The sequence below is a fragment of the Bacteroides sp. NGMCC 1.200775 genome (assembly GCF_040798045.1).
GTDB classification, from domain to species: Bacteria; Bacteroidota; Bacteroidia; order Bacteroidales; family Bacteroidaceae; genus Bacteroides; species Bacteroides hominis.
In genome coordinates this window covers 1-57,671 of sequence record NZ_JASCQK010000011.1, presented here as the reverse complement: position 1 = coordinate 57,671, position 57,671 = coordinate 1, and the positions used below count along the sequence as shown (strand labels likewise).

42 protein-coding genes and 1 pseudogene (1 of these 43 running past the window's edge) are annotated in these 57,671 nt (G+C 44.2%); 22 read left to right on the top strand and 21 right to left on the bottom strand.

The features are described 5' to 3' along the window. Together QK890_RS19650 and QK890_RS19645 are read right to left on the bottom strand one after the other, a co-directional pair. Positions 1-1,286, bottom strand: partial view of a S9 family peptidase gene (locus tag QK890_RS19650; protein ID WP_005807836.1) — the 5' portion only. 1,252 nt of this gene lie to the left of the window's left edge; 1,286 of the gene's 2,538 nt are visible here — the first part of the coding sequence; its start codon is at positions 1,284-1,286; its stop codon lies off the left edge, out of view. Between the two features lie 23 nt (positions 1,287-1,309). Further along, positions 1,310-3,493 (bottom strand): GH92 family glycosyl hydrolase, encoded by a 2,184-nt coding sequence (locus QK890_RS19645; protein WP_032535612.1) that lies wholly within the window; start codon positions 3,491-3,493, stop codon positions 1,310-1,312. A 403-nt stretch (positions 3,494-3,896) separates the two neighbouring features. On the opposite strand from QK890_RS19645, the gene QK890_RS19640 reads away from it, so the two are divergent. The 9 genes from QK890_RS19640 (at position 3,897) to QK890_RS19600 (ending at position 11,277) form a co-directional block, all read left to right on the top strand. Further along, the gene (locus QK890_RS19640; RefSeq protein ID WP_032530711.1) at positions 3,897-5,483 is read left to right on the top strand and encodes a hypothetical protein; all 1,587 of its coding nucleotides are present in this window, start codon (positions 3,897-3,899) and stop codon (positions 5,481-5,483) included. Between the two features lie 85 nt (positions 5,484-5,568). After that, the gene (locus tag QK890_RS19635; RefSeq protein WP_005807832.1) at positions 5,569-6,720 is read left to right on the top strand and encodes a glycosyltransferase; all 1,152 of its coding nucleotides are present in this window, start codon (positions 5,569-5,571) and stop codon (positions 6,718-6,720) included. 26 nt (positions 6,721-6,746) lie between these two features. Then, positions 6,747-7,766: a lysylphosphatidylglycerol synthase transmembrane domain-containing protein gene (locus tag QK890_RS19630; protein WP_032535613.1), complete on the top strand. Its 1,020-nt coding sequence runs from the start codon at positions 6,747-6,749 to the stop codon at positions 7,764-7,766. A gap of 82 nt (positions 7,767-7,848) precedes the next feature. After that, entirely contained in the window at positions 7,849-8,010 is a 162-nt protein-coding gene (locus QK890_RS19625; protein WP_005780825.1) for a hypothetical protein, read from the top strand. Between the two features lie 626 nt (positions 8,011-8,636). Further along, complete coding sequence (locus QK890_RS19620) at positions 8,637-8,867, top strand: hypothetical protein (protein ID WP_032542965.1); 231 nt, start codon at positions 8,637-8,639, stop codon at positions 8,865-8,867. 135 nt (positions 8,868-9,002) lie between these two features. Beyond that, positions 9,003-9,476, top strand: a complete 474-nt coding sequence (locus tag QK890_RS19615) for a sigma-70 family RNA polymerase sigma factor (protein ID WP_005780820.1) — start codon at positions 9,003-9,005, stop codon at positions 9,474-9,476. A gap of 9 nt (positions 9,477-9,485) precedes the next feature. Then, complete coding sequence (locus tag QK890_RS19610; protein WP_005780818.1) at positions 9,486-10,064, top strand: hypothetical protein; 579 nt, start codon at positions 9,486-9,488, stop codon at positions 10,062-10,064. Between the two features lie 129 nt (positions 10,065-10,193). Continuing rightward, positions 10,194-10,355 (top strand): hypothetical protein, encoded by a 162-nt coding sequence (locus QK890_RS19605; protein WP_005780817.1) that lies wholly within the window; start codon positions 10,194-10,196, stop codon positions 10,353-10,355. A 40-nt stretch (positions 10,356-10,395) separates the two neighbouring features. Then, positions 10,396-11,277, top strand: a complete 882-nt coding sequence (locus tag QK890_RS19600; RefSeq protein ID WP_367627514.1) for a polyphosphate kinase 2 family protein — start codon at positions 10,396-10,398, stop codon at positions 11,275-11,277. Between the two features lie 91 nt (positions 11,278-11,368). Here the strand turns inward: QK890_RS19600 and QK890_RS19595 are convergent, their stop codons facing one another. The 7 genes and pseudogenes from QK890_RS19595 to QK890_RS19565 all read right to left on the bottom strand — a co-directional run bounded on the left by QK890_RS19595 (position 11,369) and on the right by QK890_RS19565 (position 19,486). Then, on the bottom strand, positions 11,369-11,911 hold the full coding sequence (locus QK890_RS19595) for a DUF3575 domain-containing protein (RefSeq protein ID WP_005807828.1): 543 nt from the start codon (positions 11,909-11,911) through the stop codon (positions 11,369-11,371). A gap of 3 nt (positions 11,912-11,914) precedes the next feature. Beyond that, positions 11,915-13,952 (bottom strand): annotated as a pseudogene (locus QK890_RS19590) (carboxypeptidase-like regulatory domain-containing protein). A gap of 24 nt (positions 13,953-13,976) precedes the next feature. After that, complete coding sequence (locus tag QK890_RS19585) at positions 13,977-14,909, bottom strand: hypothetical protein (protein ID WP_032535617.1); 933 nt, start codon at positions 14,907-14,909, stop codon at positions 13,977-13,979. Continuing rightward, positions 14,876-15,958 carry a hypothetical protein gene (locus tag QK890_RS19580; protein WP_005821335.1) on the bottom strand — a complete coding sequence of 361 codons (1,083 nt, stop codon included), beginning with the start codon at positions 15,956-15,958 and terminating at the stop codon, positions 14,876-14,878. Before QK890_RS19580 ends, QK890_RS19585 begins: the two co-directional genes overlap by 34 nt. A gap of 14 nt (positions 15,959-15,972) precedes the next feature. Next, positions 15,973-17,106, bottom strand: a complete 1,134-nt coding sequence (locus QK890_RS19575) for a DUF5031 domain-containing protein (RefSeq protein WP_367627513.1) — start codon at positions 17,104-17,106, stop codon at positions 15,973-15,975. Between the two features lie 13 nt (positions 17,107-17,119). Beyond that, entirely contained in the window at positions 17,120-18,253 is a 1,134-nt protein-coding gene (locus QK890_RS19570; RefSeq protein WP_032529992.1) for a hypothetical protein, read from the bottom strand. Between the two features lie 33 nt (positions 18,254-18,286). Next, complete coding sequence (locus QK890_RS19565; RefSeq protein ID WP_234212319.1) at positions 18,287-19,486, bottom strand: FimB/Mfa2 family fimbrial subunit; 1,200 nt, start codon at positions 19,484-19,486, stop codon at positions 18,287-18,289. A gap of 679 nt (positions 19,487-20,165) precedes the next feature. On the opposite strand from QK890_RS19565, the gene QK890_RS19560 reads away from it, so the two are divergent. The 4 genes from QK890_RS19560 to QK890_RS19545 all read left to right on the top strand — a co-directional run bounded on the left by QK890_RS19560 (position 20,166) and on the right by QK890_RS19545 (position 24,407). Continuing rightward, complete coding sequence (locus QK890_RS19560) at positions 20,166-20,438, top strand: co-chaperone GroES (RefSeq protein WP_005780804.1); 273 nt, start codon at positions 20,166-20,168, stop codon at positions 20,436-20,438. A 42-nt stretch (positions 20,439-20,480) separates the two neighbouring features. Beyond that, on the top strand, positions 20,481-22,118 hold the full coding sequence (gene groL, locus QK890_RS19555) for a chaperonin GroEL (protein ID WP_005780800.1): 1,638 nt from the start codon (positions 20,481-20,483) through the stop codon (positions 22,116-22,118). A 243-nt stretch (positions 22,119-22,361) separates the two neighbouring features. After that, positions 22,362-23,633: a carboxypeptidase-like regulatory domain-containing protein gene (locus QK890_RS19550; RefSeq protein WP_234165089.1), complete on the top strand. Its 1,272-nt coding sequence runs from the start codon at positions 22,362-22,364 to the stop codon at positions 23,631-23,633. A gap of 195 nt (positions 23,634-23,828) precedes the next feature. Next, complete coding sequence (locus QK890_RS19545) at positions 23,829-24,407, top strand: flavodoxin family protein (RefSeq protein ID WP_005807817.1); 579 nt, start codon at positions 23,829-23,831, stop codon at positions 24,405-24,407. A 103-nt stretch (positions 24,408-24,510) separates the two neighbouring features. Here the strand turns inward: QK890_RS19545 and QK890_RS19540 are convergent, their stop codons facing one another. Next, positions 24,511-26,250, bottom strand: coding sequence for a thiamine pyrophosphate-dependent enzyme (locus QK890_RS19540; protein WP_032529991.1), 1,740 nt, complete (start codon positions 26,248-26,250; stop codon positions 24,511-24,513). 240 nt (positions 26,251-26,490) lie between these two features. Here QK890_RS19540 and QK890_RS19535 point away from each other — a divergent pair, with 240 nt between their 5' ends. After that, entirely contained in the window at positions 26,491-26,709 is a 219-nt protein-coding gene (locus tag QK890_RS19535) for a winged helix-turn-helix domain-containing protein (RefSeq protein WP_005780792.1), read from the top strand. 68 nt (positions 26,710-26,777) lie between these two features. On the opposite strand, the gene QK890_RS19530 is transcribed toward QK890_RS19535, so the two are convergent. Continuing rightward, positions 26,778-27,203, bottom strand: a complete 426-nt coding sequence (locus QK890_RS19530; protein ID WP_005807813.1) for a DUF6249 domain-containing protein — start codon at positions 27,201-27,203, stop codon at positions 26,778-26,780. 134 nt (positions 27,204-27,337) lie between these two features. On the opposite strand from QK890_RS19530, the gene QK890_RS19525 reads away from it, so the two are divergent. The 3 genes from QK890_RS19525 to QK890_RS19515 all read left to right on the top strand — a co-directional run bounded on the left by QK890_RS19525 (position 27,338) and on the right by QK890_RS19515 (position 29,552). Next, the gene (locus QK890_RS19525; RefSeq protein ID WP_005807811.1) at positions 27,338-27,889 is read left to right on the top strand and encodes an RNA polymerase sigma factor; all 552 of its coding nucleotides are present in this window, start codon (positions 27,338-27,340) and stop codon (positions 27,887-27,889) included. Beyond that, positions 27,889-28,260 (top strand): hypothetical protein, encoded by a 372-nt coding sequence (locus QK890_RS19520; protein ID WP_050496807.1) that lies wholly within the window; start codon positions 27,889-27,891, stop codon positions 28,258-28,260. Before QK890_RS19525 ends, QK890_RS19520 begins: the two co-directional genes overlap by 1 nt. A 278-nt stretch (positions 28,261-28,538) precedes the next feature. After that, the gene (locus QK890_RS19515; protein WP_005807807.1) at positions 28,539-29,552 is read left to right on the top strand and encodes a low specificity L-threonine aldolase; all 1,014 of its coding nucleotides are present in this window, start codon (positions 28,539-28,541) and stop codon (positions 29,550-29,552) included. A 114-nt stretch (positions 29,553-29,666) separates the two neighbouring features. Here QK890_RS19515 and QK890_RS19510 read toward each other — a convergent pair whose 3' ends face one another. Together QK890_RS19510 and QK890_RS19505 are read right to left on the bottom strand one after the other, a co-directional pair. After that, the gene (locus QK890_RS19510; protein WP_250712255.1) at positions 29,667-31,883 is read right to left on the bottom strand and encodes a TlpA disulfide reductase family protein; all 2,217 of its coding nucleotides are present in this window, start codon (positions 31,881-31,883) and stop codon (positions 29,667-29,669) included. Between the two features lie 340 nt (positions 31,884-32,223). Beyond that, entirely contained in the window at positions 32,224-34,734 is a 2,511-nt protein-coding gene (locus QK890_RS19505) for a glycoside hydrolase family 9 protein (protein WP_005780780.1), read from the bottom strand. A gap of 284 nt (positions 34,735-35,018) precedes the next feature. On the opposite strand from QK890_RS19505, the gene QK890_RS19500 reads away from it, so the two are divergent. From QK890_RS19500 to QK890_RS19480, 5 genes are all read left to right on the top strand, one after another. Further along, a complete protein-coding gene (locus QK890_RS19500) occupies positions 35,019-36,239 on the top strand; it encodes a BamA/TamA family outer membrane protein (RefSeq protein WP_217737784.1) in 1,221 nt (406 codons plus the stop codon). Continuing rightward, positions 36,226-37,926 (top strand): phosphoethanolamine transferase, encoded by a 1,701-nt coding sequence (locus QK890_RS19495; protein WP_032529982.1) that lies wholly within the window; start codon positions 36,226-36,228, stop codon positions 37,924-37,926. The genes QK890_RS19500 and QK890_RS19495 overlap by 14 nt, the downstream gene beginning before the upstream one ends. A gap of 141 nt (positions 37,927-38,067) precedes the next feature. Next, positions 38,068-39,705, top strand: a complete 1,638-nt coding sequence (locus tag QK890_RS19490) for an ATP-binding protein (RefSeq protein WP_032529981.1) — start codon at positions 38,068-38,070, stop codon at positions 39,703-39,705. 73 nt (positions 39,706-39,778) lie between these two features. Continuing rightward, positions 39,779-40,720, top strand: a complete 942-nt coding sequence (locus QK890_RS19485) for a DnaJ C-terminal domain-containing protein (protein WP_005807793.1) — start codon at positions 39,779-39,781, stop codon at positions 40,718-40,720. 15 nt (positions 40,721-40,735) lie between these two features. After that, positions 40,736-41,047, top strand: coding sequence for a chaperone modulator CbpM (locus tag QK890_RS19480; protein WP_005780772.1), 312 nt, complete (start codon positions 40,736-40,738; stop codon positions 41,045-41,047). 146 nt (positions 41,048-41,193) lie between these two features. On the opposite strand, the gene QK890_RS19475 is transcribed toward QK890_RS19480, so the two are convergent. From QK890_RS19475 to QK890_RS19440, 8 genes are all read right to left on the bottom strand, one after another. Further along, positions 41,194-45,219 carry a glycoside hydrolase family 2 TIM barrel-domain containing protein gene (locus tag QK890_RS19475; RefSeq protein WP_220575800.1) on the bottom strand — a complete coding sequence of 1,342 codons (4,026 nt, stop codon included), beginning with the start codon at positions 45,217-45,219 and terminating at the stop codon, positions 41,194-41,196. Positions 45,220-45,454: 235 nt separating this feature from the next. Next, positions 45,455-47,158: an acyl-CoA dehydrogenase family protein gene (locus QK890_RS19470; RefSeq protein ID WP_005780768.1), complete on the bottom strand. Its 1,704-nt coding sequence runs from the start codon at positions 47,156-47,158 to the stop codon at positions 45,455-45,457. Between the two features lie 3 nt (positions 47,159-47,161). Next, positions 47,162-48,181 carry an electron transfer flavoprotein subunit alpha/FixB family protein gene (locus tag QK890_RS19465; protein WP_005780766.1) on the bottom strand — a complete coding sequence of 340 codons (1,020 nt, stop codon included), beginning with the start codon at positions 48,179-48,181 and terminating at the stop codon, positions 47,162-47,164. A gap of 15 nt (positions 48,182-48,196) precedes the next feature. Next, a complete protein-coding gene (locus QK890_RS19460; RefSeq protein ID WP_005807781.1) occupies positions 48,197-49,069 on the bottom strand; it encodes an electron transfer flavoprotein subunit beta/FixA family protein in 873 nt (290 codons plus the stop codon). A gap of 150 nt (positions 49,070-49,219) precedes the next feature. Then, entirely contained in the window at positions 49,220-50,431 is a 1,212-nt protein-coding gene (locus tag QK890_RS19455; RefSeq protein WP_032540213.1) for a 6-bladed beta-propeller, read from the bottom strand. 192 nt (positions 50,432-50,623) lie between these two features. Beyond that, a complete protein-coding gene (locus QK890_RS19450) occupies positions 50,624-52,504 on the bottom strand; it encodes an alpha-L-fucosidase (protein WP_032540212.1) in 1,881 nt (626 codons plus the stop codon). Between the two features lie 79 nt (positions 52,505-52,583). Continuing rightward, on the bottom strand, positions 52,584-54,272 hold the full coding sequence (locus QK890_RS19445) for a RagB/SusD family nutrient uptake outer membrane protein (RefSeq protein WP_250712256.1): 1,689 nt from the start codon (positions 54,270-54,272) through the stop codon (positions 52,584-52,586). Between the two features lie 13 nt (positions 54,273-54,285). Continuing rightward, positions 54,286-57,441, bottom strand: a complete 3,156-nt coding sequence (locus QK890_RS19440; protein ID WP_032540211.1) for a TonB-dependent receptor — start codon at positions 57,439-57,441, stop codon at positions 54,286-54,288. Positions 57,442-57,671: the final 230 nt, after the last annotated feature.

The following is a 57,671-nucleotide window of genomic DNA, read 5'->3' as shown; positions in this document are numbered from 1 at the left end:
GCGGTGAGCAGTAATTGTCTGCCGTCCGGTGAGTAGCTGGCTCCTCCGAGGAAACGGTCTTCAAAGAACAGAGTATCGACAGCCAATGTTTCAAGGTTCACTTGGAACAGTGAACTCAGAGAGAAAGGACGTTGCGTGATATTTTCCTTCGAACTGCTGTAAAGTAAATATTTGCCGTCCGGTGAGATATCCTGCATATACGTACTGTGATTGCCGTAGGTTAGTCGTTCGGAAGTTCCGTTGGCAATGTCATATCTGGCCAGGAAACTACGTCCGCGTGTATTCGGAATACGGTCGGCGGGGCTGACAATGCGTTTCAACGGCCCATCATCTTTCACGCCTTCTTCACGAGGATAGTATATCAGGAAGTCTTCGTTGGGCGACCAGCTGAAACCTTGCTCGGGAATGCCCTGCAGGAGAACTTCTTCCTTCAGCGTGATGGGATCGAGAGTGATGACGTCATTTCCTTCGGATGCCACTGCCGTATAATAAAGTTTATTACTTTTCGGCATCCATCTCATGCCGTCCCTCAGATTGGTGAGGAGTACTTTTCCTGTTTTCAGTTCAGTCAGTTCACAGTAGGTGCGTGAACGTTTCAACGAATGATTGTCCCAATAGCGGGTCAACAGATATTTCCCGTCCGGTGATACGGAAACAGCAATGGCGCGGTTGCCGTATACGGTATTGTCGAGTGCGAAACGGTGTTTCTGATCGGGATCGGTGCTACATGCCACTTCTTTGAATTTATCATCTTTCACCAGTTCGCACTTCAGTGAAGGCGCAGTCTTATCGTCCGGGGTTGAAAGTAGTTTAATGGCAATTTCATAATCCATTTCCGGTTCCAGGCGTAGGGCAATTTCTTTGGTTGCTGCTTTGGAGATACTGTCTTCCGCAGCATCTTTCACCATTTTCGATTCGCCGTTGATGAAAAGCTCCCACCGGACCGGAGAGGTCACTTTCAGTTTGCCTTTCATGAAGCGTTCGGCCCGTAGCTGAGTCTTCAGCAGATAAAGCAGATTGTCTTTATCGGCTTTCGCAAAAGTGACCAAGCCTGCTGTATCGGCAGACAGCATTTGTGTCGGTGCATTGGCAAGGTCAAGCATTACCGGCGTTTGCAGCAGTGCTTTGGCGGTGTGTTTTTCTCCTTTGGGGTTGATACTGTCGTTCATGATCGGAGTGCGTACAGTAATGGCATTTCTTACCTGATACTGCGTCAGCCTCTCTTGTGCTTGTGTGGCAAGTCCTGTTGTCATCAACAGCGCCATCATCAGTAACTTTTTGTCCATTGTTTCTTTGAGTTTATAATTGGTTATTTCATTTTATATACCAGCGTACCACCCTTCACGATGTCTTCGTGGGAGATATAGTTTTTGGTATAAAGTTCACCATTCAGTGTGATGCTGTCGATGTACTTATGTTCTTTCGACAAATTTTCGGCAATGACTGTGAACGTTTTTCCATCCGGCAGGTGAAGTACTATTTTCGGCATCTGCGGAGCACCGAATATATAATGCCCGCTCACCGGATCGACCGGATAGAATCCCATAGCATTGAACATATACCAGGCTGACATCTGTCCGCAGTCGTCGTTTCCACAGAGACCATCGGGCTTGTTTTTGTATTGGGTATCAAAGATTTCACGTATCAACTCCTGAGTGCGTTCCGGCTTGCCGGCCAAAGCATACAGGAAGGTGACATGGTGGCTTGGTTCGTTGCCGTGGGCATATTGTCCGATCAGTCCGGTAACGTCTGCCAGTCCGCTTCCTTCCAGTTTGATAGTGAACAATGAATCCAGTTTGTTGAGGAAAGGCCCTTTACCACCGAATAATTCGATCAATCCCGGTACATCGTGCTGAACATGCCAGGTGTATTGCCAGGCATTTCCTTCAGTATAATCGCCTCCGCGGCTTTCGGCATGTGCCAGATCGCTGGGATTGAAAGGAGTTTTCCAGCGTCCGTCGGCATAGCGCGGGCGCATAAACTGTGTTTCCTTGTCGAACAGGTTCTTATAGAATTGTGAACGTTTACTGAAGTATTCCGCATCTTCCTTTTTACCCATTAACTCTGCCATTGTAGCTGCGGCGTAGTCATCGTAAACCGATTCAAGTGTACGTGAAACCGATTCGGCATCTACCTTGTCTGTCGGATAATAACCATATTTCATATAAGTTTCCCAGTCCGATTTCGGATGCGAAACAGTCAGTGTCTGTTTGATGGCATCGAATGCTTTCTCGGCATCAAAGCCACGGAAGCCCTTCTTATAAGCTTCGGCAATAACCGAAACAGAGTGGTTGCCGATCATAGTATTCGTTTCTTTGCCCCACAAGGTCCAGATAGGTAAGTAGCCTTGTGCCTGATTTTGTTCGATCATCGAATTGATGAAACCGTCTACTCGTTCGGGTACGGCCAATGTATAGAAGGGGTGGGCAGCGCGGTAGGTATCCCAGATCGAGAAGGTAGAGTAATAGACTCCCGATGCTGATTTTACTACCGAGTCTTTGGCGTTACGGTATCTTCCGTCTACATCGGCAATATTATTAGGCTGTATCAGTGCATGATAGAAGCTGGTATAAAAATTCTCCAATTCGTCCGGAGTACCTGTCACTTCGATACGGCTCAGGTAACTGTTCCAGATGTCCTTGGCTTTCTGTCTTGTACCGTCGAAATCCCAGTCTGCCAACTCTTGATCCATATTCTTACGGGCACCGTCTACACCGACTGTAGAAATGGCTACTTTCATCAGCAGTTGTTCGTCCGGCTTCATGTCGAAACTCATTAACAGACGTTTTCCTTTTTCAGTTTCTTCCATTGGCAGGGAGATGGAATCGGTCACCGGCTTGCTGAACTTCATTACAAAGTATAAATCCTGATTCACCCATACGCTGCTGCGCACGTGTCCTGTCAGTGTTTGAGCATCTTCCCAATTGATTTCGCAAGCTTTTACGTGCGATTTATATTGTTGGGGATTCCATACCAATCCGTGTTGAAGGTCGAGTAACAGTGAGGCTGAATCGGCATTCTGATAAGTGTAACGATGCAGTGCTACATGATCTGTTGCGGTCAGTTCTGCTTTTACTTTATATTTATCGAGTTCTACAGTGTAGTATCCCGGTGTTGCGCTTTCTGTCTTTTTAGAGAAACCGCTTTTGTAGTCATCCCGTACTCTTTGTCCGGTGACAGGCATTACAAGGAGGTCGCCCAGATCCATACATCCTGTGCCATTGAGGTGAGTTTGAGAGAAGCCCCAGATCAGTGAATCCTGATAATTGTATCCTGAGCAATACTGCCATCCGATGGCATTGGTTTCCGGGCTTGCCTGTATCAGTCCGAAGGGCAGGCAGGCACCCGGGAAGGTGTGACCGTTGTCGGCTGCTCCGATAAAGGTATTTACGTACTGAGTGTAGTCTTGGGGTGCTGTCGGAGTTTCGGGAGTGCAGGATGTGCAAAGACCGAGTCCTAACCATGCAAGCATAAAGGTTGATTTGAACTTCATAGAATGACCTTGATTAATTGTTTTGGTGACAAAGATAAGGAATAAAACCGAAAGATAGTAAAGAATAGAGAAAGAAGGCTGTAAACAAGAGGCTTAGATTTAATTTATTCGTTTCAAGAAGCTACCTGTCGTTATCCTAAATAAGTGAGATGCCGATGGATCGGAAATTAAGTTCTGAATAATGAAAGAGTATCTGTGAGGTATTCAAAAGAGAGCCTGTGAATGAAGTTACTGATATATTCGGGTGAATGATTGTCTATTAATCTATATATTTGTGGAACCGTATGTCGTGATAGTATTGAATACGGTCCGACGATTATGGCGAACTTGGGAATAAGGGAATAGGTATTCTCTATGTCATGGGCTATGATTGAGTAGAATACATTCAAAGAAAAAGAAGAAAATGAAGAGAATGAATGCGTATCTGTTGACAATGATTTGGATTTTGGGAGCGGTATTGGTTCTGATGCTCTTATGTTATGTGATTTCCGGTTTTGATTTAGGGGCACTTGTCCTGGTATCAATATTATGGTGCATTCCGACGTTGCCGTTTCTCCTGTTTATAGCCTGTAGTTTTATATTTGGACTGAAAGGTTTGGACCATTTATATTGGGCGATAGGGTCGTTGTGTGTGTATGGGCTGTTGACCTATATGTTGCTGACTTCGTGCCAGATGGCTGCAGATCCTAAAATTGTTCACGGAACTTTGAAAGTAGTTCTATTTTTTGCCATTGCTTTCGGGTGTGGCTGTTTGTGGCGCCCGACTGTATGCAATTTCTCTGTTGTACTGGGCATTGCAAAGATTCCTGCAACTTTGTGTGCTGTGTTGCTATTGGGTTATGTTATGCTTGCAAATATGCGAGAAATGGGTGGAGTCAATGATTTATACTGGGCAGGACCCCAATATAATGCGGATAAAACACTGTTTTATGATTATAAGATGCGCCTTTCTCCTTTCCCTGCCCGGGTTGTCGGTGTGCGCTATTTCAACAAATATGGGCATTACGTTGGAGGAAGTGCCGAGCAACCGTGCAATAATGTCCTTATGGATATGCGATTGGGGGACATCCCTGACGGGAGTGCCGATATTCTGCTTCACAAACGGTATAAACCCACTGTGGTAGGTTTACTGGCTGACTGCAAAAATGCCTTTTGTTACGATCGGGATCATACCACCATTTATTTATTTTACAAGAGTGATTCTTTGCGTCGTGTGGAAGTAGACCATCACGAAAACGGTATTATTTCGAAGATTCGCAAGTATCAAGCAGGAACTGTCGATGAATATGATACGGTAGAAATGTTCGACGAACTGGGTGTGCCACAAAAGATGTTTTATAATAACAATTCGTGGTTTCGTCTCTGGCGTATAAACGATTTTCAGGTAGAGCCCGAGGTTCCTTGTTTCAAGTATGGATATGCCAGTCCGGATCATCCGGCAATAGATGAACGGCTTCGTAAAGTATTGGACTTCAGTAGACAAAAGGAGCAAACACGCGATTCACTTCGGATGCTGGGAGAGTCCGGGGATAATCTAAACATCGCTCTTCTGTTAGAAGGATTTATAATTGACAACCATACTACGATCTCGGTTGCGGTTGATGCTGATTCATATTACGGGGAGAACCATAATAGTGATTTTGAGAATTTGAAAACCGTTCGGCAGATGGAGACCATCTGTGATGCATTGTCTTTATGCCGTCTGGAATCGGGAATAACCGAACGCATTGTGCACTATTACGATGAATCTATTAAGTGTCCCCGAATCAGGATCAAAGAGAATAGTAAGCGTAACAAGTATATCATTTTCTATCTATTAGAGAATCGGGTTGTCAGTTCTGATTTTAAGCTTTCTTTTGTTTTTGACCCTTCGGCTCATATGGACAAGGTTAAACGGAGAGATGCGGTTGATTATTGGGAAAAGATGCATCAATTAGTGGATAAGTCTGCTGATGATAATGGGGATATGCCGACGATCGAAAGTGAATGATTTAGAAGAAAAACATTCTCGTCACAAGTCCGTCAAACAATTGTAATACGTAAGCTGTTTCTTTGCAAACAGATAATGGAATGCAATGATAGGTCTTTTTAACGATTGTTTCCCTCCGATCATGGATGGGGTATCACTTACTACACAGAACTATGCCTACTGGCTGCATAAGAAGACGGGGAATGTTTGTGTAGTGACTCCTAAGTCGCCTGATGCGAGAGATGCGGAAGAATACCCGGTTTACCGGTATTCATCCATTCCCATTCCTATGAGAAAGCCTTACAGATTAGGTTTTCCGCGCATCGACTGGCCTTTTCACGAGCGTATCAGCCGGCTTTCATTTGAACTGGTACATGCGCATTGTCCTTTTTCTTCGGGAGCACTGGCCATGCAGATTGCCAGAGAACAACATGTTCCGGTTGTAGCTACGTTTCACTCCAAGTACCGGGCGGATTTTGAGAGGGCCATTCCTTCCCGTCTGTTGGTAGACTATCTGATACGAAAGGTGATTCGTTTTTACGAAGCTGCCGACGAAGTGTGGATTCCGCAGGCTGCCGTAGAAGAAACTTTGCGGGAGTATGGGTATAAAGGTAGGGTGGAAGTGGTGGATAACGGAAATGATTTTGCGGGTGTCCCTTCATTGGAGTCCATGCGGCGGGAGGCACGTCGCGAACTGGGACTCTGCTCCGGGGAGTTTATGTTTCTTTTTGTCGGTCAGCATATTTGGGAAAAGAATTTGGGCTTTTTGCTCGATGCACTTGCACTATTACCGGATGTTCCTTTCCGGATGTACTTTGTAGGTTCAGGTTATGCAAATGATGAATTGAAACAAAAAGTGGCGGGGTTGGGATTATCTTCCAAAGTGACTTTTGTCGGTAGTATTGTAGAGCGTGAAGTCTTGAAACGCTATTATGTGGCTACCGATCTTTTTCTTTTTCCTTCTTTATATGATAATGCCCCGTTGGTAGTGCGTGAAGCTGCCGCTCTGGGCACTCCTTCGATACTTATCAAAGATTCGACTGCTTCGGAAATTATTTCCGATTCGGTAAATGGTTTTCTGAGTTTTAATAGTACGGATGCCTATGCCGGTCGGATACGTGAAATATTGCAGGCCCCTGCCGTGATCAGACAAGTGGGAGAGGAGGCGTCGCGAACCATTGCCCGTTCGTGGGAAGATGTCACCGAGGAGGTGTACGACCGTTATAGCCGGTTGATAAAACGGAAAGAAAACCGGTAACTTGTAATATCCCAATTCTTTTAATCATGTCAGATTCTATTAAAACCTTTAAAGCCGGCTATATCCTGCTTCCCGTCCTGATAGGGCTGTCAGTGGTAGGGTGGCTGTTCTACCGGGAGTTCAATCCGGAACTTTTCAGTGATATTCATTTCTCCTGGCGTCTGGTAGGCGGATTGCTACTTGCCATACTTTTTATGTTTGGGCGAGACGGTGGGTTGATGTGGCGTTTCCGCTTTATTACTGACAGGGAATTGACTTGGCGTCAGGCATTTCGGGTAAATATGCTTTGTGAATTCACATCGGCAGTGACTCCCTCTGCAGTGGGAGGGAGTAGTCTGATTGTGTTATTTTTGAATAAAGAAGGCATTAATGCCGGACGCAGTACAGCTTTGACTATCTCCTGCCTGTTTTTGGATGAATTGTTTCTTGTATTGGGCTGCCCGCTGGTTTTACTCTTATTTTCGTTTGATGATTTGTTTGGTAATGTGGCTATATTATCGTCAGGAATTGAGATTCTGTTTTTCCTGATTTATGGGGTCGTTACGATCTGGACTTTCCTGTTGTATCTTGCTTTGTTCCGGCGTCCGGAATGGGTAAAACGTTTGTTACTCACTATTTTCCGCTTGCCACTGCTCCGACGTTGGCACAAGGCCATCGAGACACTTACGGACAATCTGGTATTAAGTTCCAGAGAGATGAGTCAGAAGTCTTTTACCTTTTGGTTGAAAGCTTTTGGGATTACTTGCTTGGCTTGGATTTCACGTTATCTGGTAGTCAATGCTTTGCTGATAGCCTTTACCACTTCGGGCAGCCAACTGTTGGCCTTTGTACGTCAGCTGATTCTATGGGTAGTTATGACTATCAGCCCTACTCCCGGCGGCAGCGGAGTGAGCGAATATATGTTTCGTGAATATTATACCGATTTTTTTGATGTGGCAGGCATGGCTTTGGTTGTTGCTTTCGTTTGGCGGATTATTACCTATTACATGTATTTGCTGATAGGTGCTATAATTATTCCCGGTTGGGTGAAGAAGTTGAGAGATTAAACAATGTTGTCACAAGCCTGTAAAAAGAACGTAAATTCTTGCCGCTATCTTTGTCCTGTCAAAATTAAAAGAGAAAAGCCTTATGAGTAGAGAAGAATTACAGCAGAAAAGTCGTTTCGCCATGATAGGAACATTGATGACCATTGTCAGTCTGGTGTTTTTGTTTTATGTAGGCAGTTCGCTGCTCAATACAACCAAGAAATATAAAGAACAAGCCATTGAGATAGCGTGTATGGACAGATAGTTAGTTACTTAGTATCCGGTGACTACTTGATCAGTTCTTAGGCTGATGAGATTTTTTGGACCTCCTTTTCTACATGCGGATTATTAATAAAACAACTCGATTTTGTGCTGCTTATAATGCATTGTAAATAAGAATATTACTGTTCTTTTCGATGTCTTTATCTCAGCCCGGGTACGAGGTTCCATGGGTTTGTGTACCCAGGACAGGATAATACTCAAACCATTTTTGCTTAATATACTAAGGAGAATAAAATGCTTTATATGATACAAAGAGATAAGTAATTAATGTCATTTTCTTGTTTATTAGGACTTTATAACGAATAAATCCTCTTAAATGAAGGGTGGAAGATGGAAGATCGAAGATCGAAATGCATTTTCTGAGTTCTTCTTCAAATTTGGTGGTAAGTTTTCTTTTACTCATGGAATTTAATTCCGTTTTCGGAAGTGTAAGCCCTCGTTTATAGTTGACAAAAAAGCAAGTATCCCGGCTTTCCCCCGAAGAGTCCATCCATGAGGTGAAGAAGCAAATTTTAAAATAAACCATCTGAAAATCAATATCTTTAAAAAGTAAGATTTCTATCCTCAAAAGCTTTGTTTTAACACAGAGTTAAAGCTTGTTCTTTGGATGTGAATAACAAGTTCTTTAAATGCAAAAGACTCGTTATTTGCGCACAAGAATCTGACAAACTGCAAAAGGCGTTAACAATGTTAATTGAAGAAAGGTATAAGGATGAAGATACCGGTCCGGACGGCGCAAATTCACTTCCGAAACTTGCGTTATCTTATTCAGCCGGTGTCTGTTTTTTCTTATTAAAGCAAGCAAAAAGGACAATTATCAACTTGAAAATAAAGAAATAAAGAATTTACCACCAAATTTGAAGAAGAACCATTTTCTGTATGAGAGGAAGCAAGTAATGTATCTTAATTTATTTCTCTTTTCTCTGAAACTATTTTCTTCTTTTACCGACTAATGGATTAAAAGAGACAAGAAACATGGAAATAGAAAAGGATTTTATAAACCTGTTGACTTTACACAAAGCTCTTATATATAAAGTTTGTTTTATGTATACTTCCAACCAGGAAGATTTGAACGACCTCTATCAGGAAGTAGTAGTAAACTTATGGTGCTCTTATCCGGGATTCAGGAATGAAAGCAAGTTGTCTACGTGGATATATCGTGTAGCTTTGAATACTTGTATTTCGGATTTACGAAAAAAGAAAGCATTGGATTATGTGCCGTTGAGTATGGAACTCGGAGTGTATGATGATTGTTTGCGCTATGAGTCGTTGAAGGAAATGTATCGGTTAATACGTCAACTGGATAAATATGAACGAATGTTTGTCTTATTGTGGCTGGATGAAAATAGTTATGAAGAAATAGCAGCCATCACCGGAAGTAACCGGAATACTGTGGCTGTAAGGTTACACCGGATCAAAGAGAAATTAAAGAAGATGTCGAACCAATAAAAAACAAATATGGAACTGGATGAATTAAAACAAAAATGGATGGAACTCTCCGAACAGGTGGAGAAAAATGAATTGCTCAACCGCCAGATAATTATAGATATGATACAGTCAAAGAAAGAAACCTATTTGCAGCAACAATTGCGTGTGGAAAAGATCGGTTTCGGTGTCTTAGGTATCTTTCTGGGTGTGGTATGTTATACCTTTTGGAGAAATGTAGCTCCCGACTGGATTTCATGGTATTTGCTGGGAATGGTGATATGGCTTTTGGTTATGCAAAGTCTCATGTTTCGGATTGTATATACCTTAAAGACTGTAACAGAACATGTAGAGCAACAATACAGGAGGTTACAATCTTACAAGGTGTTGATGAATCTGACATATATTTTTGCGTATGTGGCAATCACTCCCGTCATAATTGCCTTTTTCTGTATATGGCATAACCCTCTTTTTAGAACAACATTGTGTGTGATGATACTGGCTGGCTTTTTGGGAGACTATTTTATTTATCATAAGACCAGTGACCGGTTAAAAGGGTTTAGGGAAGCTGTCCGTTCGTTGCAGAATTTAAAGTCAGGAGGTAAAGAATAGAATTTAAGCCTCCTTTGGTTTAATTAGCTAATCGGATGAAACTTTTTTGCCCGATTCTTTGTATCTTTATTACCGGATTATAACAGGTGTCACTGTAAAAGGTTGCACTCTAAAAAGAAAGGATCAGAAATGGATACAAACGAGTTAAAACAAAGACAGCATTTCATTCTAATCAGGACGTTGCTGGTTGTCACTGCTCTTGCCCTGTTGGTCTATATCGCTTTCTCAATGGCCTATTCATCCAGAAGATTTCAGGAAAGTACTTCAATTATCGAATTGGTTAGTGATTAGCTAAATAACGTCCGAAGAAGATAATAAACAGATTGGCGAAATGAAAAAAGAAATCTTGAAAAGGCTGTTGGCTACTCCCGGAGCGGAACATACCGTTTCGGAATTTGATACTCACTTTACAGGCGATTTGACCAAACAGGAAGCTGGGGCATTACTGGCTGAAGATATTGAGAAACTTTCTGCTTTGCAGGGGAAACTGTATGCACAGGACCGATATTCGGTCCTCGTCATTTTTCAGGCAATGGATGCTGCCGGAAAGGACGGAACAATTAAACATGTAATGTCCGGTATCAATCCGCAGGGTTGTCAGGTATACTCTTTCAAACAACCATCAGCCGAAGAACTCGACCATGATTATCTTTGGCGTATCAACAGATACCTGCCGGAAAGAGGGCGTATCGGTATATTCAATCGTTCGCAGTATGAGGATGTGTTGATTGCCAAGGTACATCCTGAGATTATTTTGTCTAATAAGTTGCCGGGTGTCACCAGTTTGGAAGATGTCACTCCGAAATTCTGGAAAAAGCGCTATCGTCAGATAAATGATTATGAACGCTATCTGACGGAGAATGGTACGATTGTTATCAAATTCTTCCTGAATGTTTCGAAAGATGAACAGAAGAGACGCTTTTTGGCACGGCTGGAAGATGAGGCAAAGAACTGGAAATTTTCTACTTCCGATTTGAAAGAGCGTAGCTATTGGGATGATTATATGAAGGCTTATTCGGATATGCTGACTCATACTTCGACGGAAGATGCACCGTGGTATGTGATTCCGGCTGATAATAAATGGTTCATGCGTTATGCTGTGGGGCGGATTCTTTGTGAACGCATGGGTGAACTTGATTTGCATTATCCGGAAATGCCTGTTGAGGCACGGCATAAGATTGATGATTTCAAAAAAGCTTTGCTGGATGAATGAATAAAAAGCGGATTATCCGTCACAGACAATCCGCTTACTTTTTAACATTAGATTTTTAGAGAACTATGAAATTATTTATGGAAAGTACTTGCTATTTGAGTATATAAATAAGACTGAATCCGAGCTTGGTTAATCCGAAGTAGTTGGAATGGTCTTGTCCAAGGAATAATCCACATTTGGGACGTTCATATTTATCATAATTTATAGATGCATATCCTATTCCGGCGGACACTTCAATGTTCCATCGTTTTTTCCAGATCCATTGGTAGCCATAAGATATCCCGATCCTGTATAAATCTCCCTGATAGCGATATTTACTGAATCCTCCATTGTACTGGCCATAATGGGCATGAAGTCCCATAAAGTGTTTATAGAAAGGGATGCAAAACCAATATTTGATTTCCGGTTGAACTAAGAAACCACCCATTTTACGATTGTCGGATAAAAAAGTCCACCCTTTATACATGATATCTGTTCCTGCAGTTAGCCGAGGTGAGATTTTGAATTCAGCTCCCAGGTTTACAGTGGTGGTTGCCCAGGAGAGGGCATTGGTTCTCAATGCTATTTCTTGTGAAAGTATGGAGGGCAGCGGAATAAGCAATAGCAAAAGTAGGAAGAAGGCTTTCTTTTTCATACATTATTTCTTATCTATATCTAATAAATCCAGTAAATCTAATACGTCTCCATCTTTTAAAGCAATTTCTTTTAAAGACGGTTTTTGGGCGATGGCGTTCCTCAGGTGAGTAACAGCTTCGCCTATGTTGTCCAACCTGTTTGCAGCGATTGCTCTGACATATTCGGTCTCGGGAGAAGTATCTTCTATGTTTTTCAGGATTTCCCAGGCTTTTTGGTTTTGCTTCATGCTCAGCAGTAGGATGACCTGATTGATTCCCCCCTTGTTTCTCGAAAGTGGGATAAGCTTCCTGATACTTTCCATCCATGGCGGCAGCAAGTGCTTTCACCATTTCGGTCTCTTTATTATCAGGCAGAAGTCCTGCAAAATGGTTTGCTTTTTTGAAATCCCGCTTTTGTAGATAGGATACAGTTTGGTTGACCAGTATGGCCGAAGGGGCATCCTGCGTGATAAAGGGTTTCAGTAGAGTTGTATCGGCACGGTTTTGTTTTATTAAGAGTGATGCCAGATTGTTGGCTGCAATCATTAGGTCGGGATGTACCGAGAGGGCTTCTCTGTATAAAGCTTCTCTTTTTTCGTCAGTGATTTCTTTTTGATTCATGATGTAACTCCAGAACTCACTTGCCGTTAATTTTTTGGGGTCTTTCCGATAGAGAGCATTGATTTCATCTCTGTTGAGTGTACGCAGTTCAGAATACTCGTAGAAATATTCGACTCTTCGCAAGCGGGGTAGGTAGCGGTCGCGAATAAGCGGATAAATTTTCATTCGTCTGGCCCCCCAGGATATTTCATTATGGTTTCCCCGGGCGCGTCTGATCAGATCTTTGAGTTGGGTAACTTCTTTGATGCTGTCTTTTTCCATTAGTTCGCAAATCGTATTCCATGATTCTACTATGGCATCATTTTCAACTTTGGCCTTCCTGATTGTTTCTTCGGAAATATTTTCGAATACTTTCTCTGCTGCGTTTTTCATTCTTTTTTTAGCCAGTTTAAGATTGTATTCATACGTTCCTTCGGGAGAAGTGTATCCTGTGATCTGAAAAGTTGTCAGTGTTTTAGTACGATCTTTATCGATATCATCCAGTGCTTTTCTCATTTTCCTGAGTTCTTCAGCGTTTCTTCCTTCATTTTCGTAAATATTCGCATCTTCAGGACGGAACCGGAGATGCATTTCTCCTTTCTCATTGAAGTTGAGAGGGGTTTGTTTGGGTATATAGCTGTTGTCCAAATCCATTGCACTCAGATTATAGTTGAAAAAACGCATCGGATAAATAATGCCGTTTGTGATACGGACTGTGTCCCGATATTCGTCTTTACAAAAAGTACTTATCTTGATATGCACTTCTGTTGTGTATAAGTCATTGATGTTATCTACTGTGCATGAATCGGCATAAGTCAATGTCTGATTACAGATCGAGTCAGGGTTTATGACTTGTGCGAAACGGGAATAATATTCTTTTTCTGACGGATCACCACAGATATTTCCACGGCGAAGCAGGATGTCGTAGTTTTTACCGTCGTATACAATGGGGGAAAAGTCTTTTCGGGTTCCCTGGCTACTGTTTACCAGAATTGGCTGAATGATAACCCGGGAGTCGTTTTGAAATCGTTTGGAAGGAATCTTATATCGGGTTTTAAGATAGAGCACATCTTTGATTAATTCCAGATCGGACGGAGCGAAAACAAATTTCATACTGCTCTTTAATGTGGATGTAACCATGATTTCGGGCAACAGGCTTTGTGATTCTTTGAGAATGATCTCCAGCCATTTTTCTTTACCGGAGTGAATAGTGACTGTTTCATAACCGACGGAGGAAAAAGTGATGATGGAATTTTGTGGGATCTCCAGTGTGAATTTTCCTTCTTTCCCCGTAGAGGCTTTCCATTTCTGACCATCTACCTGAATACTTACTCCTGAAATAGGAGCGGCTTCCTTGTCTTTCACGATACCACTAATGGTATGCGATGTTTGGGCTGATAGACGAACAAGCATGAAAGTTTGTAATAAGATAATAATCAGAGTTCGTATTCTCTTTTTCATGATTTACTGCGTTAATGTCTAAAGTTAGGGTATGATTGTTTCATCGTCATTATTTGTACCATCCCAGTCAGGATTGATGGTCACGGAGAAGCCGGAGTTCCCCAGAATGGTATAGTTAAAATCTGTGCTGATACGGGTCAGTTGGTTACGTAGAATGCGTACATTGTTTAGTGTGTTCTGGTAAACCGGAGAATCGGACTTACCATCGGCATATAATTTAAGGATAATGCTGGCATTCTCTGTTCCGGTTGTTGGGAAGGTACCTATATTGAAAGAAACGATACCTTCTGCGTTAGTGGCTTCTGTGACTGTGGTATGGTATTCGGCTATTGTTTCACCTTTATATAAAGTATCAATCTGACAGGTTGCCGCTACTTTATGCATTTCTACTGCGATTCCGGTAATGTTTTTGGGTAACTGTTTCAATTGGAATTGAGTTACGGCTTGAGTACGTCGAAGAATTACGAAGTCTTGATAACCGCATTCACAATCAACGGTAAAATCATAACAGGATGTAAAATAATCTTTTGTTTGTTCGGCTCCCGGATAGTTTAAATTGAGTGCCTCGGGGGTAGTCGTGTCAGAAAGTTCCTCTTCTGAAGCATTGGCAACAAGTCCCAGGCAATACTCTCCGAATGCCAGTTTGGGAAAGCTCAGTGGATGCGTATCAGTGTCCAGGTCAGTTGCATTGTCTATAATTCCGGACTGGACCAGTGTGTTATCTTTATAGAGATAATAACGGATGCTACTGATTCTGGCAGACAGATTATCTTCCAATTGCCCTTTATCGGTAGCCGGCTGCTGGAATTTTTCAGCTGCAATTGTCAAGGTAACGTCACCCATCCAGCAGTTTTTCAAATCTTCTTTCCAGCAACTGCTAAAAAGTAGAATGAAAGAAAGAAGGTATAAAAGACGGTTTGTTTTCATTTTGAGAAATTGAGTTCTATGTGTCCCCATGGAATATTATTAGGATCCCAATTATCGGGTGTACCTATTATGAGAGATTGACAGTTTAAAGCAGATCCTACTTTATTTAGGATAAGAGTCGTCACTTGATTGCGCATCGCTTGGGTTTCGACTTCAATAGTAGGCGGTGTTTGATCGTTGTCCTGGAAGATGGTTACAGTAATGTTTTTACCTTCGGGTGGGGTTAATATGTTTTTTAATTTATCCTCCTCTCTCACTCCAAAGTAAGTGAAAAACATGGTCTGATCACCGACTTGATACTGAAATGCTTGTCTTATAATTGTTTTTAATTTACCGAAAGATAACTCAGTATCTTTTGTGACAGTTTGACCAAGTAGATTTATTCCAGTAATGCTTTGTTCTTTTATGGAATAATTAATCTCTGTTTCTTTATCGAAGATTCCCCAGAAGTCGTCTCCTGTTGTAGATAGGCGTATTAATGAAGAATATCGCTTTAGAGTTAATTGTTCTGTTAATGGGTGGTGATGACCGGAGTCTTCAAGTTTTTCAGTTTTTTTAATCGTAACAATGTCTGATGTTGCAAAAAATATTTCATAACTGCAATAGTCTGTATCAAGGCTTGTTAGCCATGGAATATCGCTTTCTGTAAAGCTTTGATTAGGTTGTAATGTATTGTTTTTCGGACCATTAATGAGAAGTATAAATTTATAATTTCCCGGGCGTAGTGTCTTTTGGAGAGTATAGTTAAATGAATCGGAAGATTTTATGTATCCTTGGGGAATAACCTTATCTTCTATCTCTTCTATCACCCATGTGGAGTTATCTACTTCTTTTATAATGATCAATCGGCTATCGTTGATTGCTGTCACATTGTAGTCTGCTATGCTGTTGGTTCGTGTCCTCATCGGTACAATTTCGTTGTCTGTTGAGAACTCTTTACTGTTTATAGTGGCAGTTAATCGGACTGTAACCAGTTCATCCTTACTATCAGGGAATTCCACCTCATTACTACAGGAGGTATATAAGAATAATAGACTTATCCATCCTGATAGAGTATATAATAATCTATGTCTCATCATATTCTCATTATTTTTTAGTCCCATTTCCAGTCTATTCCGTAATTACCCGAAACAGAAAGATCTATGATACGATTGTTTCGAAGGCGTATATTGGTTACAGTATAATGGTCTTTCACGATAGTCAATGGTTTGTCGGTAAGAGATAGAGTGAGTTTTTTGGTATTGTAACTTCCGGGGGGAAATGGAGTTGTGTCATAATACGAAAATTTGAGGACAGCTTTGACTCCTTCTTCTATCTCTGCCACTCCTGTTTCCGGATTATCTAAAGTTATCTTGGAGAAGAGGTATGGACCACAGATGCGCGTTGCTCCATTTACGGCTTTATTATCAATATCCAACGGAGCATCGTTAAGTAACTCTATGATTCCTTTATTGCTTTCGAAAACAGGGAAGTATGTATCCTCTTTGAGAGTGACTGTTTTAGAGAAACAAATATCAATTCGTTCCGGCTTTTTCGTTTCGTTGGTTAAAGACACTTTGGGTGTCACTCCGCTTACCTCCATATCTATTTGAAATACTCTGTCTAAAATTGAGGAGCATTCTGCGTCAATATCGATGGGATTACCCTTTTCATCGCACTTCATTACATCAAAAACCAGTTCACCCACTGCCCGTTTTAATTTGAACTCGATAGAAGTTTTTCCTTGTGTTATGTCTTCCGGGGTAAGAGCCTGGATGGCATAATAGTTATCTTTGGAAAGAGGAATATAGCTGTTATCGTTTTCTCTAACCATACTGATCTCTGAGTCTGTGAAAGTCATACCTTCTCCACTTAAGACTACAGACTCCGGTTTCTGTTTCGGAGTGGCATGGAGTAGTAACAGATAAAATCGATCAGTATATTCGGTCGGGATGGATAATGTGTAGTTTTGGATTTCTTCCAGATCGAGCCCTTTCTCTTCGGTCCGTTCCCAAAAGATATAATCGGAACCATCATTGGATGAAGGGGTAGAAGTTTCGGAACGGAAAATGAAAAGATGGTAAACCAATTGGGGTAATACTGTATTATCACCGGGGACTACCTCTCCGGCAGGAGGCACCAGACTAAGGCTGAAGGCTGAAGTTTCAGGGGCTCCTTCGGGTTGTTCACACGAAAAGACCCCCAACAATAGAATTCCTAAAATCAGAAAAAGTGTATGTGGTTTCATTGCCTGTGTGTTGTTAGTTCCAAAATCCGTCGTTACCGGCAACCTGACTATTGAATTTTAGTTCTTCTAAATTCAGTTCGGCGTCAGGGGAAATGGAAATATCAATATTTTCATTTAAAATCCAAAGGGTGAACAGGTACATCTTGTTGCGTTCTAAAGTGATATTTTTTAATGTGAAAGTTTTGCTCTTCAGAGTTCCTGTGTAATCGATATCGATGGTTATGCAAATCGTTTGATTGAGAGGGGCAGGGAATAGTAGCGGACCTTCGCAATAAGCTGCTCCTTCGTACTTTTGATAGTCTGCTTTTTCAATAGCCGGACTGAACAGAGAAACAAATTTGTCTACATCAAACTTTTTAAAAGAGAAATTTCCGTCTTGAAGCCGTGCCGAACAGTGGTAGGACATCGGATTTTTAAAGATTAATCCGGTTTCACTTAAATAGCAGCGGCTACTGCTTCCTTCTATTGTAAGATTGATGCCATCAATCTTTTTCAGTGCATTATCAAAGGTGTTTTCAGGTGAATCAATTGATATGTATTGTCCGTTTTCTTTTCTGGCTCTTTGCACAATAAAGCATAATTGTCCTTGTAAATGGTTTATTTTCCGGGAAATTTGTGCTTGATTCGTTGTTGATAAATCATATTCTGTCTGACTGTCTTGGATCTCTTCTTGGTCTGAGTCCGTAAAGAGGGCTGTTGTGCAGTGATTGAGTTCCGTTTGTTCGTTTACAACATGGGTAGGATACTGAAAATAATAGTTCCGGTCATATGAAGTTGAAATTAGATTTTCCGGATTATCTTCGGTCACGAATGAAATTTTTTCAGAACTTACCGCATTTTGAGAAAATCCTTTTGCCAACAGAAATCGATAGATTCCTGTTGGCAATAAGATGTTTTTTTGCAAGTGTTCTTTCTCGGTAAACCATGGACTCTCTTGGATACTTTCTGTTTTGGTAAATTGGTTCTCTTCTTTTTTAAATATGAGAACTGACATTTCGTCGTCATCTCCTCCTTTGGTGGAAGGTGACTGTTGGGCCTTAAATGTGACATTGACGGAAGTATCTCCTTCGATTATTTCCCGGTGGTTAGTACAGGCACTTCCCAGCACAAGTGTTCCCAAAAGTAATTGTCCGATGTAGTGTTTCATCATATTAGGCTCTGCAGAAGGATTTTAGTGGATTTATTCGACATCAACATCCGTTTGATGGATACCGTCATAAGTTTTTTCTATTTCTACAATGAAAGTAGATTTTGGGTTGAATAGATGTTCGTCATCATTACCTTCACCATTGTTTTCGGCTTCAGTCGAAGAATTTAATTTAATGGTAATCACAGAAACATAGTTTTTGGTGACTGTGAACGAAGGGACTTTGATCGTTCTTTCCTGATTTGCTTTGTTAAGTTGAATGTTGGCGTTCAGCGTTTGAGAAACAGATGGTGAAAATGGTAGTAAGTAAGATCCCATAAAGTAGGCTCCACCGTTTGCTATACCATTTTTGATATTAGTTTCCATATTTTGGTTGATTGCATCTGCATCTTTAGGGAATGGTTGGTACTCTGTTGACTTTACTGCATCCGCGCCGGATTCTCCATATCGAAATGTAGGAGTATTGTAGGTTACTTCACATGGGGTGCCTGCTGTATAGTCCGGATTTTCTCCATAAAGGTTATATTTGAGAGGGATATTTGTTGGCTTGAAGATCAACGATGTCAATGGGTTCGCCTCTGTACTTCCAAATATATTACCTGTTTTATATGGTACTTCTATTGTGGGATTGTTTGACGCTACTTTGATAAACTTAATATCTATGCGTGATACAATACGTGCCAAAGTTAATTCTATTTTTATTTCATTGTCATCTCCGCCTACACCACTGGAAATATTTATCTCTTCCGTATTACCACAGAAAATTTCATTCATGTCCGTTTGGTATTGGGAAGTGGTAGAGGGGTAATGGGTAATTACGATACTTTTTAATACAGTCTCCCAACTTATATTTTTTATGTTTTCTATAATTTCATTGAGATTAGTTCGGTTGCTTTCGTCCAGATTGTAAAATGCAATAAATTTATAGGTACCTACCGGAAATGCAGCATTATATTTCCAGGTTTCCCCATTAATGGCAGCTGCTGGGTGTTTAGCCTCTTCATAACTAAAGTTACCTTCTCCGTTTTTTTTGAATGCATACAGCACGAAATGGTCCTCGTCCAGACTTGTTGGTGCGGATCCTCTTGTTTGGGCGGAAGAATGAGTTGTTAATTGAGTGGTACAACTGATGTTTCTCAATTCTGTTTCAGGGATTTCTGTTGTAGCTTTTTCGCTGCAACTTAGAGTCATTGCAGACAATGCAGTAATAAACAATAGTTTTAATGTTTTCATAATGTTGAGTATTTGTTATTGCTTTGATGAATAATCGAATGGGAGATACTCCCCCCTTGTGTAAGTTGGCGTAATACAAAAACAGCAATGTTGAGGTTACAAAGCGTTTTGATAAGAAATTAAAAATGATTTGTTGATAAGGCACGCTACGCTCTTACCTCTTACAGAGGCGTTATACGATAACGTAATAATAAAGATTAGGAAAAGACTTTTCTCATACTTAATAGGTAAGAGAATGATAAGTCATTCATTTTATCGTTGCAAATGTATGGATAATTTTTAATGTATCCAAAATATTTCTTTTCTTTTTTTTTAAATGAAACTATTTAATATTTGCCTTTTACACCAGTTCTTTTTATTAAATTGTTATCTATGAATGATTTTTAAAGTAAATATAATTCCTTATTATAAAATAATATATATCTATATGACTGTTTCTTGCCATGAGATTATGAATTTAACTCAAAACTACCCGTAAGAGCATATGTCCATAAAATAAATTCTCTTACCTATTAAGTAAGCGCCTGTTTTTCCAATGTCATCAGTCATTTTGGCAGTCCTTCTCTGACAAACAATCATTCTTCCCTTTTGGCACACTTTTCGCAATAGGTTATTCGTCCTGCTAAAAGGACAAAATATTACTATAATAAGTATAACATATAAAAAATAAAAAGTAACTATGAACATTAAACCATTAGCAGACAGAGTGCTGATACTCCCTGCACCTGCAGAAGAAAAAACAATTGGTGGTATCATTATTCCTGATACAGCAAAAGAGAAACCTTTGAAGGGTGAAGTTGTGGCAGTTGGTCACGGTACGAAAGACGAAGAAATGGTATTAAAAACAGGCGATACGGTTCTTTATGGAAAGTATGCCGGAACAGAACTTGAAGTAGAAGGTACAAAATACCTTATCATGCGTCAGAGCGATGTTCTCGCTGTTTTGGGTTAATAAACGTAGTGTTTAATCAATTAATTAAATAGTAAAATCATTATGGCAAAAGAAATATTATTCAATATCGAAGCTCGCGATCAATTGAAAAAAGGTGTTGATGCTTTGGCAAATGCGGTAAAAGTAACACTGGGCCCGAAAGGACGTAATGTAATTATTGAGAAAAAATTCGGTGCTCCTCACATCACTAAAGATGGTGTGACAGTGGCAAAAGAAATTGAACTGACAGATGCTTACCAGAATACCGGTGCACAGTTGGTAAAGGAAGTTGCTTCTAAAACAGGTGACGATGCCGGTGACGGTACAACTACTGCAACTGTTTTGGCTCAGGCTATCGTAGCAGAAGGTTTGAAGAATGTAACTGCCGGTGCAAGCCCTATGGATATCAAACGTGGTATTGACAAGGCTGTTGTCAAAGTGGTTGATTCTATTAAAAATCAGGCAGAGAAAGTTGGTGATAACTATGACAAGATCGAGCAGGTTGCTACTGTTTCCGCTAATAATGATCCGGTTATCGGTAAACTGATTGCTGATGCCATGCGTAAAGTTTCTAAAGATGGCGTAATTACTATTGAAGAGGCTAAAGGTACTGATACTACTATCGGTGTGGTAGAAGGTATGCAGTTCGACCGCGGTTATCTGTCGGCTTACTTCGTGACTAATACGGAGAAGATGGAATGTGAGATGGAGAAACCTTACATCCTGATTTACGACAAGAAGATTTCTAACCTGAAAGATTTCTTGCCTATCCTCGAACCGGCTGTACAGTCAGGCCGTCCTTTGTTGGTTATCGCGGAAGATGTAGATAGTGAGGCATTGACTACATTGGTAGTGAACCGTCTGCGTTCTCAGTTGAAGATTTGTGCAGTAAAAGCTCCGGGCTTCGGTGACCGCAGAAAAGAAATGCTGGAAGACATTGCCGTATTGACCGGTGGTGTGGTGATCAGCGAAGAAAAGGGTCTGAAACTGGAGCAGGCTACTATCGAAATGTTAGGTACTGCTGACAAAGTGACTGTTTCTAAAGACAACACTACAATTGTAAACGGTGCCGGTGCTAAAGAAAACATCAAAGAACGTTGCGACCAGATCAAGGCTCAGATTGCTGCTACTAAATCAGATTATGACCGTGAGAAATTGCAGGAACGTCTGGCTAAGCTGTCAGGTGGTGTAGCTGTTCTTTACGTAGGTGCTGCTTCTGAGGTAGAAATGAAAGAAAAGAAGGATCGTGTGGATGATGCACTTCGCGCTACTCGTGCTGCTATTGAAGAAGGTATCGTACCGGGTGGTGGCGTAACTTACATCCGTGCAATCGATGCTTTGGAAGGTATGAAAGGCGACAATGCCGACGAAACAACCGGTATCGAAATCATTAAACGTGCTATCGAAGAACCGTTGCGTCAGATTGTAGCCAATGCCGGTAAAGAAGGTGCTGTAGTAGTTCAGAAAGTTCGTGAAGGTAAAGGTGACTATGGCTATAATGCCCGTTTGGATGTTTACGAAAACCTTCATGCAGCCGGTGTGGTAGATCCTGCTAAAGTGACTCGTGTGGCTTTGGAAAATGCAGCTTCTATTGCTGGTATGTTCCTGACTACCGAATGTGTGATTGTAGAAAAGAAAGAAGATAAACCCGAAATGCCGATGGGCGCTCCCGGAATGGGAGGAATGGGTGGAATGATGTAATTTATTCCCAGGATTGAAAAAAGAAAGCTGCTTTCGGAAACGGAAGCAGCTTTTTTTGTTGACCTTTGCGGATATTTTGCAGAACGTTTGGACGTGGTTGTAGGATTGTGTATATTCGTAGATATAAACCAAAGCTAATTAAAATGGAGACACATAGTATTTCTCTATGGATTATTGCTTTTGTGGTGATTTTCATTTCTCCGGTTCGGGAATAATTGATGTGGATTATAATATAAAATGTGTATGCGTATAGTTTTATTCCTATGTATTCTTTTTTTAGAAATATCAGTCAGCAGGGCTCAGATCAGGGGGATTGTTGTAGATGGAAAAAAAGGACAGCCTTTGTCCGGTGTGAATATCTATATGCAGAAAGATTCCATAGGAATTGGAGTGACGGACATTAAAGGAGAATTTCGATTTGCACATAATAAGATGGGGCTCAGCGATACCATTATTTTCTCGTATGTCGGCTACTCGTCTTTTAAATGTACATTATCCGAGTTACGGCATCTTGAGTATAAAGTGTCCATGTATGAACTTCCCCAATTATTGCATGAAGTGGTAGTTAGTGGAGAGCGTCCACCCTTCTTTCTGGAATGGACTTCGTTGGCTTCTTTACCTAAACCTTTATATTCTTTTGGTGGGTTTCTGCACGATGGCAAAATTTATGTGGTTGCGGGGGATGAGACTCTTGTCCGAATGGTTTCCAATAAATACAGGCAAGGTACTGAAGCTTGGGAATATCGTTCCAATAATATGTATGTATATGACATTGCATCGGATGTGTGGAAAAAATGTGCGAAAGGTTTTGTGCCTCGTGCGGGACATACCGCTCAATTTTATAAGAATAAAATATTTGTTTTGGGTGGAAAAAGATTATCCACCAATCGACAGTTGGAATATACAGATGCTACAATGGAGGTTTATGATCTGAATAAAGATACTTTGTATGTTGATCCTGTGAATCCTCATCAGGCAGTTGACTTCGCTTCATTCATTTATGATGAATGCCTCTATATGATGGGGGGGGCGGTAAAGGAGAAGATGTTTTCTAATCAGATACATATGCTTGACCTGAAAGGGGGCGTTTGGTATGAACTGGAAAACACAATTCCTGCCGAATGGTGTGGTAGGATGAATGGCATTCTGGTGGGAGATAAAGTTTACTTTTTTGGTGGTTACCGTACAGCACCGATGTGGTTTACAGTTAGTTATGACCTGCGGACAGGAAAATGGCAACGGTTATGTGATCTGAAAGACGGAGTTTCTTATCCCGGCTTGGCTTCTGATGGCGATTGTATCTATATTTTTGAGAACCGTAATTTACAAGTTTACGATATAAAAACAAATACTATGCGTATTTACGAACTGGCTGCTTTGGATTTAGAGAGCGCAGGACTTTTTTATTGGAAAAATACGCTTTACATAGTAGGCGGATGTACTCGCCGAGGAATATATGTAGCTCCTCATAAAGGTGTTATCGCTGTGGATGTGAGTCAGATAAATCCGCGATGAGGCGGGTACATTACATCGTTTTCGTTTACCTTTATCTGGTTTGTAAATTTAGAGATCATCACGGTAATTTGTGTTAAATTATGCTTGTGTATCAATAATAAAACAAAATAGGAGGGCCGGAACCAAGGGCACTTTTACTCTAACATATTTTACTAATTTATATTTGCATTTTAAACCTATAAAAGAACAGACAAAATGAAAATTGTGGCGTTTAACGGAAGTCCCCGTAAAGGTGGCAATACAGAGATGCTAATTAATGAAGTGTTTAAACCTATACAGGAAGCCGGTATAGAAACCGAATTGGTACAGTTGGGTGGGAAGTTGCTGCGTGGCTGTGCTTCATGTTATACTTGTTTCAAGACAAAGGACGGACAATGTGTCATCAAGACCGACCCAATGAATGAGTTTATCCGAAAAGCCCAGGAGGCAGACGGAATAATTCTGGCATCACCTACTTACTATGGTAGTGTGAGCGCGGAGATGAAAGCTTTTATGGACCGATTGGGGTTGACCACTATCGGACAAGGGCGTACACTGACACGTAAAGTTGGAGCTGCCGTGATTAGTGTCCGCAGAGGTGGTGCCGTAACGGTTTATGATGAACTTAACCGTTTCATGCTCGGAAGCGGAATGATTGTTCCCGGATCTACTTACTGGAACTTCGGTATTGGTGAAATGCCGGGAGAAGTTTATGATGATGCAGAAGGGTTGAGAAATATGAAAGACCTGGGAGTACAATTGGCGTGGTTGCTAAAGGCTGTACATGATAAATGATGAATGTTGAATGGTGTACGATGAACGCAAGGTGTGGATCATAATTATCCATTATTTGCCGTTCATCGTTTACCATTCATCATTCACCCAACCCTGTTCATCATTAAAATACCTCTCTGATATGTTTAAAGTTCGAATTGATCGTATCGATAACTTCCTGTGAGCGTCCGTTGATCAGTAGTTTATACATGGATTGGGCGAAGCCTACCATTTGGCCTAATTCTATTTTCGGAGGCATGGCCAAAGCATTCGGGTCGGTCATGATATTTACCAATACGGGACCTTCCAGTTCGAATGCATTACATAATGTATTTAATACCTCTTCCGGATCGGAAACATTGAAGCCTGTCATACCCATTGCTTCGGCTACTTGTGCGAAGTTAGGATTCAGCATATTCGTCTGCCAATCCGGCAGTCCGTCTACTTCCATTTCCAGTTTTACCATTCCCAAGGACCGGTTGTTGAACACAATCACTTTTATAGGGAGTTTATATTGTACCACAGTCTCCAGATCTCCCAATGTCATGGATAATCCTCCGTCACCACAAAGGGCGATTACCTGTCTGTCCGGGCAAGCCAACGCTGCTCCTATAGCTTGGGGCAGGGCATTTGCCATCGAACCATGATTGAAAGAGCCCAGCATGTGCCGCTTTCCGGTCGCTTGCAGATAGCGGGCTCCCCATACACACGTCATACCTGTATCTACCGTATAGATGGCGTCATCGGATGAAATCTTATTGATTTCGGACATCACATATTCCGGATGAATCTGATCCATTTTGCCTTTATCTTCCGTATAGGCAGCCAGATCTTTCTTTACTCCTTCGTAACGTTTCAGCTGTTTGCGTAAAAAAGAGTCATCCTTTTTCTGTTGTAGCATGGGCAATAAGGCACGAAGAGTAGAGCGTATATCTCCACAAAGCCCCAGATCCACTTTGGCACGTCGTCCCAGTCTTTCGGGTTTAATATCCACCTGGACGATTTTTATATCATCGGGTAAAAAGGCGGAATAGGGGAAATCGGTTCCGAGCATGACAAGCACTTCTGCTTCGTGCATGCTGTAATAGCCGGAAGGCATACCCAGCAGTCCGGTCATACCTACTTCATAGGGATTGTCATATTGTACTTCCATTTTTCCTTTAAAAGTATACGCGACAGGAGCATTTAGAATCTCGGACATCCGGATGATTTCCTCATGTGCTCCTTTACAGCCTATACCACAAAACAAGGTGATGCGTCCGTAGTGATTCAGCATGCCGGCCATCCGGATCAGGTCTTCTTCGGCCGGACATACGGACGAAGCTAATGGATAAATCTGTTCAGAGGACTCTACTTGGGCTGCCGGTTTCTTTGCCAAGTCACCGGGAAGCCCGATTACGGCTACTCCTTTTCGGGTAGTGGCTGTTTGCAAGGCCGATTGCAGCATGCGGGGAAACTGTTGGGGAGTAGTAGCTACTTCGTTATAGAAACTACAGTCATTGAATAGCTTGATCGTATTGGTTTCCTGAAAATATTCAGTTCCGAATTCTCCGGTTGGAATAGTTGAGGCAATGGCTATCACAGGAGCTCCCGAACGGTGAGCATCGTAAAGCCCATTGATTAAATGGACATGTCCCGGTCCGCTGCTTCCTGCACAACATCCCGGCAGTCCGGTCAGTTGTGCTTCCGCACCTGCGGCATACGCACCGGTCTCTTCATGACGTACATGTATCCACTTCATTGCTTCGTTTTGCCTGACGGCTTCATTCACTTCGTTCAGGCTGTCGCCTGTTACTGCATAAATTCTTCTGACGCCTGCCTCAATCAGAGTGTCGACAAGCTGTTCTGCTACCTTCTTTCCCATATCTATCATTCAGTTTAGGTTATTCAATGATGCAATAACAGGTGATTATATCAAAAAGTTGTATATTTAACGTATGCTAATAACCTTGGTATATTGGTATATAAGATAGATTTTATGTTAAAAATATCGTATGTAGTATGTTTTTAGTGTTTTTGTAGTAACAATGCTTACATAATTTTGTTAACTTACACCGCGTAAATAGTAACTTTATGTGTTTTAACCTTTAAACTTTTGTATCAAATGGATAAAAATGAAATCGGCTTGAATGCCGGAAAAGTTTGGCAATTGTTGAGCAACAATGACAAATGGAGTTATGGTAACCTGAAAAGGAAATCCGGGTTGAAGGATAAGGAATTGGGGGCAGCTCTGGGCTGGTTAGCCAGAGAAGATAAGATTGAGTTTGAACAAGAAGAGGAGGAACTTTATGTTTACCTCTGTGTAAATGTTTATATTGGGTAGATGATGCTGCTTATTATGAAAAAAATCCCCGGAACAGTCCATTGGTATTGTATTCCGGGGATTATTTTTTATTCCTCTTTCTTTTTATTGCAGAAATTCCGTTCTATCAAAAAAGAAGTCACTAATCCAGCTCCTCCGAAGAGAAGTGTGCATGATCCGTAGATAACTCCTATCATTTCGCGGGTATATCCCCTGTCGAATCTACCAAAGTCATATGGAGAGATGCTTACGTAACTGATAATGAAACCGGTTAATAGCCCCAGTCCTACTCCCAATAGCAGGCAGCCACCTTTTAAGGTTCCGAATGACAATTGAGAACGGTTATAGTCAGGCAAACAAATCTTCCCATTCAGTTCGAGATTGCCTTCTGACATTTTCTCTCCTAACTTTTCAATAAGAGTGATGCGTTCGCGTCTGCACGCAAAAAGTTCAAACAATTTGTAAATACCTAAGGTAATGATGCCCACAACTAAGGGGACTGTAATGAAATCCATCATGATCGTATGTTTTTAAGTGAATAATTCCGTTCTTTGCACTGTTTGACGCAATAGACTACGGAAAGGTTACAAAGAAAAAAATATTTTTTTGCCTGTAACCTTTCTGATTCGCTTGCGTCTAACCGAATATCATGGTACAGAACGAAGAAACACAATACATAGCACGGATACTGAACGGGGACACAGAAGCTTTTTCTGTATTTCTCGACCGTTACAGCCGTCCGCTTTATGTGCTGATTGTGCAGATTGTCGGTTGTCCCGAAGATGCGGAAGAGTTGGTACAGGATGTTTTTCTGAAAGCCTTCCGCTGTCTTGACAGTTATAAGGGAGAGTGCCGCTTCTCTACCTGGCTTTATCGGATTGCTTATAATGCGGCTGTATCCGCTACCCGCAAAAAGAAACAGGAATTTCTTTATATTGAGGAAGGTACCATAAATAATGTACCCGATGAAAAGGCCGACGAAATACTTTGTCCTACCGATGACGAAGAACGGACTGCGAAACTGATTCAAGCCATCGACTTGCTGAATGTTGAGGAAAAAGTCTTGATTACACTTTTCTATTTTGAAGAGAAGTCGATAGAGGAGATAGGAGAGGTGCTGAAACTTTCATCGGGAAATGTCAAGGTGAAGTTGCACCGTACCCGCAAAAAGATTTATTTATTAATGAACGGAGATGAGTAATTATGGAAGCAAATAAGAAATGTACGGAAAATGCATTGAAGCAGGCCCTTCGGAAAAGGCAACCTGGTAATCTGCCGTCCAATTTTAATTACCGGATGATGGAACAGGTTCGACTGGAGGCCGAAAAACAGCGGAAACGGAAAGAACGGACTATGCTTTGCGGCATGATTCTGGGTATATTGCTATTGATAGGGATGGCGGTCTATACACTCGTTTTCAAATTAGAATTCAACTTAAAGGAGTGTTTGTCCAGAGTCGATTGGTCTGATACCGCTTCTCCGATGATGGTTTTCTATAGCTATATTGCAACTTTGGTTCTGCTCCTGCTCGGATTGGATTATTGGCTGCGTAAGAAGAAGTTTCATTCCTGAGTGAGTTTGATTTCACTACAGATTACACAGATTTCCACAGATTAATAATTTATTCCGTTGATATTTAAAATTATTCGTTGATATTTAGGACTAAAGATTCGGTGAAAATTCGTGTAATCTGTGGTGGAACCGATTCATTCCTATTTTGGATTGTCCATTCATCAGCTGAGGATATAATATCAGAAAACCTCTGTGCCCTCCGTGTAGTCTGTGGGGAAATCTTTTCTTTTTCTGCGAATAATTTTCTTCCTTTGCAGAAAAATTTATCTTTATAGACTATGAGAAGTTTTGCCTCTGATAATAATTCGGGTGTACACCCTGCCATCATGGAAGCTCTGACACGGGCTAATCAAGATCATGCGCTGGGCTATGGTGACGATTCGTGGACAAAAGAAGCTGTCCGGAAAATTAAAGAAATATTTGTTGCCGACTGTGAGCCGTTGTTTGTTTTCAATGGAACAGGCAGTAATGTCATTGCTTTGCAACTGTTGACTCGTCCTTATAATTCTATTATTTGTGCTGAAACTGCACATATTTATGTAGACGAATGTGGTTCTCCGGTGAAGATGACCGGTTGCCAGATCCGTCCCGTAGCCACTCCCGACGGAAAATTGACACCTGAACTGATCGCTCCCTATCTGCATGGCTTTGGTGACCAGCACCATTCGCAGCCGGGCGCTGTTTATCTTTCGGAGTGTACGGAGTTGGGTACTATTTATACGCCGGAAGAGTTGAGAGCAATTACCTCACTGGCCCACCAACACGGGATGCGGGTACATATGGATGGTGCACGTATAGCCAATGCCTGTGCTGCCCTCGGCCTTTCACTGAAAGCATTGACCGTAGATTGCGGTATTGATGTGCTCAGTTTTGGCGGAACCAAAAACGGATTGATGATGGGAGAGTGTGTGATCGTATTTGATGATTCGTTGAAAGCGGAAGCTCGATTCGTACGCAAGCAATCGGCTCAACTGGCATCGAAGATGCGTTATCTTTCCTGCCAGTTCACGGCTTATCTGACAGAGGAACTGTGGTTGAAGAACGCAATGCATGCCAATGCGATGGCCAAACGTCTCTATGAAGCTTTGAAGCAGATTCCCGGTGTGCGTTTCACCCAAAAGGTGGAAAGTAACCAATTATTCCTGACCATGCCTCGCGCCGAAATAGATCGTATGCTGCAATCTTACTTTTTTTATTTTTGGAATGAAGAGGCGGATGAAATTCGTTTGGTTACTTCGTTTGACACAACGGAGGAGGACATCGATACGTTTATCCGGATATTGAAAAAATAGGATTGCATCCAATAGCGCCAGATGCTCACCACGGAGTAGCACAGAGTCTCACAGAGGGAGAATGATAGAAATTAAATTCTTTGGGATTCTGTGTTACTCCGTGGTGAAGTCTTCTTATTCTTTTCTTATTTTAGATTCTTTCAGGAATTTTTCGATGTTGTACATCGGAAAATCCCCGTTCAGCAGTTTTCCGTCCCGGGCCAGTAATACGTAACGGGGGATACCGTTAAAGTGGAATAGCTCCCTCAAATAGTTATAGTCGCTTTGCGGAAGGCGGAATATGACTTCTTCTTTCAGATTCTTCTCTACATAATCGTTGTAAGCTTTTTCAGGTGATTCACTGTCACTGGTGATGAAGATGAACTTGATATCCGGACTGTTCCGGTACTCTTTTCGCAAATCTGCATGATGCTCGATGCTGGCACGGCAAGGCCCGCAAGTAGTTGCCCAAAAGTCAATGACCACCAATTTTCCATGATAAGGTGCTACGATTTTGCGGATGATATCCGTTCCTTTCCCTGCCGGAAGTTCTTGTGGCTGGTTCCCTTGTGGCGGATAAATCTGACGGTACATACGTTCGGACTCTGCCATAAGGAATGGCTCGTGTAAATAGCTTTTCAGGATATTGAGTAGTGTGAAAGCTTTTTTCCCATCCTTGAGAGTTCCGGCCAGGAAGGGGTAAGAACGGGTGAGAATGAGTTCTCCGGCCATTGGGAATGGGATTCCTGTCGTGTCCTCCAATATCTCCTTTTTCTTTTGCCAGCTTTCCGCATATTTTTTCACATGGTCGTCTGTGCCGATCTTGATTTGCCAACTTGCCCGGTTTAAAGGGTTCATATACTCAAGTCGGTTGATGAAGGTTGAAAAAGAACTGCAACCGATGGCACGGACGTCATCGAGCGGCATTTCTTTCAGGAAATCATAATAGTCCGGAGCCTCTTTTATTTTTAATATCGCGTTGGTGGTATCTTTGTGGGCATTCATGTCTCTTTGCAGGATAAAATCGAGAAGCCAGCTGCCGTACATCATTTTCACATTATTCTTCAGCATTTGCATTCCTTCGGGTTGCAGCGTTTTTGATTGTTCCAACGAGTCGAGCCGATGCATCCACAGGTCGTACATCGGCTTTTGCTGTGCTTTAAATTCATCGGGAGTCAGCGTGCCGCATGCTTTCAACAGGATGTTGAAGTCTCTTGAGAAGAGCGGTTCACAAGGCATCAATTCTTGGTTGAAAGTGCTTGAAGCCCCCATATATTGAGTTTCTGTCAGCATGGGTTTCAACCTTCTTTGCCGGTTGTAGTCCAGCAGGTCTTCCCAACTGAGGTAAAGGATCAGTGTTTCGCCCGGTTTGACATAAAACCCTATCCAACAGCTGCCCAGACTAAGGTGATGTACCCCAGGATAATTGACAATGAAGTCCGACTCGAAACGTCCGTCCGGATGGATGGTCACCAGGGCGGGACTACTCTCGCGGGTGATATGATTGTCTGTATAGATCAGGGCGGTGGTAAATCCTAACTGCGGGTTGTATCCATCCAGAAAACCACGTATGTGAGCCGTATCTTTCCGGAAAAAATCAGTCCGGGGAGTAGTGGAAGCAGTTGTTACCGATGCGTAATTTCGATGGGGCAGTCCGGCGCGGATATACTTTTTCTCTTTTTCACCGTTTTTGCCGATGCGTATGTTGCCGTCTTTTTCTTGTGTTATTTCAAGTTGGCACTGTCCGTCAGTTTCATTCCTTAAATTCAGTTTGAGCTTTTTCCCCTGTTTCCGGCAAAGTTCATATTTCCAGAACCGGTTATCCATGATGGCAAGTGAATCGTAAATTCCGATGTCCCATCCGTTTCCTGCATCTGTCTGCTGCCAGTTTCCACGGATTTCGCGAAGGAAGGCCTGCTCTTTGGTCTCCTGCGGTTTCACCAGCAGAATGCCATAGGTGTTGGTTTCCGATTTAAGATCGTCCTCCATCCAATCTATCCGGGTTGTGCCTTCGGGCAGGGGAGGATAGGTGATGACACAGTCGTTTTCTATTATTCCTGAGGCGGGAGTCGTTACGCGTTCGCCAAATTTGCGCCCTTCTATGCGGAGAGGATAAAATTGCTTTCTGCTTTCGGGGGCATAAATATAAGTCAGGCTGTCGATGCTGGTCCACCATTGGGGGCGGAATACCGTCCGTATCGTGAGCCGGGTTTCTGTCGGAGATAGTTCTATCTTCGAGATGGTGTGTGCACTTCCCTGGCGTGTTTCGAAAGAAGGGTTTTCAATTACGGTTTGTGCTGTGGCATACGTACTTCCCAGAAGTAGCAGTAGCGGGAGTATCTTGTTTTTCATATCCGTATGATTAAAGTTGTGACGGTAAAGATAAATATTTCATGGGAGAAACCTTACTGTATAGCGTTTTATTTTTGTCCGGGAGGCAAATTCCTTCTCTTTTAGGAGATATGGCATACCAGTTGTGTAACTCGGCAAACAGATGTCTCGGAGAAACGGAGCCGGCCTTGGAGGGAGGGCATAATAAAGGTCCGGACCTTCGCAGGCGCGGACCTTCGCTTATTCAAACCACGCTCCTTGGGGGTGGAGGGGTTTGTTTACTGAAAACAATCCGGTCGATTGTCTACCTTAAATACCTATTATGATAACCTTCTTAACTAACCTTTATCTTGTAACTGAATTATATGCCAACGGCTTCTCGCAGTGGGACAAATTTATATCCTTTATTCTTCAGGACTTTAATCAACCGTTCAAGGTGACCTTTATAGAATTTATCCGTGCGGCGGGCGTCCGTCCCGAAATGGATCAGCATCAGGTGACCGTTCAATCCTTCGGCAGCTTCTACCGAAAGGATTTTATCGTAGATTGCCTGGCTGCTCCGGTAGTTCTTCATGTCCGGTGTGGTATAGTCGGCATTGCTGGCTGTGCCGGCGGTGAAGTTAACCACCTGGATGCCCATATTCTTTGCCCACGCTGCAATCTGCCGGTTGTAATATTCGTAAGGCGGTATATAGAGCGGAGCATCTTTAAATTCAATGCCGGCCTTTCGCATCACTTCGTAGCTTTTCAACAGATCTTTTTCAAACTCTTCGCGCGTCACCAGCAGCGAATCGCGGTTTTCCCACGGGCTGTACAGCAAATGTCCGTAACTGTGACTGCCGACGTAGTGCCCCTCTTTCAGCAGGCGTTGCACTACGTCCGGATAGAGTTCGTAAAATTCTCCGGTAAAGAAGAATGCCCCTTTGATACCTTGCTTTTTCAGGGTACTGATGATGGTGTCCGCTCCGTCCGCTCTATCGGCGGCGGTGAATACGAGCGTGATTTGTTTTTTGGACGGGTCGGTACGTACAATGCCGCCATTGCTGTAGATGTTCTTATCTGCTGCTGCGTTTGCCTGCTTCATTCCGTCTTTCTGCAAAGAAGATAAGTAGTAGGTCAGGCAAGCGGTTCCGTCCATGGTCGGTTCGTTGGTCGAATAATCGTGAAGGGCGTCGTGATAGACCATTAAGTCCGGTTGGAAACGTTCGTAATCCTGTCCGGGCATTCCCGGAATGCCCTCCATGTTCACTCCTCGGAGACTTTCGAAAATGGTGCGGTATACCGGGCCGTCCACCAGTCCGCCGGTAGTGTTGCCTACTCCTGCGTTCAGCAATGAAGAGTGAGGCTGTATCGGATAATCTCCGGATAAAGGTAGCTCTACAATCATGCTGGTTCCCCACGGGTTGCACCCCAGGAGCCAGTCGCGCAGAGAGGCTTCCATCTCTTCATAAGTCGTGTCGCCTGTCAGCTCACGGTAAAGCCGGCATTGCGTAAGCATGGCGGTGGTCAGGTTATTCGAACACCAGATATAAGGTATGCCGTGCAGGAAAGGACTACCGACGGCTTTTTCATACGTTCGCTGTATTCCGGTTCGCAGGTTCCGGATAAATTCGTCGCGCAGGCGCTCGTTGCCCGAAGCTTTGGCTACCCAGTAGTGTCCCATGTTCATAAACGGATACCATTGGTAGTGGCGGGCACTGTCGGCACCCATCCACGGTGTCACCGGTTCACGCCTTCCGTATTCTACTGCCTGCTCCAGATATTTGGGGTCGCCGGTAGCTTTGAACAGTTCCATGGCTCCAAGTTCCATATCGTCCACCCAATTGTCTTCTTCATAAATATAGGGTGACTTTACCGAGGCCGTTTGGCAGGGACCGGGTTTCTTTATACCCTCCTGATAGGCGTTATCTGCTTTAGAGGCTATTTCTTGGGCGAAGTCCGGATAGAAATCTTTCAGTACCTTTGCCCCCAGTGCAAAGCAAGAGGCGAATTTGCCTGCGGTACTGGCCACTCCGGTGGTTGCATTCTTGAATTTGCCGCGAACCTGAGGCTCACCACTGCAAAAGTAAACCGGGCGCCCTTGTCCTCGTCCGTAGCCGTAGTCCACCGAATCTTTGCCGGGCAGGCGCATCCCTGCATGGTCCCGATCATCGGCAATCTGGTTGTAAAGTTCTCCTTGGGCAGGGTTCATCCGGTTCAACCAGTCGAGCCCCCATTTTATTTCGTCCACAATGTCCGGGATGCCGTTAGCTCCAGGGTGTCCGGCAGCATCGTAAGCATCGCCGAAAGCTTCCGGGTTTTGCAGATAGGCAAACATCATCTGGTAAATGGCATTGGCCGAGGTTGTGGTATATTGCAGATAGTCGGTCGCGTCATGCCATCCTCCCCGGACATCGGTGTGCTGTCCGGTCTTTGTGGGATGATACACGATAAAGCCGTCATGTACATGGCAACTGTCTTTCAGGAAGGGGTTGTAACCGCATCGCTGCTGGCGCATGTAATTCAGCAGGAAGTCGGCCGTTCCGTTGTATACGCGGTGGTTGATGGGGAAGTGGGGCGATACTGCTTTTCCGGCTTTCAGATAGTAAGTTCCGGGTGTATCAAAGGTACTGAAGTCCAGCCGGTAGGTTGATTTCATTTGTCCGATCGGGCCTGTCTTCCGGGGAGATGTGAAAGTGCGTACCGTTTTTCCGGTGAATACATCGACCAGTGAATAGTTGTTCACTTCAACCGGTACTTCACTCATAAATACGGCTACCTTTTTAGATTGGGGGAGGTAGCCCAGTTGGTTGATCCGTATCCATTCACCTGCCTGAGCGTGCAGGGTGGAAAGCAAGAAAACAATGGCCAAAAGCCAGTAATTCCGTTTCATAATGGAAGCATTGTTTAAGGTTGGGGAATGTGTTAAGTTGTATAATGCAAATAAAGCGGATTTAATTTACTTAAAGAATAATAGGGTAGTTTTATTAGCTGATATTATGTGTCGTTTACAAGTTTTTAGAATTTGATGTTGCTTTATATGGCATATTCTGAACTTTTTTCGTTTATTAAGTGTTAAATGGAGGCAATAAATGATAAAAGAGAATGTAATATGATTGTAACAAGGAATGATAAAACTACTTTTGTAGATTGAGTTTTCTTAAGAGGGAACAATATATGAAACCTAAACACAAAAACTGGCTATTACTTGGATGCTTTTCCGCACTGTGGACTGTATCTTTGGCACAGGGGGAGAACTGCAACGATAGTCTCTCACCGATTACGTATATTCCTGTTGCGGAGGATTCCGCCTCTACTGCTGTCGTTGCCGACTCTGCTGCGGTGAAGCGTAGTTTTTTAAAGAAATTCCTTGATTACTTCAATGATGCCAATAAGGAGAAGAAGAACAAGAAGTTTGATTTCAGTGTAATCGGCGGTCCGCATTATTCCAGTGATACCAAGCTTGGGCTGGGACTGGTGGCTGCCGGATTATACCGTACCGACCGTGCCGATACACTTCTGCCGCTTTCCACCGTATCATTGTATGGCGATGTGTCCACTGTCGGATTCTATCTGCTGGGCGTTCGGGGCAATCATATCTTTCCGAAAGATAAATACAGGCTGAATTATAACCTTTATTTTTATTCTTTTCCCAGTTTGTATTGGGGAATAGGATACCGGAATGCGGTGAATGACGAAAATGAAAGCAGTTACAAGCGCTTCCAGGCACAGGTGAAAGTTGACTTTATGTTCCGTTTGGCAAAAAACTTCTATCTGGGACCTATGGCAAGTTTCGATTATATCGACGGACGCAACTTTGAGAAGCCCGAACTTTGGCAGGGGATGGACGCCCGTACGACCAACGTCAGTGCAGGGCTTTCCCTTGTGTATGATTCTCGGGACTTCCTCACGAATGCCTATAAGGGGTATTATCTGCGCATAGACCAGCGTTTCAGTCCTGCGTTTCTGGGGAATGACTACGCATTCAGCAGTACGGAGCTGACCACAAGCTACTATCGTAAGGTGTGGAAAGGTGGAATACTTGCCGGACAATTTCATACGCTGCTGACTTACGGCAATCCGCCCTGGGGATTGATGGCAACATTGGGAAGTTCGTATTCCATGCGCGGATATTACGATGGCAGATTCCGTGACAAGAATGTGGTGGATATGCAGGTTGAACTCCGGCAGCATGTATGGAAACGTAACGGAGTAGCTGTCTGGGTGGGAGCCGGAAATGTTTTTCCCGACTTTTCTTCGTTCGAGGTGAAACATATACTTCCCAATTATGGATTCGGCTACCGGTGGGAGTTCAAGAAGAGAGTGAATGTACGATTGGATTTAGGGTTTGGAAAAGGCCAGACCGGATTTATATTTAATATCAATGAAGCTTTTTAATAAGATAAAGAAATGGTTCGATAATCAGGAGAACTTGTTCTACCTGTTTTTGTTTGTGCTGATTGTGCCCAACATAGCACTGTGTTTCACGGAACCTTTACCGCTTGTGGCCAAGGTTGCCAACGTTCTGTTACCTTTGGGTTGTTATTATCTGATTATGACCCTGTCCAGGAATTGCGGAAAGATGCTCTGGATATTGTTTCTTTTTGTATTCTTCGGGGCCTTTCAGATCGTGTTGCTCTATCTGTTCGGGCAGTCCATCATAGCGGTGGATATGTTCCTCAATCTGGCTACGACCAATTCTTCCGAAGCCATGGAGTTGCTCGATAATCTGCTGCCGGCCCTCGTTACGATCGTGATACTGTATATACCCGCCCTGATACTGGGTATGATTTCCATAGTTCGTAAACGCAGGCTCTCTGTCGACTTTATTCGTAGGCAACGGAAACGTGCGTGGGGAGTACTTGCCATTGGCTTTCTTTCGTTGGGAGCTGCCTACTTGCTGGATAAGAAATATGAGATGACCACCGATTTATATCCGGTCAATGTGTGCTACAACGTGGTGCTTGCCGTAGAGCGCAACGCGCAGACCCTTGACTATGCAGAGACTTCGAAGGATTTTACTTTCCATGCTGTTGCCACCCATCCGGCGGAGGACCGCGAGATATACGTGCTGGTTGTGGGGGAGACATCCCGTGCTCTCAACTGGTCGTTGTATGGCTATGACCGCGAAACGAACCCAAAATTGTCGGAAACACCCAATCTTACGGCTTTCACGAATGTGCTGACCCAGTCGAACACAACCCATAAGAGCGTTCCGATGCTGATGTCCGCCGTTTCGGCAGAGAATTTCGACTCTATCTACCATCAGAAAGGTATTATTACGGCTTTCAGGGAGGCAGGTTTCAAGACGGCTTTTTTCTCCAATCAGCGTTACAATAATTCTTTTATAGACTTCTTCGGAAAAGAGGCCGATCATTGCGATTTCATCAAAGAAGATTCGCTGACCGCTGGTCAGAATCTTTCGGATGACAACCTGCTGGCATTGGTGAAAGAGGAACTTGCCAAAGGGAACCGCAAACAATTCATTGTGTTGCATACCTATGGTTCGCACTTTAACTACCGTGAGCGCTATCCTGCCGGGGCTGCGTTTTTCCGGCCCGACAGTCCGGCGGATGCCGAATTTAAGTATCGGGACAATCTGATTAATGCCTATGACAACTCCATCCGCTATACCGACGATTTCCTGGCAAGGCTGATCGGCTTGTTGCAGCAACAGGATGCCGGTTCGGCCATGCTCTATACTTCGGACCATGGAGAAGATATTTTTGACGACGACCGTCACCTTTTCCTGCATGCGTCGCCTGTGCCTTCGTATTATCAGTTGCACGTGCCGTTTATTGTCTGGACTTCGGATACATACCGGGAGAAATATCCGGAGCATATCGCTGCTTTACAGCAAAACCGTCAAAAGTCTGTCGCTTCGAATCGGGTAGTGTTCCATTCGGTACTCGATCTGGCCGGAGTGACTACTGCCTATGTGAACGACTCGCTGTCCGTGGCAAGCCCGTCCTATACGGAGTTCCCCCGCTTTTACCTGAATGACCACAACGAGCCGCGGGCTTACGACGATATCGGATTGCGTAAGGAGGACTTTGAGATGTTCAGGAAAATGAATATTCGCTGAAAACGCATTTAAACTATAGACTTGGGGATATAAGTGTAGTATCTCGAAACTTTGTTCCCTACAGGTGCTTTTGTTTCATATTGTGGTGAAAGTCGGAGAATAATTTCTATATTTACCGTCAATTCATCACAATATGCAATTATGGCAACCAAACTACTATTGGTAATGGGGGTAACCGATAATCTATGGCTTTATGTGTTATCCGTATTTTTGTTTCTGACCGTTTGCTTCCTGCTCTTTCAGAACTTCCGGCTTCGTAAATCGGCTTCGGCAGACGATGACTATCGTCGCTTCCTGTTTGAGATATTAGATAATCTTCCGTTTCCTATTATGGTGAAGGATATTCAGGAACAATTCAAGTACACGTACTGGAATAAGGAGGCCGAGTTGCAGTCGGGCATCAGCCGCAAAGATGCCGTCGGCTTTTCAGATGCCGATATTTTTGGTGAAGAACGGGGTAAACAGTACCGTAAAATAGATGAAGATCTCGTTAAAGCTGGAAAACCCTATAAAGCGGAAGAGAGGTATGTGACTGCCGATGGAAAAGTGCATGATACCCTTGTGGTGAAATCAATCATATCTTCGGGCAAACTGGGCAAATGGTTACTGGTGGCCCGTTGGGAGATCACTCAGCTTAAGATGTACGAAAGGGAGCTTTTGGCTGCCAAAGAGCAACTGGAGGGAGCCGTTCGTAAACAGAAACTGGCTTTAAGAAGTATCGATTTCGGCCTGATTTATATTGACCGAAATTATAAGGTGCAATGGGAAGAGACCAGTAATATAAAGAATCTGGTTGTCGGACGTCATTATATTCCCGGCACTACTTGCTACCGGACAACGGGGCGAGGGGACAAACCGTGTAAAAGATGTGCTTTTCAGGAGGCCATCAGTACCGGCAAAATGGTGAGGCATATTACCCATGTGGATCATGTAGACTTTGAAATTACCGCTACCCCCGTTTATAGTGATACGGGAGGTGAAATTATCGGTGGATTGCTGCGCTTTGAAGATATCACCGAGAAACTGAAAGTAGACCGTATGCTTCAAGAGGCCAAGGAGAAAGCAGAGGAGTCCAATCGGCTGAAGTCGGCCTTCCTCGCCAATATGAGCCATGAAATACGTACACCGCTCAATGCCATCATCGGTTTCTCCGACCTGATCTGTCAGACAGATGATGCCGAAGAGAAAGAGGAGTACATCCGGATTGTCACTTCGAATAACGAACTTTTGTTGCAGCTTATCGACGACATTCTCGACCTGTCGAAGATAGAAGCCGGAACGATGGATTTTTCCTATGCCCTGACGGATATCAACGAACTGATGGAGGACATCTGCCTGCAAATGCAGCAGAAGAACCAACGCCCGGGGGTACAGATTCTGTTTACTGAAAAGGAACCCTGCTGTGTGATCAATACGGATCGTTTGCGTTTGTCGCAGGTCATCATCAATCTGATGAATAACGCAATGAAGTTTACCGCCGAAGGTTCCATTACGTTGGGATACCGGCTGAACGGACAGAGGAATGAACTTTATTTCTTCGTGAAAGATACAGGTATCGGTATTCCCGCCGATAAAGCTGAAAAAGTTTTTGAACGTTTTGTCAAACTGAACTCCTTCGTTAAGGGCACGGGGCTGGGACTCGCCATCTGCCGGGTGATCATAGAGCGCCTGGGAGGAACGATCGGGGTCGATACGGCAGTAGAAGAGGGTGCCTGCTTCTGGTTCCGTCTTCCTGTTCAAGAGGACATACCGCTCGATATTCCTATTAATTTGTGCTAAAAATTGAACCTAAAACTCCGGTTGGCGTGTTGTTTGTATACACTTAATATAGAGGTTTAAATATATAAAAAACATGGCTTATATAGATTATTACAAGATTCTCGGAGTTGACAAGAATGCTTCTCAGGATGATGTCAAGAAGGCTTTCCGCAAATTAGCCCGTAAATATCATCCCGACCTGAATCCGAATGACCCAAGCGCCAAGGATAAGTTTCAGGAGATTAATGAAGCCAACGAAGTATTGAGCGATCCGGAGAAAAGGAAAAAGTACGACGAATACGGCGAACATTGGAAACATGCGGACGAATTCGAAGCGCAAAAGAAGGCCCGCCAGCATGCCGGTGCGGGTGGAGGCGGCTTCTCCGGCTTTGGCGGAGACGGTGGTTCCTATTGGTACTCGTCCGATGGAGAAGGATTCTCGGGTGGTGATGCCGGAGGATTCTCGGATTTCTTCGAGTCTATGTTCGGGCATAGGGGCGGAGGCGGACGAGGCGGCTCAGGTTTCCGCGGACAAGATTTTAATGCGGAACTACACCTGTCTCTTCGCGATGCGGCACAGACCCATAAGCAGGTGTTGAATGTGAATGGAAAGCAGGTTCGTATCACAATACCGGCCGGTGTAGCCGACGGACAGGTGATTAAACTGAAAGGATACGGTGGTGAAGGTATTAACGGTGGTCCGGCAGGCGATCTGTATATCACTTTCCGGATAGCCGAAGATCCTGTATTCAAGCGTCTCGGAGATGATCTGTACGTGGATGTGGAAGTCGATCTCTATACTGCCGTACTGGGTGGTGAAAAGGTGGTTGATACGCTGGAAGGTAAAGTGAAACTGAAGATAAAGCCCGAAACCCAGAATGGTACGAAAGTACGCCTGAAGGGTAAAGGTTTCCCCATATATAAGAAAGAAGGACAGTTTGGCGATTTGATTGTCACTTATTCAGTCAAGATACCTACGAGTCTGACAGATAGGCAGAAAGAACTGTTCAGAGAGTTACAACAGAGTATGAACTAATAATGAAAGAGCGCTATGCAGACCGAATTAATAATAGTCAGTGAATACTGTCACAAATGTCATATTGAGCCTTCATTTATCGACCTGTTAGAAGAGGGTGGCTTGATTGAGGTACGCACCGAGGGCGGCGAGCACTATCTGCTTGCGTCGCAACTTCCCGATGTGGAACGATACAGCCGTATGTATTACGACCTGTCCATCAATATGGAGGGTATCGATGCCATTCATCATTTGCTGGAAAGGATGGAACTGATGAGACGTGAAATCAGTACTCTCCGGAATCAGCTTATCGTCTTTAAGAGGGAAGGTGTAATGGAGGACTGGTAAAAGGTTTATTTCATGTGTTGGATAAAGAGGCTTTTCCGGTTTCTATCAGAGCCTCTATATGATATAAACAGAGCCTTTATCAAGGGTGGACAGAGTGTCTGTTCCGCCCCGATAAAGGCTCTGTTTTTTTATGCTTGGCCGTACTCTTATTCAGCCAGAATCGTCAGTTCGGCACCCGAAGCGTAGTCTTGTCCGCGTTGTTCACTCAGAGCGGTGAAGCGGATGTAACGGGCTTTTACAGGTTTCTCGAACATTACTTTCTTCTCTTTCAGGTCTCTTGCGAAAGTACCTTTCAGGATTGGTTCACCCCATTCTTTGCCATCCTGGCTTACGTGTATGGTGTAATCTTTCACATTACCGTTGCTGCTGTCCTGACGTGGAAGGTAAGTGAAACCTTTAATTGTTTTCACTTCACCGGCATCCAGGTCTACCCAGTGCGGGTGTTTAGCCACGGTTACAGAGAACATGGTGTGCCAGATGGTATTCGGGTCACCGTCGGTCAGGTTCTTGGCTTCGCCTCCATCCGATTCTTCGCTACTTGCATAGATCACTTCCGTCTGGATGCTTTCGATCTTGTCGAATGTCATGGTTGCTTTGATGAAAGGTGCATCTTTGAACCAGGCAGTCACTGTACCGCCATTGCGTAATGCGATCGGTTCGGTGTAAGTTTTGGGTTTACTCTTATCTACTGTGTAGAGGATAACCGCATCCTTTTTCTGTGATGATACAGATACTGCACCGGCACGGTTGCGGGTAATGGACAACGGCACCTCTCCGGCAGGGGCTACATTGGCTGTTGCAGTCAGGTCTTTACCCGCAGGGCGGATGATGAAACCTGTGTTGTGATGGCTGGCGAAGACACGGTCTTGTTCCAGCGGGCCACCTTGGCCGCAACTGTTGCCACCCAGGCCGGTTACGGCTGCATCCAGATGAAGATAAGTATCACCGGCTTTCGGCAACTGATACGGATGTGAAGCCAGGATCAGGTCGAGTGCGGAGTAGGGCAGAGCCGAAGCCGACAAGCGGTCGGTAGCTACAAACACAGCACCGTTGCCTGCGTTGTTGGTCAATGCACACCAGCGTACATCTTCGTGGTTACCCATATCCTGTGGTTTGGGGAAGTTGACGAATTCTCCGGCAACCGTGTTCTTATGTTGCTCGATGAACTGTCCTACCTTGCGGTCGGCATAGTTGTCAATAGGTCCGCGTCCGTAGTAAGTGAAGTTATCATATTGCTGAGGCACGCGTATCATATATCCCAGACGAGGCAATACGAGGCTCGGCTGATTGGATGTGATACTTGCTTCCAGTTCGATGGAGCCGTCTTTATAGACAGTCCATACCTGATTGGTGGTGAACTTGAAGTCATTGCTGCCGAACTTCTTGTCCGTCAGTTCTTCAATTTTGTTCTTGCCGGAGCTCGTTCCACCCAAAATCTTAGCTGCGTTTGGAGCTTGGGATTTTACTGTGAATGACAATACGACTGTGCCATCTTCTTTGGTAGTCATATCGAAGCCGGTAGCTGAGTGCTTCAGGTTGTGCAGTCCGTTGTCGAACCACTGAGAGTAGAACCAGTTATCATTGTTCGTGAACGCGCGGAGCGCATCCAGTTTCGGACCGTTACCGTCAGTAATTACTTTTTCGTTTCCGTATGTCAGGCTGTAGATAGTACCTGTTTTGATGTCGAATTGAGCTGTGTAGCCATTGCCTTTAATGGTAATGATATCGCTCGCTTTAATCCTAATTATTTCCGGTTTGTCGCTTCCGGATGCTACAGTGTTGATGGCAGGACGTGCAGTAGCTTCCTTAACGAGTATCTGTTCTTCTGCCTGCGCAAAGTTCTTGTCAGCCCAAGGCATGCTGTCTTTCAGCAGGAACTGAATCTTCACGAAATATTCCGAATCGGCTTTCAGTTTACTGAACTGATAAGGAACCGTGATCTGCGTACGGGTACGCGGAGCCACTTCACCCATAGACAATATGCCCGATTGTGCTTCCTTACCGTTTTCGTAAAGTGACCATTTAACTTCATAGTCCGAAAGGTTTTTGAAGTAATACTTGTTGAATACTTCGAACTGTCCTTTTTCTACATCGATTGGTTGTACGCCGATGTGTTGGTACACTTTCTTCACTTCATAATATTGTGGTTTCGGTTCCAGGTCACCGAATACGATACCGTTCATAACGAACTGTCCGTCATTCGGAGTATCACCGAAGTCACCACCGTAAGCCAGATAGCGCTCTCCGGTTTTCTTATCGTAATTGTACATCGATTGGTCTACCCAGTCCCAGATAGCTCCACCACAGAAGAAGTTAGTCGACTCGATAGCTTCCCAATAGTCCACCAGGTTACCGCAGGCGTTACCCATAGAGTGAGCATATTCCGAAACATGGAACGGATATTTGATATCATAATTACCTTTCACGGCACCACGCATCCAGCCGATGGAAGGATACTGGTTGGAACCCATGTCGACGATGTCGTTGTTACGTTCGTACTGAACAGGGCGTGACAAGTCGAATGCTTTCAGTGCATCATAGGCTGCTACGAAGTTCTTTCCCGGTCCGGCTTCGTTACCCAATGACCAGATGACAATCGAAGGATTGTTTACGTTGGCATGAACCATTTCCATCACACGGGCTACGTGGGCGTTTTTCCATTCCACCGGATGAGACAGTGAAGCGGCTCCATAATAGTACTCGTGAGACTCGATGTTGGCTTCATCTTCCAGATAGAGTCCGTATTTGTTGCACAGATGGTACCAGTACGGATCGTCCGGATAGTGAGAGTTACGTACGTGATTGATGTTGGCACGTTTCATCAGCATTACCTCTTTCTCCATCATTTCGCGAGTGATGGCATGACCTACGGCAGGATTTGATTCGTGGCGGTTGACACCTTTCAGTTTCACGGTCTTGCCATTTACATAATAGTAACGGCCTGCCAGTCCGAATTCGTCTGCAGAAGCAGGGGTGTCTTTGATTTCCACTTTACGGAAACCTACAGTAGTTGAAACGGTTTCTATTGTTTTGCCTTTCTTGTCTTTCAATTCAGCAACGAGTGTATAGAGGTAAGGGAACTCAGCCGACCACTTGTTGGGTGACTGCACGTTCAATATCGCTTTTTCAGCCTCTGCGGTTTCGTTCGGGTTCACCAGGTCCACAGTAGCATTGGCAACCGCATTGGCAACGGGGGTATTTTCGTCCGAATACAGTTTGTTTGCATAAAGTGTATAAGCCATCTGGTATCCTTTGGCAGCTTTCTTGCCATAGTTACGGATGTCAGCGCTGATAGCCAATGAACCATTGGTGTATGTCTCGTCCAGATCGGGGATTACAACAAGGTCGCGTACCTGTACTTTCGGAGTAGAATAGAGGGCTACGGTACGGAAGATACCCGGCAGGCGGAACATATCCTGTGCTTCAAGGAATGAGCCGTCCGAGCTGCGGTATACTTCGGCAGCAACGGTGTTCTTTCCTTTTTGCAGGTAAGGAGTGATGTTGAAGTTGGCTGTGTTGCGTGAGTTCTTGGAGAAACCTACATACTGTCCATTGATCCAGAGGTAGAAGAAAGAGTCCACGCCGTCGAAGCTGATAAATACTTCACGACCGTCCCAGTCCTGCGGGATGTCGAAGTCGCGACGGAACGAACCCACTTCGTTACGGTCTTTATAAGTAGTCCAATTGGTCGGAGGGGTACGCATCACACCTCCGCGCCAGTCGTCTACTTTCACTTTGTGCATGAAAATTACAGGTTGGTTCACGTAGATGGGTACTCCGTATTTCAGGCTTCCGTCCTTCTGGATGCCATAAATATTCCAGCTTGAAGGAACAGGGATATTGTCCCATCCTGAAACATCGAAGGTTGTTTGATAAAAATCTTTAGGGCGGGAGTCCGGATCGGGTGCCCAATTGAATTTCCAGTCACCATTCAGTGACAACCAGTATTTACTGTTCTCAGGCAACACCTTTCGTGCGCTTTCCACATCCTGGAAGGAAAAGAACCAGGCGCGCGGTTGTTCTTTGTTGAGTGCTAAGTTTTCCGGTGATTCCCATTCGTTGCCCACCGGGGCTTTTTCCGAGGCATACTTAAATCCCTCTAAAGGTCTTTGACCGGCAAAGCAAAGCGTAACCATGCTGCATAGTATCAGACCTAACGTGATTTTCCGCATAATTGTTTTTCTTTTAATAGATTATTTACTGAAGTTTTTTCGTGTTATATTGATCCGTAATCCGGTATCTCTCTAATTTTGTTGCAATATTCGTAAAAACCAGTCACATAGCCAAATCATTTGACATTAATTGGGTATTTTCGGGAGATAAAAATAACTCGCCTCTCTCCGGTAGTAGAAAAAGAAAAGGGATTCGGTTGTCCGAATCCCTTTTTTTAGTCTTGAAGTAAACTCTTTACTTTCTGTAGTAAGCCAGATCGTCTTTATCGAATTTGCGAATAAAGTTGATATGTTTTTCTACTTCAGCCTCAGCATAACGTACGTATACCTGAGCCGATTCGGAGAACAGATCGCTCTTCGAAGCATCTTGAACCATCAGGTGACCCATGATGATGTGGGCAGCCATTTCTACCAGACGGCGTGCGCAGAAGTCGAGCAGTTCCTGGTCTTTTGCTTCTGTGATTTGAGTCACGCAGGCTGCATATTTGCTTGCCATACTTTTCAGGCGGTTCTGCAAGCCTTCCAGTTCTGGAGCTACCGGCATGTTCTCGTATTCTTGGATACGTGCCAGATAAGCACCCGTCGTTACGTAACGGATAGCAGCCACAACCTGCAACTGGGTGGTACCTTCGTAGATGGAAGTGATGCGTGAGTCACGATAGATGCGTTCGCAGGCGTAATCTTTCATAAAGCCCGAACCACCGTGAATCTGAATGCAATCGTAAGCGTTCTGGTTGGCAAATTCACTGCCCATGCCCTTGCCCAGCGGAGTAAAGGCGTCAGCCAGTTTGGCGAATGTTTTCTGTTCGGCACGTTCTTCCGGAGTCAGTTTGCGCTCCTTGGCAATGTCGTCCAGTGCTTTGTAAATGTCTACAAAACGAGCTGTCTCGTACAGCAGTGAACGGGAAGCATCCAGTTTAGCTTTCATCAAAGAAAGTATCTCGGCTACGGCAGGGAATTCGATGATTGCTTTGCCAAACTGTTTACGGTCTTTGGCATAAGCCAGGGCTTCATTGTAAGCTGCCTGTGACAAACCTACCGATTGTGCGGCAATACCCAGGCGGGCACCGTTCATCAACGCCATTACGTATTTGATAAGACCCAGTTTACGGTCACCGCAAAGTTCGGCTTTGGCATTTTTATATACCAGCTCGCAAGTAGGGGAGCCTTTGATACCCATTTTGTTCTCGATGCGGCGTACGTTAACTCCGCCATTGCGCTTGTCGTAGATGAACATAGACAGACCGCGTCCGTCGTGTGTTCCTTCTTCCGAACGTGCCAATACGAGATGAATATCGGCATCACCGTTTGTGATAAAGCGTTTCACGCCGTTCAGATACCAGCATTGGTCTTTTTCACTGTAAGTGGCTTTCAGCATGACAGATTGTAGGTCGGAACCTGCATCCGGTTCGGTCAGGTCCATTGACATGGTCTCACCTTGGCATACACGGGTGATGTAGCGCTGCTTCTGTTCTTCGTTGGCAAACTCGTAGATGGTTTCGGCACAGTCCTGTAGTCCCCAGAGGTTCTCGAAACCTGCATCACTGCGGCTCACGATATCGGCAGCCATGATGTATGGAGTGATTGGGAAGTTCAGACCTCCAAAGCGGCGGGGCATAGCCATACCCATCAGCCCGGCTTTACGGCAGGCATCCAGGTTCTGGGCAGTTCCGCTGGCATAAGTTACGCGGTTGTCGGCACAAACCGGACCTTCGTGATCGACGCCTTCTGCATTGGGAGCGATGATGTCACCACAGATTTCCCCTACAATTTCCAGTACTTTATCGTAGCTGTCCATTGCATCTTCGAAGTCTACCGGAGCATAGTCGAATTTATCTTTATCAGCATAGTTGCGCTCTTTCAGCTCAACAATTCTCTTCATTAACGGATGGTTCAAGTGATGCTTGAGTTCCGGAGTATCTAAATAAAAGTTAGCCATTTCTTACTTACTGTTTTGTTTATAATACTTAATCATCTTCGGTACAACTTCTTCGATTGTTCCGTTGATCACATAGTCTGCAATCGTATTGATCGGAGCTGACGGATCGTTGTTGATGGAGATGATGATACCGCTTTCCTGCATACCGGCAATGTGCTGAATTTGTCCGGAGATACCGCAGGCAATATAGAGTTTCGGACGTACTGTAACACCGGTCTGGCCGATCTGACGGTCGTGGTCAACGAAGCCTGCATCTACAGCGGCACGGCTGGCGCCTACTTCTGCGTTTAACACCTTTGCGAGATCGAACAGCAAGTTGAAGTTTTCTTTCGAACCTACACCGTAACCGCCGGCAATGATGATCGGAGAACCTTTCAGGTTGTTCTTGGCTTTTTCTACGTGGCGTTCGATGACTTTTACTACGTAATCGGTGTCGGCTACGTATTTCTTCACATCATGCTTAATGATTTCACCTTTGTAGTCGGCTGACAGAATGGCTTTTTTCATCACACCTTCGCGAACGGTTGCCATTTGGGGGCGGTGTTCGGGATTGACGATGGTAGCAACGATGTTACCTCCGAATGCCGGACGAATCTGGTAAAGCAGGTTTTTGTAAACCTTACCTTCTTTCTTATCCTCGTGATCACCGATTTCCAGTGAGGTACAGTCCGCTGTCAATCCGCTGGTCAGAGCTGACGATACACGCGGGCCGAGGTCACGACCGATCACGGTTGCACCCATCAGGCAGATTTGCGGCTGTTCTTCTTTGAACAGATTCACGAGGATTGAAGTGTGGGGAAGTGAAGTATAAGGATAGAGTCCTTCACCATCGAATACATGGAGTTTGTCTACTCCGTACGGGAGAATCTGTTTTTCAATATCTTTGAGACCGGTTCCGGCAACAACTGCTTCAAGCTGGCAGTTTAACTGATTGGCCAACGAGCGTCCTTTTGTCAGAAGTTCGAGGCTTACGTCTGCGACGATGCCGTCTTCTATTTCGCAATATACAAATAAGTTATTCATATCTTTTCTCTCCTCTTACCCTATAGTGTGGTTCTCCAACAGTTCAACAATCAGTTCTTCCACTTCACGGTCGCTGCCGCTGATGGTTTTACTCTCTTTCGCCTGGAACACGATGTTCTGGATAGCTTTTACCTTTGTCGGCGAACCGCTGAGGCCGCATTGTTTCAGATCACCGTTTACGTCTGCTACACTCCATTCCACCAGGTTCAGGTAGTCGCGGGTGTCGTAAAGGTCGGTATAGTCCAGGTTGCCCTGTTGCTTCTCGGTAACGGTTTTGGCGTGTTTGTACTTCTGAACCAGCTTTGCATTGCGCGGGCGGCAGGGAGCTGCACTTCCGTTGACAGTGATGACGATGGGCAGCGGGCCTTCTACGGTTTCCACACCACCGTCAATGTGACGCTTCACGGTAATGCTTCCGTCACCTACTTTCAGGATTTCTTCCGCATACGTAATCTGAGTCAGTCCTAACTTTTCTGCAACCTGCGGTCCTACCTGCGCCGTATCTCCATCGATAGCCTGACGACCACCGATGATGATGTCATATTCGCCTATTTTTTTGATGGCTGTTGCCAGAGCGTACGAAGTAGCCAGCGTATCAGCACCGGCAAAAGCACGGTCTGTCAGCAGATAACCATTGTCGGCACCACGGAAAAGTCCTTCACGAATAATGTCGGCTGCACGTCCCGGTCCCATGGTCAGGATGGTAACGGTAGAGCCTGGGTGGGCATCTTTCAGTCGGAGAGCCTGTTCAAGAGCGTTCAGGTCTTCGGGGTTGAAGATGGCAGGGAGTGCCGCACGGTTAATGGTTCCGTCGGCTTTCATGGCATCTTTCCCAACGTTGCGTGTGTCGGGAACTTGTTTTGCCAATACAACAATTTTCAAACTCATGTTATTAATTTTAGTATTAGTATTTCTACAAGTTAGCAGCCAGTAGTCAGTAGTAAGGTTCTTGCTATTCACTATCCGGTTAACTATCAGCCTGCAAATTTAAGCAAACGCTTGGTTCTGACAAGAAATCTGTCTGAAAAATGCACAAGTTTAAAGATTCTGAGCAACTTGTTTGGTTCTTACGATCATGAATACCGGGTTATCGTCGGCTTTCAGATCTTTTAATTCGGGGATGTTTTTCAGTTCCGGATCTTCTTCTGCCAACTCCAGTATGTCACTTGCTTCCCAATAATACAATAAAACATCATCTGCCACACGCATTGCCGGGTAGAAAGGGACTTTGCCATACATATCGTTCTGTATCATTCCGTCTTTTACACCGAATAGCTGTCCTTTCTGTTTGTCGTACATAGCCAGGCGGGGAGCTTCCGACTTGTCCGTTACGTTCCATGAAGTATAAGGGATGAACAGGTATCCGGGCGTTTCCAATATATCCGGACGGAGATAGTTGGAAGCCGTTGTTTCATAAACGTTCCAGTTGCCGTCGAGAACTTCGAAGCGTTTCTCTTTGGGCAATTTATATTTTCCAAGTTGTAGGATATAGCGGGGCAGGAGTGTATCCGGACGGACGGTAAATACTGTGTCATTATAGTATTCTTTCATGCAAACCTGATTCTGGAACTGGTATAAATATTTGTCGCATTTTCCCCATAAATAGAGGTTTAGTCCGCTGGGAATGGTGAAACGGTCGTATTGGGGAAATGAAGTCAGTGTATCGCCTTTAGAGTCGATTATTAATAATCTGAAAAGCCTGTTTCCCGTATTGTTGTAAATGTAGGACGCAAAAGTGCTGTCGTTCAGTGCCGAAAATTGCCAGGCAAATGGAAACTTACATTCATTCATGAACTCTCCGTTGCCGGAATATGCCAGTAGTTTTCCATGGTCCATCAGGAATACTTGTTTGGAAACATCGTCTGTTGATATAAAACGAATACCGGTATATTCTCCGGGGCCTTGTCCCATCCGGGCAACTGTCCGGACAAATTTACCTTCGTCCGTGAACTGAAAGACCTGTTTTTGCGTAGGGATGTATAAGTTATGTCCGCAGAGTGTAATGCTGTTTTTTATGATGGCCGGCAGTAAACATTGGTCGGTGGTTTCCAAAGGGATGATTTTCACTTCCCGGGCTATCTGGCTCAAGGTAACTGTTTGTTCCGTCCCGATTCCGGTTTCAAAAGGGAGAGTGACGGGAAATGTTGTTTCGGAAATTGGTTCTTGTGACGAAGAGGGTTTATTGGTACATCCCAAGAAGAGTAAACCGGAGGAAAGGAGTAAGCTGAAAAGGGTTGTGTTCGTTCTCATAGTCTATGCTTTTTAGTAAATGGCATAAAACTACGTAATATTCGTAACTTAAATCAAACCTGGTAGTTAAACTATGTTATCCTTCAGTGCTATCCTTCTTATAAGGAATATATAAAAAGGGAAAAAGGGTTGAATAATGGAGGTATGCCTCAGATTTATAATTACTTCTGACATACCTCCGGAGTACTGTTGTTATTGGATTCCTATTTCTGCAAATCCCATAGTTTCTCCTTCTGTTACCATTTTGGTAGGTTTCAGAGAAAGGTATCGTGCTTTCACCGGAGTGAAGTAGACAGACTGTAGAATCGGATTGTTTTTGATGTTTGAAAATTCCCCTTTAGCTACTATCTGGTTTACCGCATTTGCTTCGGTACCTACAGATAGTTCATAAGAGGAGATTAATCCTTTGTTATATTCGCTTTGATCCGGCAGATAATGGAAAGAGGTAATTGTGCGTTCTTCTCCCAGATCGATCACCAGTGCGTCCCCTTCAACAAAAGCAGTGGTGCTCTTGTCTTTATCCATACATTTCTTAGTCTCCTCTTCGGATACTCCTACGAGTGTAAATGGATAACTTTTTAATTCTTTGGCTTCTACGGTGAATGTGTCGGGTGTCTCACCTGCATAATAAGCCTCTATGTTGTTGATGCAAAGGCAGGCGCGTGCATCCGTGAAGCGTATGCGGAGTTTGTCGGTCGAAATGGTTTCAAAGCGCAACAAGCGTTTGTAGCCCACGGTCGTAGTCTCTTCATTCAGTTTCACCGGCAGCCATTTTCCATCTTTATCATATTCCACTACGAATGATTTGACACGTTGTCCCAACGGAATATATTCCTGGATCATCATACGGTTGACCTTCTCCGTTTTGGGGAAGTCGAACTCAATATCTGCGGCAGTCACATCGTCGTTGGTAGCCCAGTAAGTATCCCAACTTTCATCTGTTGCGGCTTTGGCTGAGAATTTTCCTCCACGTTCATCCGATACTTTCGGTTGGATACCTGCGAGCAGGTTGTGTGCCAATTGTTTCTGTACATTCTTGTGGAAGTTTACTGCGTTGGCCGAGTCGATCGGATGGATCAGCCCGTCGCGGTCAACCGGGAAGTTAAGCAAGAGGGTCGCGTTGTGTCCCACACTCCGGTAATAAAGGTCTGTTAATTGGTCTACGGTTTTTACTCGGTTGTCTTCTTCCGGATGATAGAACCACCCCGGACGGATAGAGACATCACATTCTGCCGGTACCCATTGGTTACCGTCAGCGTGTCCGTATTGCAGTTCGCGATATTTCGGATAGCCCGGATACACTTCGCCCGCACGCAGGAACGACCAGTTGGTAGCTCCGGCAAATCCGTTCTCGTTACCTACCCAACGGCAACCGGGACCTCCGTCGGAGAAAACAATGGCCTGTGGTTGGAGTTTATCCAGTATTTCATAGATACGTGGATAGTTGTAGTAAGTCTTGCGGTCGATGGTACGGCTGTCTTTGGCTCCGCCATACCATCCGTCACCGCCGTTGGCACCGTCAAACCAAACCTCGAATACTTCGCCATAATTGGTCATCAGCTCAGTCAGTTGTTTATGGAAATAATCTACATATTCCGGTGTACCGTAGTTAGCCTGGTGTCTGTCCCAGGGAGAGAGATAAACAGCGAATTTAATGCCGTATTTCTTACAGGCGGCTGCCAGTTCACCTACAATATCTCCTTTACCGTCCTTGTAAGGAGAGTTACGGATACAATATTCTGTCAGTTCGGTAGGCCACAAGCAAAAGCCATCATGGTGTTTGGCGGTAAGGATTACTCCTTTCATACCCGATTCTACAAAGGTTTTCACCCATTGTTCGCAGTCCAGCTTGGATGGGTTGAACGTTTTCGGGTCCGAATCTCCGTATCCCCATTCACGGTCGTTGAAAGTGTTCAGACCGAAGTGAACGAAAGCATATGTTTCCATTTTCTGCCATTCCACTTGTTTTTCTTCGGGAACAGGTAAGATAGCTTCGGGAGCTTTCACAGCAGGAGCACAAGCGCCAAGTAGGGTCAGGGCAGCTCCGGCATACAGTAGTTTGTTTATTTTCATGATATGTTAAAAGGGTTAATGATGCAAAGATAAAAAAATCCCCGGAAACTCGTTCCGGGGATTAACTAAAAAGCAATTATTACCATCCCGGATTTTGCGGGAGAAGGTTCTCGTTTCTCTGAAGTTCCCCGGTCGGTATCGGCCTCAGGTAAAGCCTGTCATTCCAGGTGCGGCTTTTGCCTGCTTCATAAGAGTAGTCGGCATTGGTATAGGCAGGATATACGACTGCGTACTTGCCTTCCTTATAAGGTTCACGTTTTCCGACGTATGTCTTCACATTATCACATATTTTTCCGGCTTTCCAACGGGCCAGGTCGTCCCAGCGGAATCCTTCACCAGCCAACTCAATGCGGCGTTCGCGGCGGATTTCCTGTAATAGCGGGCTAAGGCTGTATCCCCAGGCGGGCCAGTTCGGATCGGTGAAACCTACTTCCATAGTCAGGTGAGGCATACCTGCACGGTCGCGCAATACATTGATGGTCTTGTTCAAGTCCGCTTGTGTAATCGTACCCAGTTCGGCTTTAGCCTCTGCGTTGATCAACAAGGTTTCTGCATAACGATAGGCGATGCCGTCATAAGCATTGTTGTTTGCCTCAAAGGCTTTATCTGTCGGAATAAGGTATTTGATGGACTTATATCCGGTCAGGCAGTATTGCGAAATGAAATCTTCTTCCTTTTCAACATACGTACTGTCGTTGGTGGCCACAGTCACCCGTGTAGGGAAGTCCCAGGTCAGGATGGTCTGCTTCAGGCGTGGGTCGCGGTCGGTAGTTTCATTTTTCATATTGTCATCCCCTTTATATTGGTCGTTTCCTGTAATGGGTTTACCGTTGAGACACAGATAACTTTCTACAAAGTCTTTTGAAAAGCCGGTATTGGCTTCGGACAACGTACGGCTCATACCGTGTTTTCTTTTGCCATCCAGATAGATCACCGGTAAGATAGCCTCTTTCAGGTTTGTTTTGTCTTCCATTACAAATACGTCGTAATAGTCTTTTTCCGGATGTCCGGTGTTATAGATCTCGTATTTGCCGGTTGCCATGATTGCATCTGTTTCGTCGGCTGCCATTTTCAGCAGACGGTCTGCTTTGTCTGCCCATCCCAATTCGGTGTGATATTTATAATATGTACCTTCGTGCAGACAAGTCCTGGCTTTCAACTGGCGTGCTACATCTTTTCCGATGCGTCCGGTAGCCGGTTTCTCGGGTAACCATTGGATGGCAAAATCAAATTCTTCAATGATTTTATCCATCACTTCATACCGTTTCAGTTTCGGTCCGTAAAGAATATCCGTATCACCCGTGCCCAGGTCTTTATCCAGCCAGGGGATATCGCCGAACGTTCTCATCAATCCGGCATATTGCATCGCTTTGAAGAAGCGGACTTCTGCTACATATTGGTTGATTTCCGACTCCTTGCCGCTTACCGTCTGATAGTGGGTCAGGAAGTAGTTTACCAGCCGGATCGGCTGCCATCCGCCTTTGCTCCAGTTACACCAGCTTGCTGCCTCTGCGGGGGTGCTCAACTGATTCCAGAAGAACTGGGGGATGCTGTTAGGTACTTGATTATCGCTCTCACCGTCTGCTATTGAGGTTACACCTCCGGGGAGGTAACTATAGAATTGATTGGCATATGTTTCCAAATCTCCTGTGGTATTCCAGAAGGTTTTGTCATTGATTGCTTCCGGGGCTCTTTCCAGGAAACCGTCGTTACAGCCCGATAGGGCGAGTGTTGCCACTCCGATATAGAATAAATATTTGATTTTCATAAGATGCTTTGTATTAGAATGTGAGATTTAAACCAACAGATAATGATCTTTGCATCGGATATTTGTATGGGTTATCCAATTCCGGATCGAGTCCGTCGGGAGTGTCTGAAATAGTGAAAAGGTTTTCACCGGTAAAGTAGATACGTATCTTTTCGATCGAAGCTTTCTTGGTCAATACTTTAGGTAATGTATAACCAATGCTGAGCGATTTCAGACGACAGTAAGAAGCGTCAACCAGATAGCGTGTCTGAGCCTGATTGATGGCCGAACCACCATTGAAGCGAGCGCGTGGGAAGTAGGCTCCGGTGTTCTCTTCAGTCCAGTAATCGTTGTTGTAGGCTGAAGGTACCTGCCATTCGCTTCCGTAATGGCTGCGGAATGAAGTGCCCGGCAGATAGAGGTCACGTTTGCCCACACCCTGGAAGAAGATACCCAAGTCGAAGCCTTTCCAATCGGCTCCCAGATTGATGCCGTAATGATAACGCGGAGTGCTGTTACCGATAATTTTCATATCGCCCGGATTATCAACAGTGTTGTCACCCCAGTCAATAACGCCATCGTTGTTGCGGTCTACAAAACGGATGTCACCCGGCATCAGTTTGATACCTCCTGATACTTTATCCTGATTGGCGGCTCCGGCTATTTCTTGTTCGGACTGGAATAAGCCATAGGTTTCATAACCCCAGATTTCTCCTTGTTTCTGTCCCACATACCAGTTGCCCAGTTCTTTTGACTTATTATCGAACTTGGTAACTTCCGATTGATAGTCGGACAGATTGAATCCGACTGTGTAGTGGAACCCGCTTGCCAACTGGTCGTTCCAGCTGATCTCAAATTCCCAACCTTTCGTCAATGATTCGGCTGCATTTTCCTGAGGTTCGTTGGCACCCAGGATACCCGGCAGGATTTTACCTGCGGCAAGAATATCCGATGTACGTCTCTGATAATAGTCGAAAGCACCTTTCAACCGGTTGTTCAGGAAGTTGAAGTCAAGTCCCAGGTCCCATTGTGTTACGGTCTCCCAAGTGATGGACGAGCTGACAAGTCCACCCGGAACCACATACTGCGGTTGGTTGCTGCCCATAATCCAACTGGTCTGTCCGGTACTGTAATTAGAGAGATAAGCATACCATCCATTGTCGAGTGCCTGATTGCCTAAGCTACCATAAGAACCTCTGATTTTCAATTCGTCAAAGAAACTGTTTGTCCAGTTCTTGAACCAGCTTTCATTGGATAGCCTCCAGGCTGCCGAGAAAGAAGGATTGAACACGGCACGGTCGTGTTTGGGGAATTTGGAAGAGAGGTCGTAACGGCCGTTTACTTCAAGTAAATAACGGTCGTCATATCCATAGTTGAGGCGGAAGAAGCCGCTTCGGGTAGCCCAGGAGTTGTCATAGCTGCCTACCAAACGGTCGCCTGTGGCATAGCTCAATGAACCCAAGTCATTTGAGATCAGTTGTTCGCGTCCGGCATTGAATCCGGTGGTGTGCTTGCTTTCCTGATTGTAACCGATCATTCCCTTCAGGTAATGTTTGCCCAACGTCTTTTCATAATCGCCGAAAAAGTTGAAAGCATTGTAGGTATCGTTGGCTTGTGACTGGGACACAGAGTTCGGATTGGTCCATGCAAAAGTTTGCAGGAATTGTCCGTTGGCTCCATATTCGTCGAATGACTTCATGTGTACCTTATTATTCTCACTATAGTAATTGAACGTATAGTCCATGTTGATGCTCATACCTTTAATAGGAGTCAGCTTCATCGTGATCGTGTTCCAAAGGTCATTTTTGTTGGTTTGCCGGTTACCGCCGTCTTCAAGAATGGCAGGGAAGTTGGTAAAGTCGCCCTGTCCGGCCCAATTTCCGTCCGGGTGTTTCACCGGCATGATAGGACGCGTATCACCTCCCATAAAATTATCGCCATGCACGTTATCCTGATTCAATCCTCTCAGCTTGGTGCGGTTGAAGCTTGTTTTCATGGAGAGGTGCAACCATTCGTTTATGTCATAGTTGATGTTGTTCATCACATTGAACTTCTTGAACTGTTCGTTACCGAAACGAATTAGAGATCCCTGGTCGGTATATCCTAAAGAAGTGTAATAGGTAGCCTTCTTACCGCCGCCACTGATATTGACATTGTACTTCTGGACAGGATAATTCTTCTTATACATCTCTTTCATCCAGTTGGTGTTACCGGCATACGTGTATTTGGTGCCGTTTTTACTGATACTCGGATCTGAGTGGATAAATACCGGAGAGTTGTTTGCCGGATCTTTATAGTAAGCTTCAATGTGTTGCATCCATTCAGCATCGAAATAGTCTCGTCCCACTGTGTTTTGCTGTGCGGTGTTCATCCAGGTAGCATATTGCATGGAGTTCATATAGGTGGGGCGCGTAGTAGGTCCGTTGAAAGAAACCGAAGCATCGAATGATACTTGTGTCGGCTGGTCCTTGCGTCCTCCTTTGGTTGTGATCAATACAACGCCATAAGCCGCACGTGCACCATAGATAGATGCGGAGGCGGCATCCTTCAGTACGGAGACACTTTGCACGTCTTGCGGGTTAATGAGGTTCGGGTCCATTTCCACGCCATCGACCAATACCAGCGGTGAACTTCCACTCATGGCAGTGGTACCACGGATATTGAAACTTGAACCTTCGCCCGGACGACCACTGGTGGTTACGTTTAAGTTGGGGATAGCACCTTGCAAACCTTGTCCGAGATTGACAATCGGGCGGTCTTCCAGCACCTTACTGTCCACAGCTGATACGGCTCCGGTCAGGTTGGCTTTTTTCACGGTGGCATAACCAACGACTACCACCTCTTCCAATGCCTTGCTGTCTTCAGCAAGCTTCACTTGAATGGGCTTTCCGGTATAAGGAATTTCCTGTGTGACATATCCGATGTAAGATATTACAATAATATCTCCTTTTTTCACGCCATCCAACGAGAATTTACCTTCTAAATTTGTGATGACGCCGTTAGTCGTGCCTTTTATCATGACACTGGCACCAATAACCGGGCCCATCGCATCTTCAACCGTTCCTGTTACTTTTTCTTGAGTAACTTCAGGAACCAATGCTTCTGTGGCTTGCGTTGCATACGAATAAGCTGGGAAGCTTAGTGCACCGGCGAGCAAGAGCAGAGTAACTTGTCTAGTGATTTTTAACATAACAATTTTGTTTTAGATTAATAATAAAGGTTTTGTTCGGTTCTTTTACATTTCACTTTCTCCATTCATCTGCCTTTCCTTTTTCTTTAAAATAGGATTAGTTCTAACAGAACTTGGTGTACTGTAAGGCGTTTATTATCACAGGGTATGCGCATTTATGTACAGCTCTGCTTTTATTGTGAATAGTTTTGTAGACGGGAAATAAAAGATTGAAATGGCCTGTTGTTCTA

What these genes read in the sequence shown, in the direction of transcription:
- QK890_RS19645 (WP_032535612.1), bottom strand. Translation starts at nt 3,493, where the DNA reads ATGAAGTTCAAATCAACCTTTATGCTTGCATGGTTAGGACTCGGTCTT.
- QK890_RS19640 (WP_032530711.1), top strand. Translation starts at nt 3,897, where the DNA reads ATGAAGAGAATGAATGCGTATCTGTTGACAATGATTTGGATTTTGGGA.
- QK890_RS19635 (WP_005807832.1), top strand. Translation starts at nt 5,569, where the DNA reads ATGATAGGTCTTTTTAACGATTGTTTCCCTCCGATCATGGATGGGGTA.
- QK890_RS19630 (WP_032535613.1), top strand. Translation starts at nt 6,747, where the DNA reads ATGTCAGATTCTATTAAAACCTTTAAAGCCGGCTATATCCTGCTTCCC.
- QK890_RS19625 (WP_005780825.1), top strand. Translation starts at nt 7,849, where the DNA reads ATGAGTAGAGAAGAATTACAGCAGAAAAGTCGTTTCGCCATGATAGGA.
- QK890_RS19615 (WP_005780820.1), top strand. Translation starts at nt 9,003, where the DNA reads ATGGAAATAGAAAAGGATTTTATAAACCTGTTGACTTTACACAAAGCT.
- QK890_RS19610 (WP_005780818.1), top strand. Translation starts at nt 9,486, where the DNA reads ATGGAACTGGATGAATTAAAACAAAAATGGATGGAACTCTCCGAACAG.
- QK890_RS19605 (WP_005780817.1), top strand. Translation starts at nt 10,194, where the DNA reads ATGGATACAAACGAGTTAAAACAAAGACAGCATTTCATTCTAATCAGG.
- QK890_RS19600 (WP_367627514.1), top strand. Translation starts at nt 10,396, where the DNA reads ATGAAAAAAGAAATCTTGAAAAGGCTGTTGGCTACTCCCGGAGCGGAA.
- QK890_RS19595 (WP_005807828.1), bottom strand. Translation starts at nt 11,911, where the DNA reads ATGAAAAAGAAAGCCTTCTTCCTACTTTTGCTATTGCTTATTCCGCTG.
- QK890_RS19585 (WP_032535617.1), bottom strand. Translation starts at nt 14,909, where the DNA reads ATGGGGACACATAGAACTCAATTTCTCAAAATGAAAACAAACCGTCTT.
- QK890_RS19580 (WP_005821335.1), bottom strand. Translation starts at nt 15,958, where the DNA reads ATGATGAGACATAGATTATTATATACTCTATCAGGATGGATAAGTCTA.
- QK890_RS19575 (WP_367627513.1), bottom strand. Translation starts at nt 17,106, where the DNA reads ATGAAACCACATACACTTTTTCTGATTTTAGGAATTCTATTGTTGGGG.
- QK890_RS19570 (WP_032529992.1), bottom strand. Translation starts at nt 18,253, where the DNA reads ATGAAACACTACATCGGACAATTACTTTTGGGAACACTTGTGCTGGGA.
- QK890_RS19565 (WP_234212319.1), bottom strand. Translation starts at nt 19,486, where the DNA reads ATGAAAACATTAAAACTATTGTTTATTACTGCATTGTCTGCAATGACT.
- QK890_RS19560 (WP_005780804.1), top strand. Translation starts at nt 20,166, where the DNA reads ATGAACATTAAACCATTAGCAGACAGAGTGCTGATACTCCCTGCACCT.
- groL (WP_005780800.1), top strand. Translation starts at nt 20,481, where the DNA reads ATGGCAAAAGAAATATTATTCAATATCGAAGCTCGCGATCAATTGAAA.
- QK890_RS19550 (WP_234165089.1), top strand. Translation starts at nt 22,362, where the DNA reads ATGCGTATAGTTTTATTCCTATGTATTCTTTTTTTAGAAATATCAGTC.
- QK890_RS19545 (WP_005807817.1), top strand. Translation starts at nt 23,829, where the DNA reads ATGAAAATTGTGGCGTTTAACGGAAGTCCCCGTAAAGGTGGCAATACA.
- QK890_RS19540 (WP_032529991.1), bottom strand. Translation starts at nt 26,250, where the DNA reads ATGGGAAAGAAGGTAGCAGAACAGCTTGTCGACACTCTGATTGAGGCA.
- QK890_RS19535 (WP_005780792.1), top strand. Translation starts at nt 26,491, where the DNA reads ATGGATAAAAATGAAATCGGCTTGAATGCCGGAAAAGTTTGGCAATTG.
- QK890_RS19530 (WP_005807813.1), bottom strand. Translation starts at nt 27,203, where the DNA reads ATGGATTTCATTACAGTCCCCTTAGTTGTGGGCATCATTACCTTAGGT.
- QK890_RS19525 (WP_005807811.1), top strand. Translation starts at nt 27,338, where the DNA reads ATGGTACAGAACGAAGAAACACAATACATAGCACGGATACTGAACGGG.
- QK890_RS19515 (WP_005807807.1), top strand. Translation starts at nt 28,539, where the DNA reads ATGAGAAGTTTTGCCTCTGATAATAATTCGGGTGTACACCCTGCCATC.
- QK890_RS19510 (WP_250712255.1), bottom strand. Translation starts at nt 31,883, where the DNA reads ATGAAAAACAAGATACTCCCGCTACTGCTACTTCTGGGAAGTACGTAT.
- QK890_RS19505 (WP_005780780.1), bottom strand. Translation starts at nt 34,734, where the DNA reads ATGAAACGGAATTACTGGCTTTTGGCCATTGTTTTCTTGCTTTCCACC.
- QK890_RS19500 (WP_217737784.1), top strand. Translation starts at nt 35,019, where the DNA reads ATGAAACCTAAACACAAAAACTGGCTATTACTTGGATGCTTTTCCGCA.
- QK890_RS19495 (WP_032529982.1), top strand. Translation starts at nt 36,226, where the DNA reads ATGAAGCTTTTTAATAAGATAAAGAAATGGTTCGATAATCAGGAGAAC.
- QK890_RS19490 (WP_032529981.1), top strand. Translation starts at nt 38,068, where the DNA reads ATGGCAACCAAACTACTATTGGTAATGGGGGTAACCGATAATCTATGG.
- QK890_RS19485 (WP_005807793.1), top strand. Translation starts at nt 39,779, where the DNA reads ATGGCTTATATAGATTATTACAAGATTCTCGGAGTTGACAAGAATGCT.
- QK890_RS19480 (WP_005780772.1), top strand. Translation starts at nt 40,736, where the DNA reads ATGCAGACCGAATTAATAATAGTCAGTGAATACTGTCACAAATGTCAT.
- QK890_RS19475 (WP_220575800.1), bottom strand. Translation starts at nt 45,219, where the DNA reads ATGCGGAAAATCACGTTAGGTCTGATACTATGCAGCATGGTTACGCTT.
- QK890_RS19470 (WP_005780768.1), bottom strand. Translation starts at nt 47,158, where the DNA reads ATGGCTAACTTTTATTTAGATACTCCGGAACTCAAGCATCACTTGAAC.
- QK890_RS19465 (WP_005780766.1), bottom strand. Translation starts at nt 48,181, where the DNA reads ATGAATAACTTATTTGTATATTGCGAAATAGAAGACGGCATCGTCGCA.
- QK890_RS19460 (WP_005807781.1), bottom strand. Translation starts at nt 49,069, where the DNA reads ATGAGTTTGAAAATTGTTGTATTGGCAAAACAAGTTCCCGACACACGC.
- QK890_RS19455 (WP_032540213.1), bottom strand. Translation starts at nt 50,431, where the DNA reads ATGAGAACGAACACAACCCTTTTCAGCTTACTCCTTTCCTCCGGTTTA.
- QK890_RS19450 (WP_032540212.1), bottom strand. Translation starts at nt 52,504, where the DNA reads ATGAAAATAAACAAACTACTGTATGCCGGAGCTGCCCTGACCCTACTT.
- QK890_RS19445 (WP_250712256.1), bottom strand. Translation starts at nt 54,272, where the DNA reads ATGAAAATCAAATATTTATTCTATATCGGAGTGGCAACACTCGCCCTA.
- QK890_RS19440 (WP_032540211.1), bottom strand. Translation starts at nt 57,441, where the DNA reads ATGTTAAAAATCACTAGACAAGTTACTCTGCTCTTGCTCGCCGGTGCA.